Source organism: Limnoraphis robusta BA-68 BA1 (assembly GCF_034932365.1).
GTDB lineage: Bacteria > Cyanobacteriota > Cyanobacteriia > Cyanobacteriales > Microcoleaceae > Capilliphycus > Capilliphycus robustus.
In genome coordinates, this window is sequence record NZ_JAYGHR010000072.1 from 13,164 (window position 1) to 70,834 (window position 57,671).

Sequence of the window (57,671 nt, forward strand, 5' to 3'; positions counted from 1 at the left end):
ATCATTAGCAGTGTAGGTGAAGCTATCAACTCCCGAAAATCCACTATTAGGAGTATAACTAAATGAACCATTTTCATTCAAGTTAACGCTACCATTTGCAGGCGAATTAACCAATATTGCTGTTAAACTATTTCCATCGCTATCGGTATCACCATTGAGAACACCAACAGAAGCATCAACGGTAATAGGGGATTGAAAACCTGTAGTGTAGTTGTCATTATCGGCGACTGGCTGTGTATTTGGACGTGGTTCTACATCAATAGTAACCGTAGCAATATTAGAGTTAGATTCCCCATCATTAGCAGTGTAGGTGAAGCTATCAACTCCCGAAAATCCACTATTAGGAGTATAACTAAATGAACCATTTTCATTCAAGTTAACGCTACCATTTGCAGGCGAATTAACCAATATTGCTGTTAAAGTATTTCCATCGCTATCGGTATCACCATTAAGAACCCCGGAAACAGCATCAACGGTAATGGGGGATTGAAAACCTGTAGTGTAGTTGTCATTATCAGCAACGGGTGGTATATTCGGTTGTGGTTCTGGTTCGGGTGTTGGTGTTGGGGTAATTACAACAGGTGTTGGTGTTGGTGTTGGGGTAATTATCGGGTCTGGTGTTGGTGTTGGTGTTGGGGTAATTATCGGGTCTGGTGTTGGTGTTGGGGTAATTACAACAGGTGTTGGTGTTGGAGTTGGGGTAACTACAGGTTCGGGTGTTGGTGTTGGTGTTGGGGTAATTATCGGGTCTGGTGTTGGTGTTGGTGTTGGGGTAATTACAACAGGTGTTGGTGTTGGAGTTGGGGTAATTGGATCGGGTGTTGGTGTTGGAGTTGGGGTAATTATCGGGTCTGGTGTTGGAGTTGGGGTAATTACAACAGGTGTTGGTGTTGGAGTTGGGGTAATTATCGGGTCTGGTGTTGGAGTTGGGGTTGGGGTAATTATCGGGTCTGGTGTTGGAGTTGGGGTAATTACAACAGGTGTTGGTGTTGGGGTAATTATCGGGTCTGGTGTTGGTGTTGGAGTTGGGGTAATTGGATCGGGTGTTGGTGTTGGAGTTGGGGTAATTATCGGGTCTGGTGTTGGTGTTGGGACAATAACTTCAGGAAACTGTGGTTCTTCAATTTGACGAGGAATTGCTTCTTCAGTTTGAGGAGGTTCGACTACATTTGAACCCGTGATAAATTGACTAACATTCGCATTTTGAACAAAGGCTATCAAATCACCACTTTGACTGGAAATTGCAACTCCCAACCCCAATTCATTTAGGACAGTTTCCGCATAAATAACTTGATTATTCCCAACATTAATTTGATCTTCTACAACATTAAAATCCGTAATTAGGGCAAAATCATTATTTCCCGAACCGATATAATACAACCGAGATTGATCGCCGAGAACAAATATATCCTGTTCTGAACCGCCAGTTAAAGTATCTATTTCATCTATTCCTGGGTTGATAGCATCGACATCAACTCCCCAGAGAATATCATTACCGCGATCGCCAAATACTTGATCATTTCCCGTACCGCCGATTACGGTATCATTAGCCTGTCCGCCATATTTTTGATCGTTATCTGCACCGCCTTTTAATAAATCATCTCCCAGATTACCAAAAACTTGATCCTCTCCTGTACCATCTTCAATGATGTCAGCTTCTTTACCGCCAAATAACCAATCCTCTCCACTATTTCCGATTAAAAGATCGCTATTTTGATTACCAAATAAAGTATCATTGCCTTCGTTACCATACAACGTATCATTCCCCTCAAAGCCGAATAAAGAATCATCTCCACTACTACCAGAAATGAGGTCATTTCCTTCTAGCCCAAAAATTACATCAGCTTCACCCGTTCCCGGTAAATTGTCGTTACCTGCTGTTCCGTTTATCTCGATCATGCGGTATTAACTCCCAGATAGTTTAAATAACTGTTAACTTGAATTGGCTTTTAATTTTTCAATGAATTAATGACTATAATCTTGAGTTAAAATGAGGTTAAGTCAATTCATTTGAATTGAAGAAACCGTAGAAGCTTACGACTTTAATTTCTTTCTAGGGTACTCATGGGCTAGAAATAAGTCAACAAACTTTACAAAACTTTAAAATATAAATCATCAGGTAAGCTGACAATCTTGACATCTTCATAACTTGGCAACAGAAGCCAACTTCTTGATTAATCCTTCAAAGAATACTGTTTAAAAGCTTTTTGATGTTCTTCTTGAATTTCTTTTGCTAACCACTCCGGTTCTAAAACTTGAACATTAGAACCATATTGCAGAATACGCTGACGAAACCAAAAAGGGTAGTCTTCTTCTGCTAAAATATCAACAAACTTCCCTTGAGAATCTCGATAAAAAACCTGCTCATTGGCTCGACGAGGTTGATAATTTCTCAATTCACCACTCATCCGATAGTGAATTTTTTGGGTTGGGAAGTTGAACACAGTCCAGGCAGGGCTGTTTCATTCTCGGTTCAAAAATGCGATCGCCAAATCTTAAAAGCCTTTCTCTGTAAAGAAAAGGAGGATTATTTCAACAGTTTTGAGATTTTCTGTTTAAATAGAGCCTAAAACTTGCCCCCCATCAAAGGTTTAGCGATCGCAAAATTTTAGAATGAAACGGCCCTGCCTTAAAAAGGGGGGTGGCGTAGCCTGGAGGGATTCCCTTAAAAAGGGGGGTGGCGTAGCCTGGAGGGATTCCCTTAAAAAGGGGGGTGGCGTAGCCTGGAGGGATTCCCTTAAAAAGGGGGGTGGCGTAGCCGGGGGGATTCCCTTCAAAAGGGAGGGTTAGAAGATAGGTTATCAAGACAGATTTCAACAGTATTAACTCATTCAAAAGGAAACACCATGACCATTTTAGAATCTTTAGCCTCTGATTTCAATTCCGCTTTCCCTCGTTTGGCTTCTGGAAAATATATTCACTTTCTTTTGGTGCGTCATAGTCAATCTTTTCCCGTCTTTCAAACTGATGGAATACTCAATACTGCTCGCACTCAAGCCGGATTAAGTAACACTGATAAAATTAGCCGTTTGGTGATGTTTAAACGCAAACAAACAACTCCTGAACGCTTGGCTGGACGTGAACTATTGCGTTCTTTAGAGTTAACCAGTTCCAATCAAGATAGTGATAAATACTGCGAATATAACGGCGAAGGGTCTTGTAAAAAATGTCCTGACTGTATTATTTATGGGTTTGCAATTGGGGATAGCGGTTCAGAACGTTCTAAAGTTTATTCAGACTCCTGTTTTTCCCTGAGTCCTTATGAACAATCTCACAAAAGTTTCACGTTTAACGCTCCCTTTGAAGGGGGAACTATGAGCGAAGCGGGTACTATGCGAAGCGCAATTAATGAACTCGATCACATTTTGCCGGAGGTGACTTTTCCTAGTGTGGAAACGCTGCGAGATACCACCTATGAAGGGTTGATTTATGTGTTAGGAAATCTTCTGAGAACCCGACGCTATGGCGCTCAAGAGTCTCGCACTGGAACGATGAAAAACCATTTACTGGGAATTGCCTTTTGTGATGGGGAAATTTTTAGTAATTTGCATTTTACTCAAGCTTTGTATGACCAACTCAAAGGGGATATCAATGCTCCCATTGACGAGATCAAAGAAGCAGCAAAAACTATCGCTCAACAGTTACTAGAGGATGAACCTGTGATTAAACAACGCCTGATTTTCGGTGAACAACTTAACGAGTTTTTGAGTGAAGTTAATGCGATTTATCAAGATGAAACTCAACTTCAAGAAACATTGACTAAACTCTACAACCAAACTCAAACCTACGCCCAAACCTACGGCGCTTTAGCGAAGAAAGGGAAAGGTAAAAAATAAACTTTCTCCACCTCTTCCTAACCCTCTCCTACCTCTCCCTAACCCTCTCCACCTCTCCCTAACCCTCTCCTACCTCTCCCTAACCCTCTCCACCTCTCCCTAACCCTCTCCACCTCTCCCTAACCCTCTCTATCCCCCCTGCCCCCCTTTGAAAGGCAGGTTAGTAGAAAAAGGTGTCCCCGACGGGACTATTTATTAATCGAGAGGGGTTGGGAGAAATTCAACAAACCTAAAACCATTTTTCTAATGACACTCTATCACTGTCTATTAACACTTCACGATAACGTTTTTTTTGCCAGTCGTGAAATGGGAATTCTCTATGAAACTGAGAAATACTTGCATAATTGGGCGTTGAGTTTTGCACTGTTTACGCCTAAAATTATCCCTCAAGTTTACCGTTTACACGGAACAAACGCCCAAACTCCTAGCTATCTCAACAGGGATTTTGAGGCAAATTTACTCCATCTTAATCAAGCGAAAATCTATGTTTTCCCCGCTCAACCTTTGCATTGGTCTTATCAAATTAACACGTTTAAAGCGGCTCAAACCACCTATTATGGTCGATCAAAACAGTTTGGGGATAAAGGTGCAGAACGCAATTATCCGATTAATTATGGACGTGCAAAAGAACTCGCTATCGGTAGCCAATACCGCACTTATATTATCGCTCCGCCTGAAGTTGAAGCAAAAATTCCTCGGTGGATACGGTTAGGAAAATGGGCGGCAAAAGTGAGGGTAGAATTTCTTGCTATCCCAGAAAATACCCTCCAAAAAAACAACGGAGAATATTCTTGTCTTCATCCCCTAAACCCGTTAGATTTGCCCTCAAATACTCAACTGATCCTCTATAATCGAATTGTCATGCCGCCATCTAGTTTGGTGAGTCAGGCAAGAATTAAAGGCGAATATTGGCAATCTGTGAAAGAATCTTGGACAAATTTTCGTCAACAGTATCCACAACTTCCCGAACAATTATCATTACCAATTGGAGCATTTTATGGAGCCAACACAGTCTAAAACCCTGCATTCTTGGGTAATAGAATTAGGAGCAGCCGATAATGGGATTATTCCTGCAACGCTGTCAAGAGCCATTCACGGTAAAGTGATGAATTGGTTGCAATTAAGCTCATCAGAAATCGCTGATAATATTCACAAAATGCAGTCATCACCTTTTAGTTTATCAGGATTAATTGGCAACCGACGCATCAAAGGAAATCAAGCAGGCGATCGCTTTTTAATTCGGATTAGCTTACTCGATGATACTCTGGTTCAACCCTTACTGAGTGGGATTGAAAAATGGGGAAATCAACCGATAATTTTGGGAAAATTTCCCTTTGTTTTTCGCCATCTTTATACCCTTCCAGGTACTCATCGGCTATCCGGTTCTACATCCTATGAAGTCTTGAGTCAAACCCCCGCTTTTGGTGAAAGTTTAACGCTAGATTTTCTCTCTCCAACCAGCTTTAAACAAACAGATGACATTCAAACCTTTCTATTACCCGAATTAGTCTTTGGGAGTTTAGAGCGACGTTGGAATCAATTTGCGCCGGAAAATTTACAATTTCCCTCACAAGAATGGCGAGGAAAAGTATCCGCCTATGAACTGAAAACCTACGCATTAAAAATGGAAGGAGGCGGAGAAATAGGCGCTCAAGGTTGGGTGAAATATCGTTTTAACAATTCCCAACAGATGAAAATTGCGATGATTTTAGCTCAATTTGCTTTCTTTTCCGGCGTGGGTCGAAAAACAGCAATGGGGATGGGACAGGCGCGTTTTCGCCCTAATTTAACCCCAGAAAAATCAACAAAAATCTTACCACATCAGGAGGAGACAACAGACCAATGAACTCAGAAGACTATTTACCCCTGGCTTATTTGAACGCTTGGGAATATTGCCCTCGGCGATTTTATCTAGAATATCAACTCGGAGAAATGGCAGAAAATGAACATATTTTGATGGGTCAACATTTGCATCGCCATATTAACGAAGAAAGAGAATCTCAACGAGGAGAAACACGCATTTTTCAACAACAATGGGTCTGGAGTCATCGTTTAAAAGTTCATGGAATTATCGATGCTGTTGAAGAACGAGAGAATCAACTCATTCCGGTTGAATACAAAAAAGGTCGCATGGCGCATCATTTAAACGACCATTTTCAACTCTGTGCCGCAGCAATTTGTTTAGAAGAAATCACCCAAAACTCTATTGCTTTTGGGGAGATATTTTATCATAGCAACCGTCGCCGTCAAACCGTTGAATTTACTCCCCTATTACGTCAAGCAACAGAAGCGGCAATTTCTGCGGCTCTGACGGCAAATTCTCAACCCATGCCTGCTCCCATTTCCCACGATAAAAAATGCCGAGATTGTAGTTTACAAGGGATTTGTTTACCCAAAGAAATGCGTCGGCTTGCCACTGAATCTGTTGAACTTTAAACCTATTTATTCAATCGGAGGAACTCAAATGTCTGTTTTATACGTCACTCAACCGGATGCAATTCTCAACAAAAAATATGAGGCATTTATCGTCTCTCTCAAACAAGAAGATGGAACCTGGAGTAAACATTCTGTCGCCGCTCAAACCGTTGAACAGGTGGTATTAATGGGAAATCCTCAAATTACCGGAGATGCCCTCAGTTATGCTTTAGAATTGGGAATGCCTGTGCATTATCTTTCTCAATATGGCAAATATATCGGTACAACTCTCCCCGGATATTCCCGTAATGGTCAGCTTCGTTTAGCGCAATATGCTACTCATTGTCACGAAGAAAAACGATTAGAATTAGTCAAAATAATCGTCGCCGGAAAGATACATAATCAATCTTCAGTTTTGTATCGTTACGGACAAAAAGATAACCCGTTGAAGTTGCGAAAAAAACAAGTTTGTGAGCAGAAAACCCTCGACCAAGTGCGAGGAATAGAAGGAATAGCCGCCCGTGAATATTTTGCTTGTTGGCTGAATATTTTGGAGGAACCCTGGTCATTTCAAGGTCGCCATCATCGCAGTCCATCCGACCCGATGAATGTATTAATGAACTTTGCTTACGGTTTACTTCGCATTCAAGTGACTGCTGCGGTTCACATTGCGGGATTAGATCCTTATATTGGCTATTTGCATGAAACAACAAGGGGTCAACCTGCAATGGTTCTGGATTTAATAGAAGAATTTCGCCCTTTAGTTGCTGATAGTTTTTTACTCTCTTTATTGAGTCACAAAGAACTAAAACTCTCCGATTTTAGCGAAAGTTTAGGGGCTTATCGTCTGAAAGATGCCGGACGAAAAATCTTTCTAGAAGCCTTTGATCGCAAGCTAAATTCTGAGTTTAAACATCCCGTCTTTGGCTATCGTTGCACCTACCGTCGAGCCATAGAATTACAAGCCCGTTTACTCGCCCGTCACCTTCAAGAAAATGTTGTTTATAAACCCTTGAAAATCCGATGAATACATTATTTTATCTGGTGATTTATGACCTTGAGGACAACAAAGCCGCCAATAAACGCCGCAACCGCCTACATAAGTTGTTGATGGGCTACGGAAAGTGGACGCAGTACAGCGTGTTTGAATGTTTCCTGACTGCGGTACAATTTGTGAAACTTCAGCAAAAAATCGAAGCGGTCAGCACCCCGCTCTAAAGAACGGGGCATCATGCCTCCCTCTTAGATAGCTGACCAGCCTAAGTCTTAACTGACTACGTTTTTAGAGTTATGACACCTATAAATGCTTTCCAGTTTGTGGCTCTGTCGTTAGTTGTTAAACATTCCTACGAGGGGTAAGAAAGTGCAACTAGCCGAACAAGCTTTAAAAACATTGGCGAGGAAAAAATTACCTATTTCATAGAGTTTGGACGCAACAATGTCTAATCATGTTCTGGTACTAGATACCAACAAAAACCCATTAACACCATGCAAACCTTCTATAGCTCGAAGTTTGTTAAAAGCAGGTAAAGCGGCTGTTTATCGTCGGTATCCTTTCATCATTATTTTGAAAAAGGTTGTTAAGGAATCTCCGACAAGCTGCCAGCTCAAAATAGATCCTGGCAGTAAAACAACAGGTTTAGCCTTACTGCTTAATGACTCAGTTGTTTGGGCAGGAGAATTAACCCATCGAGGTCAACAAATCAAGGATGCTTTACTTAGTCGTCGTCAACTTCGACGAGGAAGGCGAAATCGTAAAACTCGTTATCGACAAGCCAGGTTTTTAAATCGCAAACGTAGGGACAGTTGGTTAGCTCCAAGTTTAAATCATCGGGTGCAAACTACGATGACCTGGGTTAACCGTCTGACAAGATTTTGCCTTATTGACTCTATCTATCAAGAGTTAATCCGCTTTGATACTCAGAAAATTCAAAACCCAGAAGTGTCAGGCACAGAGTATCAACAAGGCGAGTTACACGGCTACGAAGTTCGAGAATATCTTTTAGAGAAATGGGGTAGAAAATGCGCTTATTGTGGAGCAGAAAATACACCTTTAGAGGTTGAACATATTCAAGCAAAATCTAAGGGGGGTTCTGACAGAATTAGCAACCTAACTGTAAGTTGCCATTCATGCAATCAAGCCAAGTCTAACCTAGATATCAAAGACTTTCTATCTGGAAAACCTGACCTGATTAAGCGAATTCTAAGTCAAGCGAAGGCTCCCTTAAAAGATGCTGCGGCTGTTAACTCTACCCGTTGGAAGTTGTACAACGAGTTAAAGAGAACTGGACTCAAAGTTCACACAGGTTCAGGAGGAATGACTAAATATAATCGCTGTCGTCTAGACCTTCCTAAAACCCACTGGATTGATGCGGCTTGCGTCGGGAAAACCGAATCTTTAAGGCTAGAAACTAATCAACCTTTACTGATCAAGTCAACCGGACATGGTAGCCGTCAAATGTGCGGTACTAATAAATATGGTTTTCCGACCCGTCACCGCTCTAGACAACAAATTCATAAAGGTTTTAAGACGGGAGATCTTGTCAGAGCTGTTGTCACTAAAGGTCAAAAGATAGGTATCTATAAAGGACGTGTTCTATGCCGCGCCTCTGGCAGTTTTGATATCTCCACTAAAGCAGGTCGAGTATCTGGAATTAGCCACAAATATTGCACACCCACCCAGAAAAAAGATGGATACCAGTATGTATGATTGATTCTCATGCGGCAGCCGCTCGTGTCACGCTTCCTCCCCGCTCTGAAGAACGGGGCTTCCACTCTACCGGACTAATTCTCGTGATTAAACCTACTGAAGATTCTGTGCGGATTTATGTCTTGGATGCGGGGTCGGTGCGGCGTACTATTACCTATGGTTCGCAAAAGCCTAGACAGGAACAGACGATTGTTTTATAGTGTGTTTATGCGGATTTTTGACGGGTCGAAGCGCCCACGTTTTTCCCGGTACTCCCGTCAATTCGCCAGAACCTCGATAATTGAATAGTTTTAGCGTTTTTGTTCACCTCCGGTTGGGGTTGGCCACTGGCTGAAATCCATCAGTCGGATCTCTCCCGTCATTTTCGGGTGTTTTACCCTTTCTTAGTCGGGTTTTCAGGCCACAGTCTTTCCAATTAATGAAACCCGTTCGCGGGATTGAAACAGCTCGGATCTAACTGTCGTTTCGCTTAATTGGCTTTCCAATTAATGAAACCCGTTCGCGGGATTGAAACATCCTATAGGGTTTGTGCTAGTATGGTTAACATAGTTCTTTCCAATTAATGAAACCCGTTCGCGGGATTGAAACATATTTCACGAACCCGTATTCTTGAAACGGGAGTCGATCTTTCCAATTAATGAAACCCGTTCGCGGGATTGAAACCAGTTTACGCTTCTTGATTATTTTGCCCGTTCTAGTGCTTTCCAATTAATGAAACCCGTTCGCGGGATTGAAACCGCATTCACCGCAGAAACAATTAGCAGGGCGCAAACTTTCCAATTAATGAAACCCGTTCGCGGGATTGAAACTTCACAGCTTCCCTTTTGCTGTTAAGTCTATGTTCACTTTCCAATTAATGAAACCCGTTCGCGGGATTGAAACGCATCTGATGTTATTAACCCTGAATCAAACTTGACTTTCCAATTAATGAAACCCGTTCGCGGGATTGAAACGAGAACGACATAGATATTAATCCAGGAATGTGGATGCTTTCCAATTAATGAAACCCGTTCGCGGGATTGAAACACTTGCTAAATCTTCCTCATATTCTACTAAAGCTCTTCTTTCCAATTAATGAAACCCGTTCGCGGGATTGAAACATGAAGAATATCTCCCACTTTGATGGGGTGTATTCCTTTCCAATTAATGAAACCCGTTCGCGGGATTGAAACTTTCCCAATCCAACACTGTCGAGGCGATAAGAAAGCTTTCCAATTAATGAAACCCGTTCGCGGGATTGAAACATAAACAGCTTCTAGCACTCGAAGAAGATCTAAAAGCTTTCCAATTAATGAAACCCGTTCGCGGGATTGAAACGTAAATTTCTACTGTCGCATCTTCTGGCAACAGATCTTTCCAATTAATGAAACCCGTTCGCGGGATTGAAACTGCTGTCTCCTAAAATTGGAGAAAATGTAAAATAGCCTTTCCAATTAATGAAACCCGTTCGCGGGATTGAAACAACACTATGGATGTGGATTAGGGTATTGAGTTTTTTTCTTTCCAATTAATGAAACCCGTTCGCGGGATTGAAACAAAAAATGAAAGAATGTTGATAAGTGAATATTAGTTTTCTTTCCAATTAATGAAACCCGTTCGCGGGATTGAAACACATTTAATGCCCATTTCCAATACCAATTCTTCTAGCTTTCCAATTAATGAAACCCGTTCGCGGGATTGAAACGCTAAAAAGCCAGGAACTAACTATAACGACACTTGCTTTCCAATTAATGAAACCCGTTCGCGGGATTGAAACAGAGAAATTCGGCGGGAATCCAACCATCGGATAGACACTTTCCAATTAATGAAACCCGTTCGCGGGATTGAAACGATTTCTTTCTAAGATCGCCAAACTCTGCGACTTTCTCTTTCCAATTAATGAAACCCGTTCGCGGGATTGAAACAAAAATGGGTTCCCTGGTGTTTCGGGGCGGATGATTACTTTCCAATTAATGAAACCCGTTCGCGGGATTGAAACCTGAATCTTCATACATCTCTAACGATAAAATCTCTTTCCAATTAATGAAACCCGTTCGCGGGATTGAAACTAGGCTTTTTGGGAGAGTTCAAAACAGACCGCAAATGGAAGCTTTCCAATTAATGAAACCCGTTCGCGGGATTGAAACGACAGGATTAACCCCTGGTCGAGTACCACTTGCTGCTTTCCAATTAATGAAACCCGTTCGCGGGATTGAAACAATATCGGGAATTCCCTATGGAGAATGTGAATTCTTTCCAATTAATGAAACCCGTTCGCGGGATTGAAACCTAAGAATGTTACATCTTCGATTTCTTGAATGATTTCTTTCCAATTAATGAAACCCGTTCGCGGGATTGAAACAAAAACACATCATTTGCCGCATACTGTATTTGAGACTTTCCAATTAATGAAACCCGTTCGCGGGATTGAAACAACAGCCCCAATTATCAGATAATTTTCTTGAATGTACTTTCCAATTAATGAAACCCGTTCGCGGGATTGAAACATTATTCGGACAATCGCTATGGTTGGAAGCTTGAAACTTTCCAATTAATGAAACCCGTTCGCGGGATTGAAACTTTCCTTTCAGTCCTTGCGGCCCAGCCGGTCCGGCTTTCCAATTAATGAAACCCGTTCGCGGGATTGAAACTTGACTGCCTTATTGGTTGGAGCCGACAAGACAACCCTTTCCAATTAATGAAACCCGTTCGCGGGATTGAAACATATAGCTATTGTCACGCAACATACAAAGTCTTAGGGCTTTCCAATTAATGAAACCCGTTCGCGGGATTGAAACTCATCGTTAGTAACTCCCTTTGCTCTTTCCTCCTCCTTTCCAATTAATGAAACCCGTTCGCGGGATTGAAACGCCCGACCGTTAAAGCAAAAGCTTGATTTTCAAGTTGTGTAAAATTTTCTCTGATGTATCTTGCGATCGCGTCGCTAATCTCGCTATCATAGAGTGTTTGGGTTAAAAGATTATAGGAAGTATCATGGCAAAGCGTGTTCAAGTCGTTCTCAGACAGGACATCAGCAAACTAGGGCAAAATGGAGATTTAGTGGAAGTCGCGCCTGGTTATGCTCGGAACTATCTTCTCCCGAGAAGTTTGGCGGTTCGAGCCACTCCAGGCATTCTCAAGCAGGTTGAACGTCGCCGGGAAGAAGAACGTCAGCGACAAATTGCACTCAAGCAAGAAGCGATCGCCCAAAAAACTGCATTGGAAACCATTGGTCGTTTTACCATCGCTAAACAGGTGGGTGAAAATGAAGCGATTTTTGGGACTGTAACCGATCGCGAACTTGCAGAAGCCATTCAAGCGATGACGAACCAAGAAGTTGATCGTCGGGGTATCACGTTACCCGATATCAATCATATTGGCTTTTATAAAGCACAAATCAAACTTCATCCAGAAGTCACGGCGGAAGTTGAAGTTCACGTTGTCTCTAACTAAGTTGAACGGTGATCAGGCGTTCTCGATGAACGTCTGAAACTGCTGATAACGGGTTGTTTTTTTCATCCCCCACTATGGCAAATCGATCTAACTTTCAACTTCCCAGCGATCGCCTACCGCCCCAAAATGTTGAAGCAGAAGAGGCGATTTTGGGGGGAATTCTCCTCGATCCTGAAGCGATTAGTCGTGTGGCTGAATTGTTAGATCCGAGTTGTTTTTCAATTAAAGCCCATCAAACGATTTATCGCACAACCCTGAATTTACATTTACAGGGAAAACCCACTGATTTAATGACCGTTACCACTTGGCTAGCCGATCACAATCACTTAGAAGAAGTGGGCGGACAAATGAAGCTAGCACAACTCGTTGATCGCACGGTTTCGGCGGTGAATATTGATCAATATGCGTTGTTGGTGATTGAAAAAGCCATGCGCCGCAATTTGATTCAAGCCGGACATGAAACCATTGATTTGGGTTATGATACAACGATTGATATCGAAGAGGTATTAGATCAAGCCGAACAAAAGATTTTTAATATTACTCAAGTTCGTCCGCAACAAAATTTGATTTCTATCGCAGAGACGCTGATTAATACGTTTCAGGATATCGAAGATCGTCACGAAGGCGTTGCACTTCCCGGTTTAAATTGCAATTTTTATGATTTAGACGCGATGACGGGCGGATTTCAACGCTCTGATTTAATTATTGTTGCAGGTCGTCCTTCGATGGGAAAAACCGCACTTTGCACAAATATTTCTTATAGTATTGCCAAAATTCATAAGCTGCCAGTCGCGATTTTTAGCTTGGAAATGTCGAAGGATCAGTTAGTTCAAAGACTGCTTTCTAGTGAGGCAAAAATTGAAAGTAATCGACTTCGATCAGGGCGGATTAGTCAGAGTGAATGGGAACCATTAACGGTGGCGATTGGAACGTTATCAGAATTGCCTGTTTTTATTGATGATACGCCTAATATTACCGTAACAGAAATGCGTTCAAAGGTGCGGCGTTTACAAGCGGAACAGGGCGGCGCACTGGGGTTAGTTTTAATTGATTATCTGCAATTAATGGAGGGGGGGAGTGAGAATCGAGTCCAAGAATTGTCTCGAATTACGCGATCGCTAAAAGGGTTAGCCAGGGAATTAAATGTTCCAGTTATTGCCCTTTCACAGTTGAGTCGCAGCGTTGAATCTCGTACCAATAAACGACCGATGATGTCCGATTTGAGGGAATCTGGATCGATCGAACAAGACGCCGATCTCGTGATTATGCTGTATCGAGATGATTATTATAACCCCGATTCACCCGATCGCGGAATTGCTGAAGTGATTATTACCAAACACCGCAACGGGCCGACAGGAACCATTAAATTACTCTTTGATCCTCAGTTTACCAAATTTCGTAACTTAGCCGGAGGCGAGCGCTATTTACCTTCGGGTCAATCTTCTCATAACCTACCGCCTGCTCATTAATATACAGTTAGATAACTTGAAACCCTTATTGTTATGCTCAAATGTTATAGCAGTTTTCAGTTCTGTGAGGTACAACACCGATTGGGTAGAAACCCGGTTTCTAGCAGAAACCGGGTTTCTGGTTCGTACCTCATACGAGCGCACACCGCTATAATAATTATCTAAAATAAGCAAATATCAAGCGAGAACTTACAAAGTTAAGCTGAATCTCAAGAGATCAAACCCAGACAAAAATTATGATCTAAAATCTATTATTCGATAAAGGGCGAACGATGGGACTTGAACCCACGAATGGTGGAACCACAATCCACTGCCTTAACCACTTGGCTACGCCCGCCATATCAATTCTTAATGTAGCACAAGATTTCTAATTTGTGCAATCCTTTGAGAAAAAAATCGAAAAACAGGTTCAGCTAAAAGCGCAACGGACAGAGCTGAGTTGGTAGTGAGGTCGAATCGTGTAATAATGATCCGGCAATGATCCAACGCTGCGGAGTCGTGATGGCTGATATTCCCCAATCGCCCAATGAGTTAGCTGAAGTTCTACAAGAGCTAACCGATCTGAAGTTTGAACTCCCCGATCCTGAAGATGATGCAATTGCCGAACCGGACTTTGAACGACAGATCGATGTCGCTTGGAAAGTCTGCGATCGCTTTGATCTACAAACCGAAATTTGGCGGGGGCGAATTTTGCGGGCGGTACGCGATCGCGAAAAACGGGGCGGTGAAGGGCGGGGAACGGGATTTCTCAATTGGCTCAAAGACCGAGAAATCAGCAAAAGTCAAGCCTATGCTTTAATTGAACTGGCAAACAGTGCAGATACTCTCCTGGCTCAAGGTCAGCTCAACCCCGACTCGATTAATAATTTTAGTAAACGAGCGTTTGTAGAGACGGCAAAATCTCCCCCACAAGTCCAACAAATGATCTCTGATGCGGCTTGCAATGGCGATCGCATTACTCGGCGTCAGGTGCGTCAGATGTCCGATGAATGGACTGCAATGAGTTCAGATCTGTTACCGGAAGAAGTGCGAGAAAAAGCCGCCGCCGGGGCGATGCCCACTCGTTATCTGGCGCCTCTGGTGCGGGAGATGGAAAAATTACCCGAGTCTCATATCACGGAAATTCGCCGGGAAATCACCGAAAATCCCGATGTTGATACGATTAAAAATCTGACTTCTGAAGCTAAAAATTTATCAAAATATCTCGATGCTGCCGCTCAAGTACAGGCGATCAACCAATCTTCTGTTGATGTGGAAATGGCGCTAGAAGAAGCATTACGAGTTGGTTGTTTGAACACTGCGGCAGATTTGGTTAAACAAGCCACTCAACTCGAACAAGCGATCGTTAAACTTCATAGTACCTGGAAGCGGGTGGGGAGTTTAGCCGATCGCCTCTATGTCGATACAGGTGCGAGTACGCCTCATTTGCGATCGCTGCTTTCTTGTCTAGAACAACTGGCAGGTCAAGTGTTAGAAATTCAAATTGGAGAAGGTCAAAAGGGGAGAATCCGTCTACAAATTTTAGCTGATAGTGATGATTAATTTTTCAATCCCCAATGAATTGGGAAGCCTACACTCTACCGCAAGGTCAGTGTAGGTAGTTCACTCTTAGCTCAACTTTTGATTCAAGGGTTGAGTCGAGGCGGGTTTCTCAAGGGTATAAACAATCTGATTCGATGAGCTAGAACGATCCGGGCTGAAGTAAATTTCTAGAGCTAACTTCAGATAGGAAAGCGGAACAACCAGTCCCAAAAATAACAGTTTCAACAGGGAAACCATCCAAGGTTTTTCTGGCTTGAACTGAGAGGATTTAGGCTGATAGGGACGAAAGGTTAAAAAATATTTATCAATTGCGTTGAGTAAAATGATCGCCAAGATAACAACAATCAATAGTAAAAGTGCTATTTTCACTTGTTTTTTCTCCAGTTCTAGTGAGGAATAAATTAACGATCTATAATTTCAATCAAGCCTGTTTAAATTAAATTTCTGAAATCTTCTCCTTTCTCAGAGTAGTTAATTTTCATCAAGTCTGACAAGAGAGTTTTGTAAATGTTTAGTAAATTTTCGAGGGTAAGATTGTAAATATTCAGTAAAAATTCGAGTCAGAAGCCCTTCTAAACTTAGGATAAACCCTTAACTAAATTATAGCTAAGACCGATTCACCTCAGTTGCCGCTATCCTTAAAGTTGAGGCATTGTCTTCATTTCAATCAACTACAGCTTATGTCAAAAACCCTAAATCCTGATGAATTTTTGCAAGATCCGGGTGTCATCCTCGATGTTCGCAGTCCCGCCGAATATACTCAGGGACATATTCCCGGTGCGATCAGTTTTCCTTTATTTAGTGATCAAGAACGCGCTCAAGTGGGAATTTGCTACAAACAAAAAGGACGTGATCAGGCTGTTGAATTAGGATTTGCGCTCGTTGGCCCTCGATGTGCTGATTTGATCGCCCAAGCTAGAATTCTCGCCCCAGATGGCAAAATCCGGATCTATTGTTGGCGGGGAGGAATGCGAAGTAGCGGAGTCGGCTGGATTTTGGAAATGGCAGGATTTGAGGTTTTCCTCCTCAATGGTGGATACAAAGCCTTTCGTCGTTGGGGACGATCTCTATTTTCGGTTTCTCAACCGATCATCCTCTTAGGGGGAATGACGGGAACAGGTAAAACAGAGATTCTCAACGCTTTAAGAACTTTGGGTGAACAAACCCTAGATTTAGAAGATCTCGCCAACCATCGAGGAAGTAGTTATGGTGCTTTGGGTCAACCGCCACAACCGACTAACGAACAATTCTGGAATTTAATTAGTTTACAATGGTCAAGGTTTCAACGTCACCAACCCGTTTGGATCGAGGCGGAAAGTAAACGGATCGGGATTTGTCGAGTTCCTCAAGAGATTTTTCAACAAATGGAACAAGCGCCTGTCATTCAAGTTCAGCGAACTCGTGAAGAACGGCTTTCGCTGTTAGTTGAACTGTATGGAACTGCTAACCGAGAAGATTTAATTCAAGCAACAAAACGAATTCACAAGCATTTAGGCGGTTTGAGAACGACTGAGGCGATTAACTTGATTCAACAAGAGAAACTGACTGAAGCGCTTGATTTAATCTTACATTACTATGACAAAGCTTATACTTATGACTTGCAAAAACGTTCCCGATTAGCCTATTGTGTAGATATTTCTGGAAAATCTACTCGGGAAGCTGCAATTTTAGTTCGGCAAACCGCCCAGGAGATTTTATCTAAAGATTGTGTCTCGTTGGGAATTTAGATTCAGGATGATTGAGTCTATACTGGCGTTAATCAGGATTTGGGCTTTTCTTTGAACTGAAAAACAAGCTCCTCAATTTTGGCTTTACCCAAATTCATGGGGAATTAACTGGCGATCGCCTCTCGTCGCACTGAGAGTTTGGACTGAATCTCTGCAACAAAGGCTTTGTAATCGATAACGGGCTTGGAAATGTAGCCATCTGCACCGCTTTTTTGAAGAAAATATTCCCGATCATTATCACTTCCATGAGCAGTCACTAGAATAATCGGTAAGTCTGCGGTTTCGGGGTTCGCCTTCAACATTTGGGTGATTTTGATGCCATCAACCGCTTTGCCTTCATAGTAGCTATTGGCTAAAGCGATATCCATCAAAATCAGATCGGCTTGTTTAGACTGAGCCAATTGCATAACGGTTTCGACATCTTCGGTGTGTTTGGCAGCTAACCCGCCTCGCTTGGTGAGAATACGCTCGAATACTTTCCAATTGATTTCATTATCTTCAACGACTAATACTGTTTTCATAATGGATTCACCTTTTGATCTATAGATGTCGTTTTATACTTTCCTACTATTAGTTTGACGGATTGAATCCTAGAAGTCGATAGGGATAAGTTCAGGAGTTTAGAGGTTTTCGAGTCGGCACAGATGAAAAAAGATAGAAAAGTTCAGGATTCTGCTCGGGGATCATTGCCAATCAGGGGAATAACCCCGTCAGTTGATCATCTCTCCTCTCGGCTCGGGTTAATAGAAAGTGTATAGTCTATTTGAGATTTTGCACCCACTCCTCTAAAACTACCCGTAACAGGTGCCGCTTCACGGGGAATTGCTGTCGCAACCAGGGCAATATGGCGATCGCTGACTGCTAACCCTTGGGTTGGATCATAACCATGCCAACCTGCACCGGGCAAATAAACCTCAGCCCAAGCGTGGAGATGTCGATCTAGCTGAGACACATCCCCTTCCTGGTAGCCACTAACAAACCTTGCGGGAATTCCCACAGCCCGACAAGCCTCAATAAACACAACGGCTAAGTCTCGACAGGAACCCATTTGTTGAGTCCAAGTGACTCCAGGCGGTAAAGGCGCTCCGGTTTCTCGCACAATGTACTTACAGGTTTGGTAAATTCGTTGATTGAGATTATTCAAAAAACTAATTAAACTTCCCTCAGCAGTCTGCCAAATTTCTTGAGCGAGTTGAGGCATAATCGGATCAACTGAACTTGATTGTAAATAGGGTTGAAGATGGGCAAACAGAGAGACAGGATAATCTGTAATCGGCAGTTCTAAAGCCCAAGATTCTAACAGATAGTTAAAAGGATTGGTACAATGGGTTTGAACGTGAGAACTGACTTTAATATTCAGTGTTTCAGTTTTTTGTTTAAACCAAAGTTTGATGATGTCATTTCCGCCTAAATCAACAATATCCGACTGCCCCAAAGGTTCGGGAGTGACATCAATTGAAAAAGATTGCAGGGTTTGAAAGGCATCAGAACGAGGACGTAATCGGACAAGGTGAGGGGCTAAATCAACAGCTTGACTGTAAGTGTAGGTTGTCGTGTGAACAATTTGGTAATCCATAATGTATAATAAATTGATCAAGCATCATCAGATTCTCCTCAATTTAGGGAGTAGAAATAGTTTTTCGGGAACTGATTGTTACTGGGTTCAAGATGGGTTCTAAAGCAAAAAACGTTTCAAACATTTTATCTCCAATCAGGTTAATTCGTCTTTGCAGATTATCGAGAAATTCATGTAATCCGATTTCCGTAATTTCATCAATACTCAGATAGTCTAACTCTGATCTGAGTCGTCCTAATTCTCGTTCTGCGGGGTTGTGCCAAGTTCCTGAATGGGTTCCGGTGATTTGATGAAGAGATTGTTCGGCGTGGATAAAACAGTATTGAATAGAGCGGGGAAATTCCCGATCTAAGATTAAAAATTCTACCACTCCATAGGGGGTAATTTGATGGCGTTTTTGCCGTTTTCGGTACATTTCATAGGCGCTGGTTGATTTTAACAGGGCTATCCATTGAATTTCATCAAGAGTCGTACCCACATCTTGAACAGAAGGTAACAGGATATAGTATTTGACATCTAAAATTCGGGAGGTTTTGTCGGCTCGTTCGAGTAATCTGCCAATATTACCAAAATGCCAACATTCGTTATGAGACATGGTAGCATCCATGATCCCGGCAAATAGATGTCCATTCAGTTTAACTTTATAAAAAAATTCGGGTAAATCATAGGGATTTTTTCCGTTTGCAGCATCCCGAACCATCATATAAAATTCATTGACTTGTTCCCACATTTCTGAGGAAATAATCTCTCGAATTGATCGGGCGTTTTCCCTTGCTGCTTTTAAACAAGACAGGATGGAGTTCGGATAGCTAGCATCAAAGGTGAGAAACTGAATCACATTTTCAGCAGTGGCTTGTCCGTAACGTTCTTCAAACAGTTCTAAATCGGCTGTGATCAAGACTAACGGTTGCCATTGTTGTTCCAGTCCCGAAGGAGAATCTAACAGTAAATTGCGATTGACATCAACAAATCTGGCAATATTTTCGGCTCGTTCTACATAGCGATTTAGCCAATAAACTGAACTTGCAACACGACTTAACATAAGCTATTTTTAGTTAGTTTTTACAGTTCATTTAAACCCAATTTTTTTCGTTTTTAACCTTTCAACACCCAAGTATCTTTACTCCCTCCCCCCTGGGAAGAATTGACAACTAAAGACCCTTTTTTTAAAGCTACTCGTGTTAACCCACCGGGATGAACGTAAATCTCTTTACCATAGAGAATATAGGGTCGTAAATCAACGTGACAGCCTTGAAATTTTTCTTCTAATAGCGTCGGAACACGGGATAAAGATAATGTAGGTTGAGCGATATAATTGCGAGGATTTGCTTTTATTTTTTCGGCAAACTCTTGACGTTCTTCCTGGGTTGACTGAGTGCCGACTAACATTCCATAACCCCCCGCTTCATTCGCCGCTTTTACGACTAATTTATCGAGATTTGCTAACACATGATCAAGTTGTTGTTTTTCCCAACATAAATAAGTCGGAACATTGGGTAACATTTGATCTTCATCGAGGTAATAACGAATCATTTGGGGAACATAAGCATAGATGACTTTATCATCGGCTATTCCGGTTCCTAACGCATTGGCTAAGGCGACTCGACCTTGACTATAAACCTCTGTTAATCCCGGAATTCCTAGTAAAGATTCTGGATTAAATGCTAACGGATCAATAAATTTATCATCAATCCGCCGATAAATTACATCGATTCGTTTTAAGCCTTTGGTGGTTCGCATTTGTACATAACCATCCACCACGACTAAATCCCGTCCTTCTACTAATTCTACACCCATTTGTCGGGCGAGGAAGGAATGTTCAAAGTAGGCTGAATTATAGATTCCGGGTGTTAAAACCACCACCATCGGATCAGCAATATGAGGAGGGGCGAGATTGAGGAGCGTTTCTAATAAATGACTGGCATATTCATCAACGGGTTGAACCCCTAATGTCGCAAAAACTTGAGGAAAGGTACTTTTCATCACGCGGCGATTTTCTAACACGTAGGAAATCCCCGAAGGACAGCGAAGATTATCTTCGAGTACATACCATTGTCCATCGCGATCGCGAACTAAATCTGTTCCCGTAATATGACACCAAATTCCTTGGGGGGGTTGCAACCCAATACAAGGTTTTAGAAAGCCTTGAGAAGACTCAATTAAATCTGATGGAATCACGCCATCTTTGATAATTTTTTGTTCACTGTAGATATCAGCAATGAACAAATTTAAGGCATGAATTCGCTGTTTCAGTCCTTTTTCTAACCATTCCCATTCGGACGCTGAAACAATTCTAGGGATAATATCGAAGGGAAAAACTCGCTCTGTGCCTTGATTATCTCCATAAACATTAAATGTAGCTCCGAGCTTAATCAAAGCGGTTTGAGCGGCTTGCTGTCGCATGGCTAATTCTCCGGGAGAAAGAGAATTAATACGCTCAATCAGCAGTTTTGCTTCGGGGCGAGGTTGCCCTTTCGCAATAAAAAGTTCATCGTAGAAGTCCCCGGGTTCGTAGGAATCAAATCGCACTGGCTTTTGTCCCTATTGCTTTCAAAACGAAGTGATTTGACTGTTGATAGTCAAACCGATTGATCAGTTTAGAAAATGTGTGTTTCAGCGAACATAATTTTGAGTATTTCTTAGGTTAGCCTTCAACAACACATCCTCAAGGTAGTTAATACTGTACCAGAACTTGTGTAACTTTGATATATTTTTTGCAGTTTCAAAACCAAAATTTACAAAAGCGACCTAAGCAATTACGAGGAAATTGATCGCTTTCAGTCTATCAATCCCCGATCACTAGCCCGGTATTGTAATATAGCAGTATGGGAGGTATGAAGTACAGTGCAAGCGTCCTCGCTTCCTGGCATCTATAGCAATGTTACTTGATTTGTAAGAAGTATATCAATTTAAGCCCCCAGATTTTGGGGTTTGGGGGCAATGTAGTTTACAACTCATGCTTGATTGCTATATATAGAATTCTCTACTTACGATAGAGGGTGTTTGAGTCAGGAGACTGTAACTAATGATACTAAAACCCCTAACGGGTTAACTCAAATGTGTTACATTAGTTAAAGTTCGCTCGGACAAACCGCTTGATAAAAGTCTAAGGAAAGTATTAAGAATTGACTGATTGATGTATGTCTATGTTTAAAGAAAAGGGAAGTGATTTAAACGATCAAGAAACTTATCCCTGTCCGGTGTGTCGCTGCGGTCATCTTTCTAACATGGCTTTAATGGATGCCTTTAGTTGTGATGTCTGTCGCCATATTTTTACCATTCATCCCGAAAGACAACTGCTGAAAATGGTTGATCGCGAACCTCCGATCACCTGGCGATGGAATGGTCAAAATTGGCGAGGAGAACATATTGGAAATCTAGAATTAAGTTGGTTTTATTGGCTAGCAGCTTTGGCAATTGTGATTTTTCCGCCGACATTAATTGGATTATCTGCTGTTTTGTTTCCTCCGATTTCCAGTGGATTTTGGGCTTTATTTCCGTTCATTTGGACAGCAATTGCCTTTTTGTCTCATCTATTTTTAGTGTTGTGGCTAATGGCAGAAGCCTATCAATTTCCTCTAATTCTCTATTTAAGAACTCGATGGCAACAGTTTAGATCATAAAATCAAATCTTCACCCAAATGGGTAAAATAAACCTCCTGAATTTGCAAATCGGGGTTCTGGGTTAACGTTTCTCGTAAACTGCCAAACAAAGCCAATTGTTCACAAGCAGAAAGGGAATTCAAAGTTCGACGAGAAGTAGTCGGAACTCGTAGATCAATTACCGCAATTTGATAGTCATGATCAACTTCCATTCGATAACCCAACGGTAACTCTAACTGTTGAATTTCTAACGTTTTCGCTACAGCCATTTCTAGCGCTTGATCAACGGGAACAGTCACTTGTTGAGAAATCAGACTCTCACATTGACTATCAACTCGATAAAGGGTTAAAGGCATCGTATTTGCAGGGGCGGTGGGTTCTTTCAAAACAGGAGAAGTTTCGAGGGGTTTTTCAGGGGGAGAATTTGAAGCTTGACTCGCTAAATTGACTGCGGGTTCAGAGGGTTGTAATGCTTCTGATGATACCGGAGACTCAGCTTGTAACTCTGTCGAAGTACAACTGCTTAAACTCAGCAGGATGAAGCTGGCGATCGCCAGGGTTAAAATCTTAGGGAAATGGTTCATCACAAATTCAGTCTCAGAAAACCTGTATTTGCAATTACGCATTCAACAGGACAAAATCAGAATTTTTAGAGAATTTAAAACACAAGATGCCAACTGTTGGTAAAATCAAGTGTTGGGTTGGCTGTCTAGATGTTCCGATAGAATCTCTGTACAGTTAATCGGTTTATTCTCATGGGTATGGATTTCTAAAAATGGCTACTGCAACTTGGACTCGTCGCCACATTCTGTCCCTGGCTGATTTTTCTCCGGCTGAATACAACGCCATTTTACAAACAGCTTTAAGTTTTCGACAAGTCTTAAATAGTCGTACTAAAAAAGTCCCTGCTTTGCAAGGTCAAGTAGTGGCTAATTTATTTTTTGAAGCTTCGACTCGAACCCGCAATAGTTTTGAACTCGCTGCTAAACGATTATCAGCCGATACGCTGAATTTTGCACCGGGAACTTCATCTTTATCGAAGGGAGAAACGATTTTAGATACGGCTAAAACCTATTTAGCAATGGGAACCGATATGATGGTAATTCGTCATCAACAAGCAGGAGTTCCCCAAGCGATCGCATCAGAAATGGATCGTTTAAATACAAAGGTTGCTGTTTTAAATGCGGGAGATGGTCAACACGAACACCCCTCACAAGCGTTATTAGATTTATTAACAATTTGTCTATTATTAGACCCCGATAACCCCAGAATAGAATTATTAGAAGGGAAGAAAATTGCCATTGTTGGCGATATTTTGCATTCCCGAGTTGCAAGATCAAATATTTGGAGTTTAACCGCTATTGATGCAGAATTACATTTAGTGAGTTCTCCGACATTATTACCCCAATATTTTCAATCTTTTGGGGAAGGAAGACCGGGTAAATTATTCTTACACTGGGAATTAGAACCCGCGTTAAAAGATGCTGATTTTGTAATGACATTGCGGCTACAACGGGAACGCATGACTGAACATTTATTACCCAGTTTGCGAGAATATCATCAATATTATGGCATTACTCGCGATCGCCTCAAACTCTGCAAACCTGATGTGAAAATATTACATCCAGGCCCGGTTAATCGGGGTGTAGAATTAAGTTCAGAGTTGATGGATGATCCGCAATTTAGTTTGATTTCCCAACAAGTTACAAGCGGTGTTGCGGTGCGGATGGCGTTGTTATATTTAATTGGAGGCGGAAAGCAAGAATAATGATATCCTCCCAAGTTATAATAAAGTAATCAAAGTCAAATTTATTTGCACGAATTGTCATGTTTGCCACCTCCCCAACTTATCATATTACCTGGGAAAAGTTGCCCGATGACTTTGTGCTTCCCGATGACCCTGTGGATAATATTAATCAACCCGCTTTGGCTGCGGCTTTAACCGAAAGTTTGCAGTTGGCAAAAAAACTCCCAGAAACGGCTCTTACTCCCACAAACTACGGTATTTGTGCCACGATTAATGGTAGAATTGTGGTCAAAGCTCCAGATTGGGCTTATATTCCTCGAATTACGGTTGAGCGCTCCGAAGTTGTTCGCAGTTATACCCCTCAATTACAGGGGGAAATTCCGGCGCTAGTGCTAGAGTTTTTATCGGATACGCCAGGGGGAGAATATTCAATTAAAGAAACCTATCCTCCGGGTAAATTTTACTTTTATGAACAAGTTTTAAAAGTGCCGAATTACGGTATTTTTGAGCCGGAAAATGGCGCGTTAGAATTGTATCGTTTTGGCGATAACGGACGGTATCAGCTTGAGTTTGCGAACGAACAAAATCGCTTTTGGATACCGGAAATGCAGCTTTTTTTGGGAGTGTGGGAAGGAAGCCGAGAAAACCGACAGGGTTATTGGTTGCGTTGGTGGGATGAACGGGGTAATTTATTATTGTGGGGAAGCGAACGAGTTGAACGATTAGCCGCTCAATTGCGTGCTGCGGGAATTGAACCGGAAGTCTAATAGAAGTGATTAAATTTAAACGAAAAACCCATGAACACGAATATTGAACTCAACGAACAATTGGTTAAAGAAGCCTTGGAATTAACTCAATTGACAACTGAAAAAGAAGTAATTGAGTTTGCTTTGCAAGAATTAATCCGCACCCGTAAAAAGCGGAAGAATTTACTGGATTTAAGCGGACAGATTGAATTTGCCACTGATAGGGAAAATACGACCGTTTCCAACAATATTTGTAACACATCAATCATCGGTAGAGGCGCTGCGTCCTTGCGTCCTACTCTATAGGTCTGTGTTCAGTATAAAGAAGACTAAAACAATTAGTACCGGGTTTTTATTGGCAATAACTGTTTACAGCAGAACCTATAGGTCGGTTAATTTTGCTATACTCCTTAATATGCCTAAAAAAGTTAGAGAATTGAAACAGATGTTGCAAAAGGCGGGATTTACGCTGTTACCTAAACGGGGAAAAGGTAGTCATTCCTACTGGATTCATCCTCTTTTATCAAATCCTATTGTCCTGTCAGGAAAAGATAGCAAAGATGCTAAACCTTATCAAGAAAAAGATGTAATAGCAGCACTAGAAGAAGTAAAACGGTTAGGGGATTAATTATGAAATATAGTATTTTAATTCAATGGTCAGAGGAAGATCAAGTCTATGTTGCAAGTTTACCTGAGTGGGGTAAATACGCTCGAACTCACGGGGAAACCTACGAAGAAGCACTTGAGAACGCTCAAGAAGTGTTAGAAGATTTAGTATATGCCTATCAACAAACTCAGAAACCCTTACCACAGCCGCAAACACTACAGTTAGCCTAAACGAAAAACCCATGAACACGAATATTGAACTCAACGAACAATTGGTTAAAGAAGCCTTGGAATTAACCCAATTTTCAACCGAAAAAGAAGTAATTGAGTTTGCTTTGCAAGAACTCATTCGCACCCGTAAAAAGCGTAAAAACTTATTAGATTTAAGCGGACAGATTGAATTTGCCACTGTTCGGGAAAATACTTCAACTCCAATTTTGCAACACATCAATCATCCGTAGGGGCGCAAGGCCTTGCGTCCTACCCCTCTGTCAGTCTAAAGGCTGGTCAGTTGTTCGTTAATTGGTTGCAATACAACGAATCAAAAATCTTTGCAACACATCAATCATCCGTAGGGGCGCAAGGCCTTGCGCCCCTACCCTTCAACTCCAACAAACGGTCTAAGTTTTCCTGAGTTTGTTTTGTATGAGGATGGTCAACACCGAGAACTGTTTCTCTAATACTTAAAGCTTCTAGATAGAGGGGTTCGGCTTGTTCGTATTTGCCTTGGGAATAGTAGAGTGATGCCAAATCGTTGAGACTATGTGCCACAGATGGATGCTGCTGTCCGAGTAACTGCCGTCTCATCTCCAATGCCTGTAGATAGAGGGGTTCGGCTTCTTCGTATTTGCCTTGGTGTTGGTAGAGTAATGCCAAATCGTTGAGACTATGTGCCACAGATGGATGCTGCTGTCCGAGTAACTGCCGTCTCATCTCCAATGCCTGTAGATAGAGGGGTTCGGCTTCTTCGTATTTGCCTTGGGATGAGTAGAGATATGCCAAATTGTTGAGGCTGGTTGCCACATAGGGATGCTGCTGTCCGAGTAACTGCCGATACATCTCCAATGCCTGTTGGGAGAGGGGTTCGGCTTGTTCGTATTTGCCTTGGGAATAGTAGAGACTTGCCAAATTGTTGAGGCTGGTTGCCACATCGGGATGCTGCTGTCCGAGTAACTGCCGTCTCATCTCCAAAGCTTGTTGGTAGAGGGGTTCGGCTTCTTCGTATTTGCCTTGGGATTTGTAGAGTGATGCCAAATTGTTGAGGCTGTTTGCCACAGAGGGATGCTGCTGTCCGAGTAACTGCCGTCTCATCTCCAATGCCTGTAGATAGAGGGGTTCGGCTTCTTCGTATTTGCCTTGGGAATAGTAGAGACCTGCCAAATTGTTGAGGCTATTTGCCACATCTGGATGCTGCTGTCCGAGTAACTGCCGATACATCTCCAATGCCTGTTGGTATAGGGGTTCGGCTTCTTCGTATTTGCCTTGGGATTTGTAGAGTGATGCCAAATTTTTGAGGCTGGTTGCCACATAGGGATGCTGCTGTCCGAGTAACTGCCGATACATCTCCAATGCCTGTTGGTAGAGGGGTTCGGCTTCTTCGTATTTGCCTTGGGAATAGTAGAGATTTGCCAAATTGTTGAGGCTGGTTGCGACATCTGGATGCTGTTGTCCCAAACGGTTTTGAGTAATATTAAGAAAGTTTTCATACCAAGGTTCAGCTTGACTATAAAATCCCTGACCTTCATAAAATCGACCCAAACCGATAAAAGGCTGAATTAAATCTTCATCTGTCAGGTAATTTGTAAGGTTTTCCGCCACTTCTTCGATATGGGGAATGGTCAGCGTCACCGCTAAAATATCATTGCGAGTAGGTGTCTTTGGAATCTCTTTGGCGACTGCTGCAATAGCCTGACAAATACTTCGTTTCCATTCATCAACTTGCGAAGGAAATTCTTCTAACTTGGTTTTCAGAAATTCTTGAATCAGGGGATGAAATTGATAGGTGTTTTCTTCGACTCGTTGTAACAGATTCAGTTTCACCAGTTTATCATCTCGCCAATCTTCTAAATCTTCTTCATCGATTTCGGGAAAGCAGGACTCAACCAGCGACCAAGGAATCGGCGCTAACGCCAATAAACTCAAGCCACAGGCTAATTCTTGTTCTTCGGGTTTGAGTTCTTTCCAGCTTAACTCAAAAGCCGCTTTTACCCCTCGTTTGGCGGTCATTTCTTGAGAGTCTTCTGGATTGAGTGAACGGTGTTCGAGTTTGAGTCTTTCTCGCATTTTAGCCAGAGATAAATCCGGCTTTCCATTTAGATAACGTCCGATTAACTCCAAGCCTAATGGTAAATAGCCTAAATCTGCACAAAGGGTTTTAGCGGTTTCTAATTCGGTTTCTATTCTGTCTCCAACCAACGAGGTTAATAACTCCAACGCTGCGGCTTCATCTAAAACGTTGAGTGCGAGTTCTTGAAAACCGATAAACCCTTGAATGCGAGTCGTGATTAATACTTTAAATCGGGGATTATTCGGCGGGAGATAGGGTTTAATCTGGTCATATTTGGCAACATCATCAAAAATAACCAGAACCTTTCCTTCTGGGGGTTGCCAGTTCCGCCAACAGTATTGAACTTGTGTTTCTAAATTACTATTATCGGGTGGGTTGAGGTTGAGATAGGCTTTCCCAAAGTTAACAATTTCGATCCCAACATTGGTATCGAGTGCGTTTAACCAACAAATCCCGCCTAAATAGGTTTTTTGTTGACAATGATAGATACTATATTGAAGGGCGAGTTCTGTTTTGCCAATTCCTCCCATTCCGGTGATTGAAGTAATCGCAATTCGTTCGGTTTGTTGGAGTTTTTCGTGTAAATTGGTGAGTTCGTTCTGTCGTCCAACAAACTTGACAACTCCACTATAGGGCAGATTTTCGGGAAAATTAATTGTATAATTATTGTTATCTTCTCTATCAGAAACAAGGATAATTTCTTCGGGGTTAATTTGTTCTCGGTGTATGAGTTCGGGAATCTTTTCTTCCGAGATTTGACTCGTCATTAATACAGCTTTTGCTTGTGTGAAAGCTTGTTGAACTGAACGTTTAGCAGCAATTGCACCGTAAAAAGTCGCCGCAAAATCAATAGCCGCTTGATCGTTAATGGCTGTATTCATGCCGATGACGCAATCAATAAATTCTGCGATCGCTTCCCCGATTGTTTTTGAATAACAAGCATTCCAGAGAACTACTTTAATATTATCTTTGCTAACCGTAGAAAATAATTCTTTAATTGCTTCTGTACTAACCGCTTGGGGTTGATCATATTTGTCGAGTAATATAATTTCACCTGTGTTGCTTCCGTGACCGCTAAAATGAACAATATGGGGTTTATATTCGTTCAAATTTTGGATCAGTTCATCGAAGCGTACCGCCCAAGCTTTTTCAAATTCAAGATAGTCTCGATTTTGAGAAGCCTGTATTTTATTCTTAATTTCTCTGATTTCTTTACCCAAATCTAAGGGCTGAGTTTGTTTGGGGTTCGAGGCGAGGAACAACACTTTGATCGGGTTCATATTAGCTCGACTTCCCGTTGGGTTGACTTTGTTCTCCATTTAGATAGCCGCGTCCGTCACGATTATACCACCTGTCATCATAGTATGAATCTTCTCCCCTCTCTTTGCAGGAGAGGGGTTGGGGGAGAGGTCAAACCAGGGTAATCTTTATAAATAATTTTTCTTCATTTAGTTCATCCCAGGGAACCCAACTCTAAACCCCTCGCCACATCCCCAACTTTAGATCAATTATAACCAATACTTATAATATCAGTGTTATTGTCAATTCATTAGTTTATCAATAAACTCATCTAATCTTTTAGGGTTGAATATTTAGACAAACCCGTGAATTTGTCTAAGTTATCAGTCGGATAAAAAATTTATGTTTACATTTCGTTGGGAAAAAACACATTACTTTGGGAGGATAGAGGTAAGGACTCTACCTCAAAAGCATTAAGCCATAAGCATGACTCTGTAAGGATTTTAGCTATTCTCGTTAATTCAGCGCGATCCCTTTGAGCAACACCTTGATTGCCGTATCCTCGTCCCCGGAGTCCCTCTGTCATCAAAAAAGTTTCTTTTCTACAATGTAATTAACAAAACTTCATGTATGATGGATGAAGTGAACGCAATAGGTATTTATTCTCACGGATCATGAGCAGTCAACTTCCCTGGCTAACCACGATTATCTTGTTGCCCCTCCTGGCATCCCTGGCTATTCCTATTCTCCCAGATAAAGAAGGTCGCACCATCCGTTGGTATGCACTCGGAGTGGGGTTATTAGACCTAGCCTTAATAGTATTCTGCTTCTGGACTCACTACAACTTAGACAATTCCGGCTTCCAACTCAGCGAAACCTACGCTTGGATACCGCAACTGGGACTCAACTGGTCCGTCGCCGTTGATGGCCTCTCAATGCCCCTCATCGCCCTCACAGGTTTCGTCAACACCCTAGCAATACTCGCGTCGTGGAATGTTACCAAAAAGCCACGACTTTTTTATAGCTTAATGTTGGTGTTGTACAGCGCCCAACTCGGAGTTTTTGCCGCACAGGACTTGCTTTTATTCTTCCTGATGTGGGAATTGGAATTAGTACCCGTATATTTATTAATCTCTATTTGGGGCGGACAAAAACGCCTTTACGCTGCAACTAAATTCATCCTTTACACTGCACTCGGTTCTGTTTTCATTCTCGCTGCCGCTTTTGCAATGGCGTTTTATGGCGGTAATGTCACCTTCGACATGACCGAACTTTCCCACAAAAATTATCCCATTTTCCTAGAACTTTTACTCTACGCAGGGTTCATCATTGCTTATGGTGTAAAACTCCCAATTTTCCCGCTTCATACTTGGCTACCTGATGCCCACAGCGAAGCTTCTGCACCTGTTTCGATGATTTTGGCTGGTGTTTTATTAAAGATGGGAGGTTATGGGTTAATTCGGATGAACATTGAAATGTTGCCGAATGCTCACCTGTATTTTGCACCTGTCCTGGCTATTTTAGGAGTCGTTAATATTGTTTACGGTGGGTTAAGTGCCTTCGCCCAAACTAACTTAAAACGACGTCTGGCTTATTCCTCAATTTCTCACATGGGTTTTGTTCTCATCGGTATCGCTTCCTTAACTGAGTTGGGATTAAATGGTGCCGTACTTCAGATGATTTCTCATGGTTTAATTGCGGCAATGTTGTTCTTCCTCACAGGTGTTACCTACGAACGGACTCATACCTTGATGATGGAAAAATTGGGGGGTATTGCTGAGTCAATGCCGAAAGTATTTGCACTGTTTACCGCAGGCGCAATGGCATCCTTAGCATTACCGGGAATGAGCGGTTTTGCGGGTGAGTTGAGCGTCTTTTTAGGAATTACCACCAGCAATGTTTATAACTCTAACTTTAAGGTGGTTGTTATCGGTTTAGCCGCAGTTGGCTTGATTTTAACTCCGATTTATTTACTCAACCTATTGCGTCAAGTCTTCTACGGACAAAATAGCTTTGGTTTGATTATTGACGATTATCAGGGAGATGCTAAACCTCGGGAAGTTGCGATCGCGGTTTGTTTACTGCTTCCGATTATCGGAATTGGAGTTTATCCGAAGTTAGCTACTCGTACCTATGATGTGAAAACCGTTGAAGTGGCTTCTCAAGTTCGTGAGAGCTTCCAGATTTTTGCTCAACAACAACGGGGTTCTGTGTTGTATTCTGGCGGTTATGTTGCACCTAAGATTCCTGAACCGACACAACAAGCGTTGTTTTCTAGCCTTGATGTAAATACCTAAGTTCCACACAATAATAAAAGCAACAAGAAGTTAAATAGAAGGGTGGGTTTGAGCAACTCACCCTTTACTATGGAAACACAAAGATACAAAGACACAAAGAGAGAAAATCTAGTGATCAAGTGACTGGTACTGATAGGAAGTTGCGTTCTATCATGTTAAAGGACGATATTGAAATTCTATTTCATCCGACAGAATGAGCGTGTTATAGTTTCGTAAGAAATCCTGCCCTAGCCGAGGATAGCTGAAGCTATTGTCTGCTATTGCGACCTGCAAACAAATGGCGATCGCCTTGCCAACAGAAATAGATTCAACCCAGCCTGCTGGTGCTTGGATCAGTGAGCCATTAATACTGCGGAATCTGATTAACCCGACCGGCTTAATTCCCAGACTTTGGGCAATTCTTTGAGTAATAACTGTAATTGATGCTCCCGTATCTAGTACGACATCAAAGCGTTGTTGATTGTTGAAGTTTGCCTCGATCACTGGGGATTTCCAGGCATAATGTTTGATCGGCACCCGAACAATCTGCTTCTGGGCTGCGATGCTTGCTTCTTTGTGGCGCTTGAGCGTTTCTTGGAGGGATTTCAACTGAGTAACTATTCGCTGGTGCGCTGCCCAATTTCCATCATTAAAATACAACTCTGCCGCTCGTTTATAGTCGGCTTTAGCCCCCTCAAATTCGCTGATTGCTTGTTGGACTTCAGCACGGGCTGCGAGGATTTCTGGGTGTTCACAGTCAATACCCAGGGCGTTAGAGTAGTCTTTGAAAGCGTTTTCCCAGTCTCCAAGCTGGCGGTAACAATTCCCCCGTTGCTGGAAGAGGTTGGCATTATTTGACTCTTGAGCAATCAGGTTAGTAAAGTCAGTAATTGCCCCGTCAATATCTCCTAACGAAAGGCGGATAATTCCCCTCTGTATGCGGATTTCCCGGTTTTCGGGCTGTACTTTGAGCGCACGGGCTATATTTTCAACGGCAGCTTGAGTATTGCCCAACTTGGCTTGGACAATGGCTCGTTGACAAAGGGCTTCCGCACAATTGGGTTCAATATCTAACAACCAATCTAGATCAGCCAGCGCTTCGGAAAAATTGCCCTGTTCAGTTTTTACAGTGGCTTGCTGAATAAAATCTTGGGGGGCGGTGAAGGTAACGGATTGTGCTTTTGGTGCAGTGGCTTGCTCAATCACAAACAAAGATTCAATTTGTTGAAGACAGGATTGGGCTGCTGACTTGTCTTGTTGTTCAATATAGCAGCGAACAGCCTGTTTGTATGCTGTAATTGCCTGTTCAGTATTTCCCACTTGTCGATAGGCTTTACCCAAAAGCTGGTAGGCTGCTGCAAATCTGGGCGCTAATCGTGTTGCTTGCTGGGCATCTATGATCGCGGCGGGGGCTGCATCCATCATCAAATAGATCAAACCTCGCTTCAGAAATGCTTCGATTGTGGGTTGGAGACGAAGTACCTCAGTATAATCAGCGAGTGCGCCCTGTAAATCCCCCAGTTTGACTCGTAGCTTCCCCCTTTGATAAAGAGCATCAGCAAACTCAGGATGCTCATTGAGAGCTTGATCCAGGCTCTGCAATGCTCCTGCTAGATCTCCTGCTTGAAGCTGTTCTAGTGCCTGGTGATACAGACTAGATGTCATAACTTTCCCCTTAACACTTCTATTAAGACTCATCTGGCTTCCGAAAATTTATGATAGTTTTCAGTTGAGGATAGGTGGGGGGTTGACAACCGTTAACCGGATGAAATAATAGTTAAAATCAAGACGGAAGAGCATCTTTCATCTCTCCCGTCTGATGTTTTAAACGCTAACTGCTAAAAATTTAGAGTTTAGTGTCCGATACCAATATATTGGAATCCAGCTTTTTCTAACTGTTGGCGATCCAAGTAGTTCCGTCCATCAATCAATACAGCCGAGTGCATTAACTTCGCCATCTTACTGTAGTCGAGTTTCTGAAACTGTTCCCATTCAGTAATCACAACTAACGCATCGCAACCATCGGCTAACAGTTCGGGATCAGTTTCAACAATCACATTGGATAAACCATGACGCATTCCGGTTTGAGAGATAATCGGATCGTAAGCTTTAACTTTGGCTCCCAAACGGTTCAGTTGTTCAATAATATTTAAAGCGGGAGCATCTCGCAAATCATCGGTATCCGGTTTGAATGTTAAGCCTAACAATCCGATGGTTTTACCTTTGAGAATTTTCAGCATTTGTTGTAACTTTTCAACCGCCATTAACCGTTGACGATTGTTCACTTCAACAGCCGCTTTTAACAACTGCGCTTCATAATTGTAGTCATCGGCGGTATGAATTAAGGCTGAAACATCCTTCGGGAAACAAGAACCCCCCCAACCAATTCCTGCTTGTAAGAACTTACTCCCAATTCGTGAGTCTAAGCCAATACCAACTGCAACCTGTTTAACATCTGCTCCGACGCGATCGCAAATATTGGCAATTTCATTAATAAAGCTAATTTTAGTTGCTAAGAAAGAATTCGCCGCATATTTCACCATCTCGGCTGAACTGAGATCCGTCATCACAACTGGAACCGCAGGTAAAGTCGGATCTTCAGCACACTTACGCTCTATAATCGGTGTATAAAGCTCTTGCATCATCTCCAATGCTTTTTGGCTATTGCTCCCCAAAACAATCCGATCAGGGTTAAACGTGTCATAAATTGCTGAACCTTCTCGCAAAAATTCGGGGTTACTCACCACATCAAATTCAACTTCTACTGTTCCGCTTCCTCCCTGTTGCTTTTGTTGTTCAGCAACTCCATCGAGAACAATCATCCGCACCCAGTCACCCGAACCAATCGGTACCGTTGACTTATTCACAACCACTTTGTAACCTGTGCTTAAGTGAGAACCAATTCCACGAGCTACAGCTTCGACATAGCGAGTATCACTTTCACCTGTTGGTAAAGCCGGAGTTCCAACCGCAATAAATAATATATCCCCGTGACTCACCCCTTCGGCTAAATCCGAAGTAAAGGACAAGCGTCCTTCCTCCATATTTTTCTTCATTAATTCTGATAAACCCGGTTCATAAATCGGTGACTGTCCGGATCTCATCAATTTGACTTTTTCTTCGTTATTATCTACGCAGAGTACATCGTGGCCAGTATGAGCGAGGCACACTCCAGTTACTAAGCCAACATATCCAGTACCAATCACACAAACTCGCATAATAATGATATCCTCATTCTATGAACGAAACAAAAAAGCAATATCGTTTTAGATGACCTGGGTTTCTGATCATCTTACTGGGATTCAAATGGTATCGCTGCCTGATGAATCCTATTTCTATTCTATTGTTGTTTAGACTTTTCCTCGAAAATTCGTTGGCGGAAGTCCTCAATCGTCAAGTTTAAGCCGTCTTCTAGTCCAATAGTCGGTTCCCAATTCAAGTAAGTTTTGGCTTTGGTGATGTCCGGTTGTCTTTGTCTGGGGTCGTCTTGAGGAAGCGGTTTAAATTGAATTTCCGCATCAGGATTAATCATGTGCTGAATTTTTTGTGCTAATTCCAGGATGGTATATTCATCGGGATTTCCCATATTCACAGGGCCAATATAATCCCCATTCATCAAACGCATCAACCCTTCTACCAAGTCAGACACATAGCAAAAGCTGCGAGTTTGAGAACCATCGCCGTAGACCGTTAACGGAATTCCTTGCAAAGCTTGTACCACAAAGTTACTCACGACTCGACCATCATGTTCTAACATTCGAGGTCCATAGGTATTAAAAATCCGAGCGACTCGAATATCGACCCCATTTTGGCGGTGATAGTCAAAGGCTAAGGTTTCAGCAACTCGTTTACCTTCATCGTAACAACTGCGAATCCCAATCGGATTGACATTTCCCCGATAGTCTTCTGTTTGAGGATGTACATCGGGATCGCCATACACTTCGGAAGTTGAAGCCAGCAAAAACCGTGCTTTTACCCGTTTGGCTAACCCCAGCATATTTAGGGTTCCCAGTACATTGGTTTTAATGGTTTTGACGGGGTTGTACTGATAATGAACCGGAGATGCCGGACAAGCCAAATGGTAGATTTGATCGGCTTCTATCCGAATCGGTTCTGTGATATCATGGCGTATCAATTCAAAGTAAGGATTTCCCAGCCATTTAATTAGGTTTCGTTTCGTACCTGTAAAGAAATTATCCAGGCATACAACCTCATGTCCCTGTTGCATCAGGCGATCAATGAGGTGTGAACCGATGAAACCTGCTCCGCCTGTTATTAAAATTCTCATTGCTGCAAGTACCACGCCAACGTAGAGGTTAATTCCATAGTACAAAACTCTGGCTTGAAATCCAAATCAACAGAAGTTGAGCTTTGGGGTTTACTGTATTAACTTGATGCAACGCTAAATTCCCTGACAAAATTTCAGCCCAACTGAGTCAAACTTTCAAAGGGCAAATTGAACAATCCAACCAAATCCATCGCATCACATTTCTATGTCATTGTCAATGGGAACAAACGATTATTTGATTGTTGCGTTCCAACTCGTTTTTCCCGCAAATTTCGCGATTTTTTTTCCTAGACCCTCTTGACTTTTTCGGGCTGCTCCGGGTATTATTATTTTATAATGGGATGGTCGCGAAAAAAATATTTTTATCAATACCCGATTATAAAATACACTATTAATAATTTATCAGTATCCCCGACCCCTTGTCAACCCCAAACCGATGCGAATCTGAACTCAAATTTTGAAAAAAAATGCGACAACAACAAGCAACAGGAGTTAGGGTTTAGGCCAGGGCCGTTTCGTTCTAAGTTAAAAATTGCCGGGGTTCCGGGGGCGGTGGGGAGAAGACTTTCCATCTCCCTACCTCCCTACCTCCCCACTCAGACAGGCTCAATCAAAAATGATCATGTGGGAGTACATCACGATTCTTGATTTAATCGCAATACCGCCATAAACGCTTCTTGGGGAACATCAACTGATCCTAGAGACTTCATGCGTTTTTTCCCTTTTGCTTGTTTGGCGAGTAATTTCTTCTTGCGACTGATATCTCCCCCGTAACACTTGGCTAACACATCTTTTCGCAACGCCGGAATATGTTCACTCGCAATCACTTTAGACCCAATCGCGGCTTGCAGAGGCACCTTAAACTGATGACGAGGAATCAACTCTTTCAACTTCTCGACCATTCCTCGACCGACATTATAAGCCTTATCTCGGTGAACAATCATCGAAAGGGAATCGACCGGATCACCATTGATCAACAGATCCAACTTGACTAAAGGATTCACCCGATAGCCAATCAAATGATACTCCATACTCGCATAGCCCCGAGTCCGAGACTTCATCTGATCAAAGAAATCCGTCACCACTTCCGCCAGGGGAACTTCATAGACTAGGGTTGTCCGTCCCTGGGTCAAATATTTCATGTCTTTGAAATCACCCCGACGAGTTTGACCCAAATCCATCAATGTTCCCACATATTCTTCGGGGGTAATCATTTCTACCCGCACATAGGGTTCTTCGATCTTTTCTCGCTGATTGGGTTCGGGTAAATTGCTGGGGTTATCTATCATTAACACTTCCCCTTTTAAGGTCGTTACTTGATAAACAACGGAGGGAGAAGTCACAATTAAATCAAGATCATATTCCCGTTCTAAACGTTCCTGCACGATTTCCATATGCAGTAAACCTAAAAACCCGCAGCGAAACCCAAATCCCATCGCCGTTGAGGTTTCCGGTTCATAAGAAAGAGCTGAATCATTCAACTTTAGTTTATCAAGGGCTTCGCGAAGCTCAGGAAATTGATCGGAATCTGTCGGAAACAAGCCACAAAATACCATCGGATTTGCTTCTTTGTAACCGGGTAAGGGTGATTCTGCGGCATCCTTGGCTAATGTAATTGTATCTCCAACTCGGGCATCTTCAACGGCTTTAATTGCTGCGGCTAAATAACCCACTTCTCCGGCGTGAAGTTCATCAACGGGTTTTTGAGTCGGAGACAAAACGCCTATTTCATCAATTTCGTATTCTTTTTGGGAAGCCATTAAACGGATGCGATCGCCTTTTTTCAGACGACCATCCATGACTCTAAAATAAACAATTACACCTCGATAACTATCGTAGTAGCTATCAAAAATTAACGCCCGTAACTTTTGGGAAACGGTATCTTGAGGAGCTGGAATTAATTGAACAATTGACTCTAAGATTTCATTAATGCCAATTCCTTCTTTAGCCGAGGCTAAAATCGCGCCTGAGCAGTCTAAACCGATAATTTCTTCGATTTCTCCCTTGACTCGTTCAGGTTCGGCTCCGGGTAAATCTATTTTATTTAATACCGGGATAATCTCTAGGTTATTTTCGAGCGCGAGATAAACATTTGCCAAGGTTTGAGCTTCTACCCCCTGAGAAGCATCTACGACGAGTAACGCGCCTTCACAAGCGGCGAGACTTCGCGACACTTCATAGGAAAAATCCACATGACCCGGAGTATCAATCAGATTCAGCACATAATGATTGCCATCTTTTGCCGTATAATCCATACGAGCCGCTTGCAACTTGATGGTAATGCCGCGCTCTCGTTCCAAATCCATCGAATCGAGGAACTGCTCTTTCATCTCCCGTTGAGCCACTGTACCTGTCTCTTGTAACAGGCGATCGGCTAAGGTTGACTTTCCGTGATCAATGTGAGCAATAATTGAAAAGTTGCGAATCCGAGAAACAGGAACGTTTGTCATAGGGAGATTTCCACAGGGAGAGCTTGTGTTCGAGATGGCATCAGGAGGGTTACGACTTACTTAACGTATTTTAACAAAACCAGGCTGGTCTGAATGTGAGGCTTTTATACTTTTTTCTCAATTTTTGGGGGCGACTCAACTGCCAACTCAAATCAAAACGACAGTTCATGTAAACACTTTTGCTCTAACGAAGGTCGGGTCAGCTTCCACTCCAGTCGCTAGGATTGCTTTTCTAACTCGGCTTTCATGCGTTCTAGTGTTGTGTTCATCTGAACGAACATTTGATCGGGTGTAATTCCAAATTGACCCAGTTGAGTTTTCAACTGTTCCATTGTCATCTGAGCCATAAAATCTTCAGATAGTTCAAACCGCTTCATAAAGATGCGGTAACGATCCATGATCGACTCCATCTGTTGGATAAAGATTTTTTTCCCTTCGCGATCAAACTTGCCGTAATCACCGCCGAGTTTAATTAAAGCCTGATAATCTTCAAATAACTGCTTGGCTTCTTGCTGAACGATCTCTGAATCAAAAAATCCCATAGCTGCCCTTTCTTCAACCTAACTGCAACCATTTACACTCAGGAAATTCCCAAGTTTTTATTGATATTATTCTAACAGTCAAGATGAACAGTCCTCACTCCGTTTTTAGTCGCAATTTCCGTACTTAGCAGAGTCGGGGGAACAAGGGTGACTCCCAACGATCCCATTTTTTGGGGGAACAATCTCCCCCCCTGAAATCCCCTAGACTTGTCCCCAGCGTTCAAACGGCCAGAAGCGAAAAGCTGCATGGCCAATGATATTTTCTTGGGGGAGAAAGCCCCAAATATGAGAATCATTGCTGTCGTTGCGGTTATCACCCATGACAAAGTAATGATCGGCCGGAACCTTCCCAGGTCCCCAGTTGTAAGCTGGCGGTTCAGCAATGTAGTCTTCTTTGAGCGGTTGGTTATCTACATAAACAATGCCATTGCGTACCGCCACCGTTTGACCGGCTTGGGCGATAATCCGTTTAATAAAGGCTTGCTGAATTGAATAGCCCTGCACTTGTAACTGTTTAGGAGGGCTAAACACTACGATCTCTCCGACTTTTGGGGGATGGAGGTGATAAGAAACCTTTTCAACCACCAAGCGATCGCCGATTTCCAGAGTGGGAATCATTGAATCGGAGGGAATGTAGCGCGGTTCGGCGACAAACATTCGGATCAACACAGACAATACCAGAGCGATCGCCAAAATCAAAAGATTTTCCCGATGTTCACTCCAAAGCTTGAGCAATCGGGTTTGTGAGGTCTCGGTTTGAGTTTTCGGCGGCGGTGAGGGCATTTCCATCTAGTGAAACCAACGAATTTAAGTGAAATTTATCAAATTTGAGTTGGATTTTCCGAGGTCAGAGCTACATATTTTTCAGGGGTTGACTCTCAATGATGAAAGCGTATTCCCAAAAAGATATCGTAAATAAAACCCCGAAAATCTTTTCCTTGTAACAACCCTAAGGTTTGAGGTGAACCTTTAGCATCTAATAAGGGTTTCATTTTCTCATAGGCGGGTTTGTATTGATACCAAGGAATCGACGGCCACAGATGATGAATCAGATGATAATTCTGACCGAGAATTAAGATATTCAGGATAGCGCTGGGGTAAACTCTAGCGTTTTTCCAGCGATTTCGCTCTTGAAAGGGGCGATGAGGCAGGTAATCAAAAAATAACCCCAAAGCCAAGCCCACAACCAGCGCAGGTGAAAACCAATAGTTGAGGATATATGGGGTAAAGCCATAATGTATCGAACAGCCGACGATGCTAAAGACGACTAACCGACTCAAAAACCATTCCAAAAGCTCATATTTTCGCCAAAGTTGCCGTTTAAAGAAAAATACCTCATGGTAAAAGAAACGAGCTGCAATCAACCATAAAGGCCCGCCTGTGGAAACAAAATGATCCGGGTCGTTGTCTGGATCATTAACATGAGCATGGTGCTGTATGTGAACCCGTGTAAACACTGGAAAGGCAAAACCGAGCATGAGCGCACTGCCATGTCCCAGAATGGCATTCACAATCCGATTTCGATGCGCTGAATTATGAGAAGCATCGTGAATCACTGTTCCTGCTAAGTGCAGAGCCAGCACGTTAATGAAAAAACAACACCAACCTACCCAATTCCAACACCAATATCCGATCGCCGATGTTGTTACTAAAGCTACTGCAACTAGGAACATCAGTAGCGTTAAATTGAAGCCCCCCTCCGGGAGAAGAAACTCCTTGGGAGCCGTCAGTGCCTTCCCGGCCTCCGACATTACTGTTCGTACTCCTTATTCTGTCACACCACTGTATTTTATGAGACTCTGCCGCAAACTGTAAAGTTTCGTGACAAAAATGAATCTCAGTTTAACAAGTTGAAAACCAACTTTAAATTTACCCGAAGAAGGAGAAAAATTCCATGTCCTCTCGTTTAAAGTCTCGTTCTCACCTCAGCTCCAATCTACACCGAATTCTCAGTTTATCGGTGAGTGTTTTCATTTTATTGGGTTTTGGCTCTGCCCAAGCTAGACCCAACTGGACAGGAGGGGGTCGTACTCCTGGATGGTTTCCTCAACAAAACGATGATAGTCGGGACATCCGAGTTCCAACACCGGAAACCAGCGAAACTCAAACTGAACCCCGTCAAACCCAAGGTTCACCGCTTCCCGACTCGCCCAGCAATACTCCGATCCCTGTGGAGGAAATTCAAACCGAAACGGCGACTGAACCTCGGTTTAGATGTGAAATCATTGGGGGTGAATATACTGTCATGTATTATCCGGTTAGTCAAGACAATCAAGGCTTTGCTTGGGCGGTTCCGGGTGAAATGGGAGGGGGTTGGACTCCTGATCGTCGCTGTAACGAAATCAGTAGCCGTTTAGAGTCCTATCGACCCGATGGACTGTATGAATTGCTAACTGGAGTAGAAAACGGCTATAACGTGATTTGTGCGACAACCGAAGATATCCCCAGTTGTCGAATTGTCTTAACTATACCGACTGGAGAAAACCCCCAACAAGTCCGCGATCGGATTTTCCAAAACCTCGTCGTCGCTGATAGCGGTACTGCAACCCAAGGCGTTTATACTCTCACCGACGAAAGCAGCACGGGTGATATTATTAGGGGTATCTTCCGAGGCGGTACGGGTGGCAACTCTACTCAACAAAATCGCTCCCAAGGGATTAACCTCAAACCCTTCCTCGCCCCCGAAGATGGTGGAACAGGTGCAAAGTTACAGTGAACAGGCAACAGGTAAGCAGGTTCGCTGGTGACAAGGAAAAGAACTAATCTCGGTAAAGCTGGGTTTAGAGAAGTCATAGCGGTTTTCAATTTTTAGAGGCACAAGTTCGATTAAAAACCCGGTTTCTCAATAGAAAGCGGGTTTTTGGGAGTACCCGATCGCGATCGCACACCGCTATATTTGTGGGAAGATATACATTTTGATGGAACTCGCCCCTACCAAACTGATAACTGATAACTGTAAAGATGCACCGAACTAAAATTGTCGCCACCATTGGCCCTGCAACCGCCCAGCCTGAAGTTTTACGCGCCTTAATAGAAGCAGGTGCAACAACTCTGCGACTCAACTTTTCTCACGGTACTCACGAAGATCATCAACGCAGTATTCGGATGATTCGGCAAATCTCCTTTGAACTGAATCAACCCGTTGGCATTCTACAAGATCTCCAAGGCCCGAAAATTCGTTTAGGTAAATTTGAAAACGGTTCCATTGTCCTCAAACGAGACGATCCCTTCATTCTGACGCCACGTCTGTTACCGGGAACCCAAGAAATCTCCTCTGTCACCTACGAACCCCTGGCCGATGAAGTTCCAGAAGGTGCAAACATTTTGCTCGATGATGGCAAAGTGGAAATGATTGTGGAAAAAGTTGACTCTTTGACGAAAGAACTGCATTGTCGGGTCGTTGTAGGAGGGCCGCTTTCCAACAGCAAAGGGGTTAATTTTCCGGGGGTGTATTTGTCGATTAAAGCCTTAACGGACAAGGATCGTAAGGATTTGATGTTCGGCCTCGATCAAGGGGTGGATTGGGTCGCGCTTTCTTTTGTGAGAAATCCTCAAGATGTTTTGGAAATCAAAGAACTGATCGCCAGTGCAGGCAAAAATGTTCCTGTAATCGCCAAAATTGAGAAACACGAGGCAATCGAACAGATGGAAGAAATCCTCACCCTCTGTAACGGTGTAATGGTCGCTCGGGGAGATTTAGGGGTGGAACTTCCGGCTGAAGATGTCCCCATTTTACAAAAGCGGTTGATTGTCACGGCGAACCGCATGGGAATTCCCGTGATTACGGCGACTCAAATGTTAGACAGTATGGTGGGCAATCCTCGACCGACTCGGGCTGAGATTTCTGATGTGGCGAATGCGATTTTAGATGGTACCGATGCGGTGATGTTGTCTAACGAAACGGCTGTGGGTAAATACCCGGTCGAAGCAGTCGCAACGATGGCTCGAATTGCGACTCGCATTGAAAAAGAAGGGATTACCCGTAATATTTCTACGGTGGCTGATACGGGGCGATCTGTTCCCAATGCGATTTCGGCGGCGGTGGCTCAAATTGCTCAACAAGTGGATGCGGCCGCGATTATGACTTTAACGAAAACCGGAGCAACGGCTCGGAATGTTTCAAAGTTTCGCCCTGCTACCCCGATTTTAGCCGTGACGCCTCATGTGGAAGTGGCGAGACAGTTGAGTTTGGTTTGGGGGGTAAAGCCTTTATTGGTCTTAGATTTGTCTTCTACGGATCAAACGTTTCAGTCGGCGGTGAATGTCGCCCGAGAAAATCATTTACTGTCTGATGGGGATTTGGTGGTGACGACGGCGGGAACTCTGCAAGGGGTTCCGGGTTCGACGGATTTGGTGAAAGTGGAAGTGGTCAACGCTTTGTTAGGGAAAGGAACGGCTGTTGGTCAGGGTTCGGTTACAGGACGGGCGAGAGTGGCAAAAGATGCTTTGCAGTTAGGTGATTTTAGTTCGGGTGATATTTTGGTTGTTCCTCAAACCAGCGCTGAGTTTTTAGAGGTGATTCGTAAAGCTTCTGGAATTGTCACGGAAGTGGATAGTTTGACTTCTCATGCGGCGGTGATTGGTTTGCGTTTGGGAATTCCGGTGATTGTTGGGGTGAAAAATGCGACTCAGGTTATTCGCAATGGCACTATTTTAACTTTGGATATGCAACGGGGTTCGGTGTATTCGGGGGCGACGGGAGGATCAATCAGTTAACTGTTATCAGTTTTTTCAGTGATCAGTTCTACAGTAACCAGCGCAAACTTGCGACCCGGCGGAATAGTCGGTAGCAAAGTTTGTAAGAGAGTGACCAGTTTAGGGGCAATTCATGAATTGCCCTTACAACACTGAATAGCAGAAGTCAGGAGACACCGAGACAGAATTGAAACCTTAGTCAGGAGACACCGAGACACCGAGACACCGAGACAGAATTGAAACTTTTATCATAAAAGGATTTGACAGAAAAACACTGTCCTAATCAAAGGCTTCGACTGCTATAACTGATAACTGGTGACTGTATTGACTCATCTTTTTCACATTTTAAGTAATTTTTATCTCAAAAACTGTCTTTGATTTGTACAAAATTAGTGACTCAATATAACTTTAACAAAAGCTTTTCGTATCTTTATATAAAATCAACAGATGTTAGATGCTGTAAGTCTTGCAGGTTGAGCATACAAGTTGGCTCGAAATTAAAAACAGTATAAATATATACAAAATATTGGGTGTAGATTTATAAACATAAAAAATCCTTAACCTAATTTAAATCAATCTAACTTATGATATACATAAAACTTAAGTGTTAGATTTATAGGATAATCAACTTTCATCCAATTGAAATAGTCTTTTTTGAATTTCCTCTGGATTAATCAGACTCAATCTAGTGTATTGATCCACTTTTAAACGTTAATTTTGGTTGTAAAATTTCTCAATTTTTAAGAGAAGATCGTCGGCAAAATCTAGGGTTTATTGTAAATTTTTAAGGCGGATTAAGTCGGAGATTTTGACCCCAGATAAAAAAAACCGGAGAAAAAAGTCCACTAATTTTATGGGTTTTCAGTTGCAGCATCTTCAAAAAACTTGGCTAAAGTCCCCTTGGTTATCGGTGTTGGTGGGGTTAAACTTTAGCATTGTTGCAATGGTTCTGGGGCGACAAGTTATGATGCGTGAGCGCAGTCAATTTCTGGAGTTGATACAATCGGAGTCACAGGCAATCGAAGTGGCTTTAAAAAGTCGCTTAGGAGATAAAATATTAACCCTCGAACACATGGGGGAGCGTTTAATATTATGGAGTGAGCAAGTCCCTAATCTGTGGCAAACTGACTCCAAAAGCTATTTAAAATCTTTTCCTTATCTGTTGGCTTTAGCACGTGTTGATCCCGACTTTCAGGTGATCTCGGTAATTCCGACTCTCAAAACAGATAACGTTACTCGCTTGAATGACCAGATCAAACTCCAGCAACAACGGGTAATCACTCAGTCTAAAATTTTTGCTGAAACTCAAATTAGCGATCGGGTTGAACTGAACTATTTTAATCAAACTTTGAAGGTCGGATTGCTGGTTTATGTTCCTTTATTTAAAGACCAAATATTTCAAGGCTGGTTAGTGGCAGTCATTGATGTTGATTGTTTATTTAATAAGCTACTGACAGAACTTGCTAAAATCCCAAATTATCACATTGTTCTGGTTGAAGATGGAAATAAAATTTATAACACAAATCCGCCCAAAGAGACTGGGAAAATCTCACCGCAGCAAATCGCCTATACGCAAATACTCCCAGTAGAAGTAGCAGGGGCTTCTTGGAAGCTCGAGATCATCCCTAGCTCAAAAATACTCAGAGAACATTATTCTTACCTTTCTACGGCGATTTTTTGGGGGGGGATACCCATCTCAGGGTTGTTGGGGTTTATGGTGTATTTGCTGCAAGGTAGAACCCGACAACTGAATGATATCCAACAACTTAACCGATCACTAACGACTTTAAGCGAATGCAACCAAGCCCTAGTCCGAGCCAAAACTGAACAAGAACTCTTGAGTGAAATTTGTCAGATTTTGATTAAAATTGGCGGCTTTCAACAAGTCCGAGTCGGATTTGTTCAACCGGATGATGAAAGGATCAATTGGGTGGCTTATAGCCGTGCTGAGGGGTCATCAAATCTGGCTTGTTGTCAAGCGGTATTTAATAACAGAGATAGTTCGATCACAACGGTTCTGCAAACGGGAATGTATAACGTTGTTTGCTGTTTGATAGACTCACTTCAGCAAAAGGTTATTTATAGAGCAAACTTTCCTCTAATTAGAAGAAAAGAAAAGAATATTGAAGACTTGAGTGATTCATCGCTTATTTTCTCTGAAGTTTTTGGGGTGTTGGTACTCGAATCGACTGAAAAAGAAGCCTTTGAAAAGTCAAAAATTTCCTTACTCCAAGAACTCGCTGATGACCTAACCTATGGAATTACAAGTCTACAAACCCGCCAAGCTAGACGAGAAAGCGAGGAAAAATTTAGGCAAATTGCTGAAAATGTAGAGGATGTTTTTTTTGTGCATTCACTGAATCCGCCCCAAATGCTTTATATTAACCCCGCATACGAAAAGATTTGGGGGCGTAGTTGTCAAGAAATCTACCAAAGATATGATGCTTGGTTTGATGATATCCATCCAGATGACCAAAAACTGATTTTAGAAAAATTCACTGCTTTTATGAATTCGGGTGAATTTGCAGGAGAATATCGCATCATTCGACCCGATGGAGAAGTTCGTTGGATTTTGTCAAAAACGTTTCCGCTTTCTAGCCAAGACGGAGAAGTTTATCGTACTGTTGGTATTGCTCAAGATATCACGGCTCACAAACAAGCAGAAGAACAATTAAGCAAGCTTTCTGAACGCTTGCAATTAGCGCTCAAATCTGGAGAAATTGGCATTTGGGAATGGGATATTGTCAACAATATCTTAACTTGGGATCAACGGATGTATCAACTATATGGGGTTGATATCTCAAACTTTAGTGGTGTTGTTCAAGCCTGGAAACAGATTTTACATCCGGATGATAGAGGGGAGTTAGAGTTGTTGAATCAACAGGTTTTGAAAGGAGAAAAGGATTATGATACAGAATTTAGAGTTGTTCATCCGGATGGTTCAATTCGCTATATAAAAGCTGATGCTCTCATTCAACGCAATCAAACAGGTGAACCCCTGCGTATGGTGGGGATTAACTACGATATTACCTCACGCAAACATACAGAAATTGCCCTTAAGGAGAAAAAAGAACTATTACAAAATATTCTGGATCATATTCCTGTAATGATTGCTTTGATAGATAGTCAGTACAATATTCTCTGGGTGAACCAAGAATGGGAAAAAGTTTCCGGCTATCAATTTGAAGAAATTAGTCAGTTTGACATCTGGGCGGATGCTTTTCCTGACCCAGAATACCGTCAATATATTCTCAAAAAGCTGCGAACAAAAATGGGCTGTTGGGTTGATATGAAAGTTCGGGTACGAAGTGGACGGATCACCGAACAAACTTGGATGAATATGTATTTGTCAGACCGGAAAATTATTGCCATTGGTCAGGATATTACCTCACGTAAACGCGACGAAGAAAAGCTCCGTGAAAGTGAAAATCGCTTGCGTCAAGTGTTAGAAAATATGAGCGTGATGCTCGATGCTTTTGATGAGGAAGGAAATATTATCGCTTGGAATAAAGCCTGTGAAAAAATTTCGGGATATACCGCAGATGAAATCATTGGAAATCCCGAGGCTATTAAGTTATTATATCCCGAGGAAAACTACCGCAAACAGATGATAGAAGATTGGAACACTAGAGGAAATAACTATTCTGATTGGGAATGGAATTTAACGGCTAAAGATGGCAAGATTAAAACCATTAGTTGGACGAATATTTCTGATATTTATCCAGTTCCGGGATGGTCAAGTTGGGGAGTTGGGATTGATGTCACGCAACGCAAACAAAGCGAAGAAAAGCAACGTCTTTTGTATAAGATCAATCAAGCGATGACGGCGGCTGAGGATTTGGATGAGGCGTTAGAAATTGCTTTATCGTTTATTTGTGAATCGATTAGTTGGGATTATGCAGAAGCTTGGATACCGGAAGAAGAAACACAACGCCTAGAATTGTGTTCTCATTTCTATAGCAATAATCCTGATTTAGAACCCTTTTTCTTGGGAAGTAAAAAGTTAACTTTTCGCCAGAATGAAGGAGTTCCTGGGCTGGTGTGGGCGACTCAAAAACCGGAATGGTTATGCCCTTTATTAAAGCAACTTGATTCGGTTTATGTGCGTCGAGCATTGGCTGAGTCTGTTCAATTAGAAACAGCCTTGGCGATTCCAATTCAGTTAGAGACTCAAATTGTCGCTATTTTTATCTTCTATTGTCAAAAATATCGCCAGCGAGATCAGCATTTAATTGAGTTAGTTTATTCATTAGGAAATCAACTGGCAATAACGCTTCAGCGACGACGGATTGAACAAGATGTACGAGAGTTGAACCAACGCCTTGAAGAACGAGTAAAAATCCGTACAACCGCCTTAGAAGCGAGCAACCAGGCTTTGAAAGAGGCGAAAGCAATAGCCGATGCTGCCAACCAAGCTAAAAGTACGTTTCTGGCTCAGATGAGTCACGAACTACGAACACCCTTGAATGGGATTTTAGGCTATAGCCAAATTCTCCAACAAGATAAAAGTTTAACGCCTCAACAAAAGCAAAGTGTAGCGACGATTCAAAAGTGTGGTGAACATTTACTCGACTTAATTAATGATATTTTAGATTTGGCAAAAATTGAAGCGAAAAAAATGGATTTACATCCGACTTCGGTCTGGCTTCACGGTTTTTTAGAAGAAATTGTTGCAATCTTTCGGATTAAAGCCGAAGAAAAGGGATTAAGCTGGACTTATTTAGGGGATTCGCAACTCTCTTATTTACACTGTTTAGCCGATAAAAAACGACTCCGACAAGTGTTGTTGAATCTCTTAAGTAATGCGATCAAATTTACGGAAATTGGTCAAGTGATATTCGCTGTAGAGGTTGTTTCCCCTATTGCCAACTCCAGTGAATTTGTTACACTCAGGTTTAAGGTTGAAGATACAGGAATTGGTATTCCTGACGAGGATATTGATCGCCTATTTCAGCCTTTTGAACAAGGTACGGAAGCTTACAAACAATCAGAGGGAACGGGTTTGGGTTTGACGATTACTCAAAAACTTTTAGAGATGATGCAAACGAAACTAGAAGTTGAGAGCCAATATAATAGGGGTAGTTTATTTAGGTTTTATCTTCAGTTACCGATTCTAGAAGTCGTCAATCAAGGTAACTACCCGAGTAAAGTCTCTAAAATCGTTATGGGGGTGAAAGGCAGATCACCGAAAATTTTGGTAGTGGATGATAAAATGGAAAACATTGTATTTTTGCAGGATTTTATGTTGTCGATTGGCTTTCGGGTAGAAATTGCTAATAATGGGAGAGCGGGTTTAGAAAAAATCAATGAATTTCACCCCGATTTAGCGATTATTGACATCGTAATGCCGGAAATGGGAGGCTTGGAAATGATAGAAGTGATTCGTCACAACTCTGCTTACAAAAATCTCAAAATTATTGCGAGTTCTGCGAGTGTTTTTAGCACCGATCAAGCGCTATGTTTTGAGGCGGGGAGTGATGCTTTTTTAACAAAACCTGTTGAGATTCAAGATTTGCTGAAAAAGTTAGAATATTTACTCAAGATTGAATGGATTTACCGGGAAGATCATCAAGAAGATGCTTCATCAGATCAGTTGACAAATTCGGCGGATCAGTCGGAAGTTGATATTGATAATCTATTACTCGAAAATTTATATGAGTTAGCTCTAGACGGAAATATTAAACAAATTAAACAGCAAGCTCTTGACTTAATAAAAGTTGATTCAAGTTCTGCTGCTTTTGCAGAAGCTTTGCTGAGACTTGCTAATAATTTTCAAGAAAAAGAAATCTGTCAACTGATTGAAAAGTATCGGAGTCAAAACCATGAATAAACCCTCAAGTGCGAAAAGTAAAATTTTAATCGTTGATGATAACTCGGAAAATTTAGGGGTACTTTTTAATATTCTTGATGCAATGGGCTATGATATTCGGATTGCTCAGGATGGAGAAAGTGCGATCGCTAAAATTAAACGTCATCCACCCGAACTGATTTTACTCGATGTGATGATGCCAGGAATTGATGGATTTGAAACCTGTTCTCGCATAAAAGCCGAGCCGAGTTTAGCCGAAATTCCTGTGATTTTTATGACGGCATTATCAGAAACAATAGATAAGCTGAAAGGCTTAAAATTAGGTGCGGTTGATTATATTACTAAACCTTTTAATACTGAAGAAATTTTAGCTCGGATTCAACTCCATTTACAACTCTATCAAACGACTCAAAGACTGAAACAAGAAGTGATTGAACGTAGTAAAGCGGAAACCGCTTTCGCTCAACTCAATCAACAGTTAGAACAGCAGGTAAATGAACGAACAAAAGAGCTAGCTATGACGCTAGAACAGCTTCAAAAAACCCATAAAGAGTTATTATCTCGCAAGCAACAGTTAGAATATCTAGCTTGCCATGATACCTTAACAGGATTGCCGAATCGCAATTGGTTGATGTTTCGATTAGAGCATTTAATTGATCGATCAAAAGTTGATTGTGGCTTTCATTTTGGGCTGATCTATCTTGATCTCGATCACTTTAAAGTCATTAACGAGAGTATGGGGCATATTGTCGGGGATGGTTTGCTCAATCAAGTTGCTCAACGGTTGCTCCAAACTTGTACAAAATCTTTTGGTTCAGTGGTGCGTTTGGGTGGCGATGAATTTGTGATTTTATTAGAAAATATTTGCCATATTGAGCGAGCAAGTTCTTTAGCTGAAACGATTTTAAATCAGTTCAAATTGCCTTTGGAATGGGAAAATTATCAATATCATATTAATGCAAGTATTGGGATTACTCACAGTTCTTTTGGCTATGAAGAAGCCGCAGAAGTCTTGCGAGATGCAGATTTAGCGATGTATAGTGCAAAAAAAGCAGGGCGAGGCTGTCATCGAGTTTTAACGGCAAATCTGCAAAAACAAGCCGCCTTACGGTTACAACTTGAACAAGAACTCCGAAAAGCAATCAAGAATCAAGAATTTTGCTTGCATTATCAACCAATTGTTTCTTTGACAAGCGGAGAATTAGCGGGGTTTGAAGCCTTAGTGCGTTGGCAACATCCGGAACGGGGAATGGTTTCACCAGGACTTTTTATTCCGATTGCAGAAGAAACGGGTTTAATTTATGATTTGGGAGACTGGATTTTTAATTCAGCAGTGAGTCAGTGGCGAGAGTGGCAACAACAGTTTCCGGTTTGTACTGATTTGGTGCTTCATATTAATTTGTCTCCAATTCAACTCACTCAGGACAATTTCTTTATTCGCCTGGAAGAATTGCTCGTCAAAAATAAGTTAGATCGTTCTGGTTTAAAGTTAGAGATTACCGAGAGTTGTTTAATCTCACAACAAGTCAAATCCTCTCGTGTACTTGATCAAGCCAAGTTGATGGGCTTACAATTATGTATTGATGATTTTGGTACGGGTTATTCTTGTTTAAGTCATTTGCAAGAATTACCCCTGGACAGCTTAAAAATTGATCGATCTTTTGTGATGAATCTGGGAGAAAATGACAAGGATGCCGCGATTGTTAGAACAATTATTGCCTTGGCGCATAATTTAGGTATGGAGGTGGTTGCCGAAGGGATTGAAACCTATGAACAATGGCAAAAACTAAAAGCGTTGGGATGTGAATGGGGACAGGGATATTTGTTTGCTAAACCGATGAATATTCAACAAGCAACGCAAGCGATAAAATCCCTACAAGAAGGAACTGCAATCTTGATAGAAAGTTCATCTTTTTTAAAGAGAGGAGGAGTCACCGAGTCACCGAGGAAATCAAGAAGAAGAAAGAGTCGGATTATGAGAAAGTTTTTTATCACTAATTATCCGGACATGATATAAAACATATTAACTTACATTATCGTCATCAGTCACTCGGAATGATTTCAATTTCTGTCGGAGTAGCGATTTTTCCTAAACATGGATTGACTGGAGAAGCAGTTGTCAGAGCGGCTGATACTGCGCTTTATCAAGCCAAACGGGAGGGACGCGATCGCGTTGTAGTTGCTCATTCAATTAAACTAGAGGAGTAATATCAAAGGTTAAAATATAGTCCGTTTCTCCTTCAAATTGAGACACCCGTACAAAGTAAGTTCCAGTTGTCAGTGAGTCAAAAATTAGAGATTCTGAAGCAATTCCTAAGTTTTTTGATGTTGTTAAAATTTCATCAAATTCGATCACTTCATTGGAGTTGATATCTTGTAAAATCTCTAAATCAGCATCAGCCGTTAATTGGCTTAAGCGAATACTGACTTGACTGGCTTCATTGGGAACAACAAAACGATAAAGATCCACCGGATTTTCTTCACTAACCGACTCAATAGCCGTGCGACTTCCGAGTAACGTATCCAGTTGAAAGGCTCCCGATAAATCATTACGGGGATCTGGAGAAACGCCTAATTTTCCCTCAACAAGTCCGAAGCGAATAAAATGTTCAAATAAACTATTGACAACGCCATCTTCTATCGTTATTATCACTTCAGGATAACGTTCTTGATAAAATAAAGCATCAAAAAATACACTCGGATTTCGTCCTTCAAATTGACCAAACTTTAAAAAGTGTTCAAAGGTTGTGAGTTGTTGTTGTTGAACAGCCGTTTGAACATCAGAATATTGTTCTAAATAATAAGCGGTATCAAATAAGGGGTTTGGGTTTCGTTGTTCAAACTGACCAAATAAGATAAAATGTTCCGCTTCGGTGATGGCTTCTCGTTCAACTGCACCTGCAACATCGGTATAAATCGAACGATAATAAGCTGGATCAAATAAGGGATTGGGTTGCAAACTTTCAAACTGTCCAACTTGTAAAAAATGATCGAGTCCGCTTTCATATTCTCCCGCATTAACTGATCCTTCAACATTAGGATATTGGCTAAAATAAAAGTCTTGATCTAAGAAGTCTTCCAAGGTGAGCATAGATTGTCAATTCCTTAACGTTCTGATGGTCAGCTTTCTGTCATCATTGGAGAAATTGATCATACCATTATTTGTCAATTTGGCAAAAAAAGAATTGAAAACTTATAATTTTATTAAGAATTTAACCCATCTTAATGATAATAGATAACAATAGAGCCGAACCCGTGAGTTTAACCCCAAAAAGCGAGGTGAAATAATGGCGAAATCTGCTTTAATGCGAGTCTTGCGTCAGGCTTATCGCATCGCTCAACTGTCGATAAAAACAGGAATTCCCAGCGATGAACTGTTAGGAATGCACAACGAAGATCGCCAAACTTACGCTATTTTAAATCGTCGCCGTTTACTCCAAATCGGGCTAGCGGGTGCCAGTGCGATGGCTACTGCAACATTGGGACAATATCGACATCGGGCTGTTGCTCAGTCTAGCATTTCTCCGGTGTTAATTGTTGGGGCGGGAATAGCAGGATTAACAGCCGCTTATCGCTTAACTCAAGCCGGAATTCCTGTAGAAATTATTGAAGCCCGTAACAAAGTGGGTGGGCGTATTAATACAGTCACAAAAGCGGCTGGAACCCCTTTAATTGCAGAATTGGGCGGAGAATTTATTAATACCGATCATACTTGTATTCGCAGTTTAGCTGAAGAATTAGGTTTAGGTTTAATTGACTTATTGGCTGTTGATGCCGGGTTAATTCCCGATACTTATTTTTTTGAAGGACGGCGAGTTTCGTTAGAAGAAATTATTAATGATTTTGTTCCGGTTGCGGCACAAGTCTCAGCCGATTTAGAAGCAATTGAAAATTTTGAAGATTATACCAGCCAAGATGAAGCCGCAATTGCCATTGATAATATTTCATTAGCCCAATATTTGAACCAAATTCCGACAACACCAACGATTCGTCAACTCTTAAGAATTGCCTATACAATTGAATTTGGTTTGAATGCTGAAGAACAATCGCCGTTAAACTTAATTTATTATATTGGCACTGAACCGGGAACTTTTGAGATTTTTGGAGACAGTGACGAACGATTTTATCTCGATGGCGGGAGTGAACAAATCACCCAACGACTCGCTCAATTTGTCGCAGGTTCGATACAAACAACAACGGTTTTAGAGTCAATTCGAGAACAGTCAGGCGGTCGTTTTTTGGTGAGTTTACGTTCAGGAATCAGCAGTTTTGAACGCATTTATGAACGGGTGATACTAACCATTCCTTTTAGTGTTTTGAGAACTATAGAAATTGATGTCGAATTACCCCAAATCAAACGAGAGGCGATTGATACCGTTGGCTACGGAACAAATTCTAAAATCATTACCGGATATACTGAGAAAATCTGGCGAACTCGTTTTAATTCGAGAGGAAATATTTTCACCGATTTAGGCTTTCAAAATACCAGGGAAAGCAGCAACAGTCGTTATGCTTCTAATACAGTCGGTTTGATGACAAATTACACGGGTGGGAGTCAAGGAATAGCCATCGGCGCGGGAACAGTCCAAGACCAAGCCCAACAGTTTAATACGAATTTAGAAGCCGTATTTTCGGGTATTAATGCGGTAGCAATTCGCAATCAAGCAGAGCGTGGATTTTGGACAGGAAGCCCCTTTAGTTTAGGATCATATTTATGTTATCGACCCGGAGAATTTACCCGATTTTATGGTGTTGAAGGGGAAAGATTTGGGAATTTATTTTTCGCAGGAGAACACACCTCTTTAGAATATCAAGGCTTTATGGAAGGTGGCTGTGAAACTGGAGAATTAGTCGCTAGTGATATTTTAGAAGATGTGGGGTTAACAGAAATCGCTGAGGCGATTCGCGCTAAACTCCGGGTTAATCGTAGTCGTCGTCAGCGTCTCCCCCGTCATCCCGGTACTCGCAGAATGCAGAGACGACTACAGTAAGTTCAATCAAAATATACAACAAAAAATGAAACGTTACTTGCACATTTTACAACTGTTTTGGAGAACTGCTATCGCGGCTGAGTTAGAATATAGAATTAACTTTATTTTAACAACAATTAGCAGTTTAGGGAGTCTAGCAGGGAATATTTTTGGGTTGTTTTTATTTTATCGAACTGGATATAGCTTTGAAGGTTGGAGTTGGGAAGAATCATTAATTGTATTGGGAATTTTTACACTTCTGCAAGGATTCTCCGCAACAATATTAGTCCCGAATCTTAATCATATTGTCACCCACGTTCAAGAAGGAACCCTAGATTTTATCTTATTAAAACCGATGAGTAGTCAATTTTGGCTATCCACTCGCAGCGTTTCTCCTTGGGGGCTACCTGATTTTATCTTTGGGGGTTTAATGATTGCTTATGCGAGTCGTAAACTAGATTTAAAAATTACTGATTATTTCATCAGTTTTATTCCCCTTTTATTCGGAATGATCAGTTTATATAGTTTGTGGTTTGTGTTGGGAGCAATGAGTATTTGGTTTGTGAAAATCTCTAATGTGACTGAAGTATTGAGAGGCTTATTAGAAGCAGGTCGATTTCCGATGGTTGCTTATCCTACAGTTTATCGATTTTTCTTTACCTTCATTATTCCCGTCGCATTTTTAACGACAATTCCCGCCGAAACGCTATTAGGTCGAACCGAAGCCAGTTGGATAATCGGTTCAGGAATTTTAGCGATTCTGTTATTCTATTTTTCAGCCACATTTTGGCGGTTTGCGTTGCGGTTTTATACCAGTGCATCGAGTTAATGGTTGGATTTTACACATCAAAAACCTCCTCCTAAAAACCCGGTTTCTTTGAGAAACCGGGTTTTTAAACTTCTATTGCTTATTGTCTATTGCATGAGCGCCTTTTACTATACTTTCACTTTCGACCAATTAACCAATAAGTCATCATTTTTCCTTTTCCTTTGATGGGAATTAAACCTCGTTTTTCAAAAATATATTCGTCTTTGAGTTGTTCATAAAATGCTTCTGTAACTTGAATTTTTCCCGGTTCACCCGAAGATTCCATGCGGTAAGCCATATTAACCGTATCTCCCCACAAATCGTAAATAAACTTATGAGTTCCAATTACACCTGCAACAACGCTTCCCAGATGAATCCCGATGCGAATTTGTAACGCTTCACCATAAGCAAACGGAAAATGATCGATAACCAATTGCATTGAAAGAGCCATATCAGCAATGGCTTCTGCATGATCTTCACGAGGTAGAGGTAAACCCGCCGCCATCATGTAAGCATCTCCAATGGTTTTGATTTTTTCTAAGTCTAAACCTTCGGCTAATTGATCAAAAGTCGAAAAAATTTCATTCAGGAGTTTAACCAGTTGAATCGGCGTTAATCGTTCAGAAAGAGCCGTAAAATTGACTAAATCTGCAAATAAAATACTGACTTCATCATATTTTTCAGCAATTAAACCCTGTTTTTCTTCTTTGAGTCTTTCAACAATTTTTTTAGGGAAAATATTCAACAATAATCGTTCTGACTTTTCCCGTTCCAGTCGCAGGGTTTCTTCGGCGAGTCGGCGTTCAGTAGTGTCGGTTGCTACGGATAATACTTCAATTAAATGACCATTTTCATCAAAAATCGGTTGATTAATCCAAGTCACCCAAACCCGTTCACCATTCCGGCGAATATTTTCATTTTCATGGATCATATACTGTTCAGGATTCTCACAAATATTTTCGATTAAATTTCGCAAATCTCGCCCCGATGTCTCCACTTCAGGAAGCAATTTTCCGATTAACGGTTGTCCTAAAATTTCGGCTTCTTGATAGCCAAAAAAGTTTAAGCCATATTCATTAATAAATAAAATCCGTCCAGACTTATCCCACTGTACAATCGCCGAACTCACATTATGAACGACATGACGAAGTTTTGCTTCATTGGTTTTCAATGCTTCTTCTATAATTTTACGTTGACTAATGTCTCTAGAAACCCACATGACTGTATTTTTAGTCAAGGGTGAAATACTCCCGAGAAGCCAAACTAAACGTTGATTAATCGTCATACTATATTCCACTTGAACGGCTTGTTTTGTTTTCAAAGCCGTTTGAATACATCCGAGTAACCGTTCCGCTTCTTCAAGAGGGAAATAATCCGACAATTTTCGCCCAATAATCCCTTCAGGAGTATAAAAAGATTGATGAGTAGGTGCGAGTTTTAACCCCCGCCCAGAATCATCTAAAACAATCACAACTTCTGTCATCGCAGTAAATAAAGCTTTGATTTCTGCTTCGGCTTTTTTCTGCTGAAGAATCACCCCGAGTTGAGCGGTAGCCGCATAAACTAACTCAACAAATCGCTGATCTTGGGGACGTGACTCCCTCATAAAGAAAACTAAGACAGCTAAAACGGGATCTGTTGAAATCTCCTCGACTTGAAAACTATTATTTCCCATAATGGGAACTGCAAAATGAGCTTTTAAACCATAATTTTTCGCTGGATTTTTAATTAAAATTGGATGACTAACCGATAAAATGTGAATCGGTTCGATTTCCGCTTCGATATTAGCAATCCATTCCGGTTGTTTCGACTGCCAAACTCGTCCTGCAATTCCTTCTCCAGGTTTAAATGTAATTCCTTCTAAGTGAGAACGAAACGTTTCAATTGCAGTGATGATTTGAGGATTTTGTTGAGCATGACAGCAATACCAAATCGGACTACATTCGAGAACGGTTTGATTAGTAGCCGGAATCCAAACTTCGCCATAAATCCAGTTGGTCGTCTCACAAAATGTCTCTAATGCAAATTCTAAAGCTGTTTCAAAATCGGGTGCAGAACTAATCACCTGGCTTAACGTTAACAGAAGTTGTAATTCTTCTTCGGCTTGTTGACGTTCGCTAATTTGTTGTTTAAGCTTTTGATTAGCTTGAATGAGTTCTGAGGTTCGTTCAGCGACTTTCTGCTCTAAAGAAGCATTTAACCGTTTTAAAGCCTGATTTTTAAACGCTAATGTTTTCTCTTGAGAATAACGTCTCAGAGCCTCCCTAACCGTTAAAATTAAGTCCGTTTCATCCCAAGGTTTCGTAATATAGCGATACAAATTCGCTTCATTAATTGCTCGAATAACAGGCTGAGTATCCCGGCCTCCAGTTAGCATAATTTTTAAGGCTGTGGGATATTGAGCATGAACTTTTACAAGCAGTTCATCTCCCTTCATTCCTGGCATAATTTGATCGACAATCAGTAAGGCAATTTCTAATCCTTCTTCTTCAAGATCTTCTAAAATTTCCAGAGCCGCTTCTCCACTTTGAGCTTCAATAATTTCATAGTGTTCTCCCAGATATCGCTTCAGTAGCTCTGTGAGACAGAGTAAAATAGACCCTTGATCATCAACACATAATATTGCCAGATTACTCATAGATTAGTATAAAGCTGAGGAAATAATATTAACCAAATCCTCTTCATTCCAAGGTTTATATAAACAACGGTACAAATTCGCATTATCTTGAGCGCGTCTCACCGCTATATTATCCGCTTGACCTGTTAACATCACCGTCACAATTTTTGGATATTTTTCATGGACTTTAATTAAAAACTCATCTCCTTTCATTTCAGGCATTAACCAATCTGAAATAATCATTAAAATTTCAATGTCTTCCTCCTTAAGTTCTTCAATAA

46 protein-coding genes, 1 tRNA gene and 1 CRISPR repeat array (1 of these 48 only partly in view) are annotated in these 57,671 nt (G+C 41.7%); of the genes, 27 read left to right on the plus strand and 20 right to left on the minus strand.

Annotated features, from left to right (window positions below; all coding sequences use genetic code 11):
• Window positions 1-1,899, minus strand: a 1,899-nt coding sequence (locus tag VB836_RS20270; RefSeq protein WP_323221990.1) for an Ig-like domain-containing protein, incomplete at its 3' end; no start/stop codon positions are given.
• Between the two features lie 275 nt (window positions 1,900-2,174).
• Window positions 2,175-2,444: a WYL domain-containing protein gene (locus VB836_RS20275; protein WP_323221992.1), complete on the minus strand. Its 270-nt coding sequence runs from the start codon at window positions 2,442-2,444 to the stop codon at window positions 2,175-2,177.
• Window positions 2,445-2,846: 402 nt separating this feature from the next.
• Between VB836_RS20275 and cas7d the strand changes: the two genes are divergently transcribed.
• The 10 genes from cas7d (at window position 2,847) to dnaB (ending at window position 13,862) form a co-directional block, all read left to right on the plus strand.
• Window positions 2,847-3,836: a type I-D CRISPR-associated protein Cas7/Csc2 gene (cas7d, locus tag VB836_RS20280; RefSeq protein ID WP_323221994.1), complete on the plus strand. Its 990-nt coding sequence runs from the start codon at window positions 2,847-2,849 to the stop codon at window positions 3,834-3,836.
• 246 nt (window positions 3,837-4,082) lie between these two features.
• Entirely contained in the window at window positions 4,083-4,853 is a 771-nt protein-coding gene (gene cas5d, locus VB836_RS20285) for a type I-D CRISPR-associated protein Cas5/Csc1 (protein ID WP_323221996.1), read from the plus strand.
• Window positions 4,834-5,682, plus strand: a complete 849-nt coding sequence (gene cas6, locus VB836_RS20290; RefSeq protein WP_323221998.1) for a CRISPR-associated endoribonuclease Cas6 — start codon at window positions 4,834-4,836, stop codon at window positions 5,680-5,682. Before cas5d ends, cas6 begins: the two co-directional genes overlap by 20 nt.
• The gene (cas4, locus tag VB836_RS20295; RefSeq protein WP_046278931.1) at window positions 5,679-6,272 is read left to right on the plus strand and encodes a CRISPR-associated protein Cas4; all 594 of its coding nucleotides are present in this window, start codon (window positions 5,679-5,681) and stop codon (window positions 6,270-6,272) included. The genes cas6 and cas4 overlap by 4 nt, the downstream gene beginning before the upstream one ends.
• Before the next feature lie 28 nt (window positions 6,273-6,300).
• The gene (gene cas1d, locus VB836_RS20300; protein WP_323222000.1) at window positions 6,301-7,278 is read left to right on the plus strand and encodes a type I-D CRISPR-associated endonuclease Cas1d; all 978 of its coding nucleotides are present in this window, start codon (window positions 6,301-6,303) and stop codon (window positions 7,276-7,278) included.
• The gene (gene cas2 / locus VB836_RS20305; RefSeq protein WP_323222002.1) at window positions 7,275-7,469 is read left to right on the plus strand and encodes a CRISPR-associated endonuclease Cas2; all 195 of its coding nucleotides are present in this window, start codon (window positions 7,275-7,277) and stop codon (window positions 7,467-7,469) included. Before cas1d ends, cas2 begins: the two co-directional genes overlap by 4 nt.
• A 220-nt stretch (window positions 7,470-7,689) precedes the next feature.
• Window positions 7,690-8,961 carry an RNA-guided endonuclease IscB gene (gene iscB / locus VB836_RS20310; protein WP_323222004.1) on the plus strand — a complete coding sequence of 424 codons (1,272 nt, stop codon included), beginning with the start codon at window positions 7,690-7,692 and terminating at the stop codon, window positions 8,959-8,961.
• The gene (locus VB836_RS20315; protein WP_323222006.1) at window positions 8,958-9,161 is read left to right on the plus strand and encodes a CRISPR-associated endonuclease Cas2; all 204 of its coding nucleotides are present in this window, start codon (window positions 8,958-8,960) and stop codon (window positions 9,159-9,161) included. The genes iscB and VB836_RS20315 overlap by 4 nt, the downstream gene beginning before the upstream one ends.
• Before the next feature lie 207 nt (window positions 9,162-9,368).
• Window positions 9,369-11,810: a CRISPR direct-repeat array (repeat unit 37 nt; unit sequence CTTTCCAATTAATGAAACCCGTTCGCGGGATTGAAAC).
• A 124-nt stretch (window positions 11,811-11,934) separates the two neighbouring features.
• Window positions 11,935-12,393, plus strand: a complete 459-nt coding sequence (gene rplI, locus VB836_RS20320) for a 50S ribosomal protein L9 (RefSeq protein WP_046278933.1) — start codon at window positions 11,935-11,937, stop codon at window positions 12,391-12,393.
• 74 nt (window positions 12,394-12,467) lie between these two features.
• Window positions 12,468-13,862 carry a replicative DNA helicase gene (dnaB, locus tag VB836_RS20325; RefSeq protein ID WP_046278934.1) on the plus strand — a complete coding sequence of 465 codons (1,395 nt, stop codon included), beginning with the start codon at window positions 12,468-12,470 and terminating at the stop codon, window positions 13,860-13,862.
• 264 nt (window positions 13,863-14,126) lie between these two features.
• Here dnaB and VB836_RS20330 read toward each other — a convergent pair.
• A tRNA-His gene (locus VB836_RS20330) sits at window positions 14,127-14,199 on the minus strand.
• 164 nt (window positions 14,200-14,363) lie between these two features.
• Here VB836_RS20330 and VB836_RS20335 point away from each other — a divergent pair.
• On the plus strand, window positions 14,364-15,404 hold the full coding sequence (locus VB836_RS20335) for a hypothetical protein (RefSeq protein ID WP_323222012.1): 1,041 nt from the start codon (window positions 14,364-14,366) through the stop codon (window positions 15,402-15,404).
• 66 nt (window positions 15,405-15,470) lie between these two features.
• On the opposite strand, the gene VB836_RS20340 is transcribed toward VB836_RS20335, so the two are convergent.
• Window positions 15,471-15,773: a hypothetical protein gene (locus tag VB836_RS20340; RefSeq protein WP_323222013.1), complete on the minus strand. Its 303-nt coding sequence runs from the start codon at window positions 15,771-15,773 to the stop codon at window positions 15,471-15,473.
• A gap of 311 nt (window positions 15,774-16,084) precedes the next feature.
• Between VB836_RS20340 and mnmH the strand changes: the two genes are divergently transcribed.
• Window positions 16,085-17,131, plus strand: a complete 1,047-nt coding sequence (gene mnmH, locus VB836_RS20345; protein WP_323222015.1) for a tRNA 2-selenouridine(34) synthase MnmH — start codon at window positions 16,085-16,087, stop codon at window positions 17,129-17,131.
• A gap of 104 nt (window positions 17,132-17,235) precedes the next feature.
• Here the strand turns inward: mnmH and VB836_RS20350 are convergent, their stop codons facing one another.
• The 4 genes from VB836_RS20350 to VB836_RS20365 all read right to left on the minus strand — a co-directional run bounded on the left by VB836_RS20350 (window position 17,236) and on the right by VB836_RS20365 (window position 21,236).
• A complete protein-coding gene (locus VB836_RS20350) occupies window positions 17,236-17,652 on the minus strand; it encodes a response regulator (protein WP_046279722.1) in 417 nt (138 codons plus the stop codon).
• Between the two features lie 197 nt (window positions 17,653-17,849).
• Complete coding sequence (locus tag VB836_RS20355) at window positions 17,850-18,707, minus strand: transglutaminase family protein (protein ID WP_323222018.1); 858 nt, start codon at window positions 18,705-18,707, stop codon at window positions 17,850-17,852.
• 43 nt (window positions 18,708-18,750) lie between these two features.
• Window positions 18,751-19,749 (minus strand): alpha-E domain-containing protein, encoded by a 999-nt coding sequence (locus tag VB836_RS20360; RefSeq protein ID WP_323222019.1) that lies wholly within the window; start codon window positions 19,747-19,749, stop codon window positions 18,751-18,753.
• 53 nt (window positions 19,750-19,802) lie between these two features.
• The gene (locus VB836_RS20365; protein ID WP_323222021.1) at window positions 19,803-21,236 is read right to left on the minus strand and encodes a circularly permuted type 2 ATP-grasp protein; all 1,434 of its coding nucleotides are present in this window, start codon (window positions 21,234-21,236) and stop codon (window positions 19,803-19,805) included.
• Window positions 21,237-21,847: 611 nt separating this feature from the next.
• On the opposite strand from VB836_RS20365, the gene VB836_RS20370 reads away from it, so the two are divergent.
• Window positions 21,848-22,330 carry a hypothetical protein gene (locus tag VB836_RS20370; protein ID WP_046279764.1) on the plus strand — a complete coding sequence of 161 codons (483 nt, stop codon included), beginning with the start codon at window positions 21,848-21,850 and terminating at the stop codon, window positions 22,328-22,330.
• Here VB836_RS20370 and VB836_RS20375 read toward each other — a convergent pair.
• On the minus strand, window positions 22,325-22,894 hold the full coding sequence (locus VB836_RS20375) for a hypothetical protein (protein WP_323222024.1): 570 nt from the start codon (window positions 22,892-22,894) through the stop codon (window positions 22,325-22,327). The two genes, VB836_RS20370 and VB836_RS20375, sit on opposite strands and share 6 nt — an antisense overlap.
• 191 nt (window positions 22,895-23,085) lie before the next feature.
• On the opposite strand from VB836_RS20375, the gene VB836_RS20380 reads away from it, so the two are divergent.
• The 6 genes from VB836_RS20380 (at window position 23,086) to VB836_RS20405 (ending at window position 25,870) form a co-directional block, all read left to right on the plus strand.
• On the plus strand, window positions 23,086-24,078 hold the full coding sequence (locus VB836_RS20380; RefSeq protein ID WP_046279766.1) for an aspartate carbamoyltransferase catalytic subunit: 993 nt from the start codon (window positions 23,086-23,088) through the stop codon (window positions 24,076-24,078).
• Window positions 24,079-24,137: 59 nt separating this feature from the next.
• Window positions 24,138-24,824, plus strand: coding sequence for a Uma2 family endonuclease (locus VB836_RS20385; RefSeq protein ID WP_323222026.1), 687 nt, complete (start codon window positions 24,138-24,140; stop codon window positions 24,822-24,824).
• Between the two features lie 30 nt (window positions 24,825-24,854).
• Window positions 24,855-25,109: a type II toxin-antitoxin system VapB family antitoxin gene (locus VB836_RS20390; protein WP_323222028.1), complete on the plus strand. Its 255-nt coding sequence runs from the start codon at window positions 24,855-24,857 to the stop codon at window positions 25,107-25,109.
• A 109-nt stretch (window positions 25,110-25,218) separates the two neighbouring features.
• Window positions 25,219-25,431 carry a type II toxin-antitoxin system HicA family toxin gene (locus VB836_RS20395; RefSeq protein ID WP_046279769.1) on the plus strand — a complete coding sequence of 71 codons (213 nt, stop codon included), beginning with the start codon at window positions 25,219-25,221 and terminating at the stop codon, window positions 25,429-25,431.
• A 2-nt stretch (window positions 25,432-25,433) separates the two neighbouring features.
• On the plus strand, window positions 25,434-25,640 hold the full coding sequence (locus VB836_RS20400) for a type II toxin-antitoxin system HicB family antitoxin (protein WP_046279770.1): 207 nt from the start codon (window positions 25,434-25,436) through the stop codon (window positions 25,638-25,640).
• A gap of 11 nt (window positions 25,641-25,651) precedes the next feature.
• Entirely contained in the window at window positions 25,652-25,870 is a 219-nt protein-coding gene (locus VB836_RS20405) for a type II toxin-antitoxin system VapB family antitoxin (protein WP_323222031.1), read from the plus strand.
• Window positions 25,871-25,970: 100 nt separating this feature from the next.
• On the opposite strand, the gene fxsT is transcribed toward VB836_RS20405, so the two are convergent.
• Window positions 25,971-29,015 (minus strand): FxSxx-COOH system tetratricopeptide repeat protein, encoded by a 3,045-nt coding sequence (gene fxsT, locus VB836_RS20410; RefSeq protein WP_323222033.1) that lies wholly within the window; start codon window positions 29,013-29,015, stop codon window positions 25,971-25,973.
• Between the two features lie 594 nt (window positions 29,016-29,609).
• On the opposite strand from fxsT, the gene VB836_RS20415 reads away from it, so the two are divergent.
• A complete protein-coding gene (locus tag VB836_RS20415) occupies window positions 29,610-31,232 on the plus strand; it encodes an NAD(P)H-quinone oxidoreductase subunit 4 (RefSeq protein ID WP_323222035.1) in 1,623 nt (540 codons plus the stop codon).
• A 150-nt stretch (window positions 31,233-31,382) separates the two neighbouring features.
• Here VB836_RS20415 and VB836_RS20420 read toward each other — a convergent pair whose 3' ends face one another.
• From VB836_RS20420 to crtR, 7 genes are all read right to left on the minus strand, one after another.
• Window positions 31,383-32,876 (minus strand): tetratricopeptide repeat protein, encoded by a 1,494-nt coding sequence (locus VB836_RS20420; protein WP_323222037.1) that lies wholly within the window; start codon window positions 32,874-32,876, stop codon window positions 31,383-31,385.
• Window positions 32,877-33,064: 188 nt separating this feature from the next.
• Window positions 33,065-34,429 (minus strand): UDP-glucose dehydrogenase family protein, encoded by a 1,365-nt coding sequence (locus VB836_RS20425; RefSeq protein ID WP_323222039.1) that lies wholly within the window; start codon window positions 34,427-34,429, stop codon window positions 33,065-33,067.
• Window positions 34,430-34,551: 122 nt separating this feature from the next.
• Window positions 34,552-35,499 (minus strand): UDP-glucuronic acid decarboxylase family protein, encoded by a 948-nt coding sequence (locus tag VB836_RS20430; RefSeq protein ID WP_323222041.1) that lies wholly within the window; start codon window positions 35,497-35,499, stop codon window positions 34,552-34,554.
• A gap of 635 nt (window positions 35,500-36,134) precedes the next feature.
• Window positions 36,135-37,949 (minus strand): translation elongation factor 4, encoded by a 1,815-nt coding sequence (lepA, locus tag VB836_RS20435; protein ID WP_323222043.1) that lies wholly within the window; start codon window positions 37,947-37,949, stop codon window positions 36,135-36,137.
• A gap of 218 nt (window positions 37,950-38,167) precedes the next feature.
• Complete coding sequence (locus VB836_RS20440; protein ID WP_046281155.1) at window positions 38,168-38,491, minus strand: DUF1825 family protein; 324 nt, start codon at window positions 38,489-38,491, stop codon at window positions 38,168-38,170.
• Window positions 38,492-38,692: 201 nt separating this feature from the next.
• Window positions 38,693-39,280, minus strand: a complete 588-nt coding sequence (gene lepB, locus VB836_RS20445) for a signal peptidase I (protein WP_323222045.1) — start codon at window positions 39,278-39,280, stop codon at window positions 38,693-38,695.
• Between the two features lie 89 nt (window positions 39,281-39,369).
• Entirely contained in the window at window positions 39,370-40,242 is an 873-nt protein-coding gene (gene crtR, locus VB836_RS20450) for a beta-carotene hydroxylase (RefSeq protein ID WP_323222048.1), read from the minus strand.
• Window positions 40,243-40,385: 143 nt separating this feature from the next.
• Between crtR and VB836_RS20455 the strand changes: the two genes are divergently transcribed.
• The 5 genes from VB836_RS20455 to VB836_RS20475 all read left to right on the plus strand — a co-directional run bounded on the left by VB836_RS20455 (window position 40,386) and on the right by VB836_RS20475 (window position 51,203).
• A complete protein-coding gene (locus VB836_RS20455; protein WP_323222049.1) occupies window positions 40,386-41,207 on the plus strand; it encodes a COP23 domain-containing protein in 822 nt (273 codons plus the stop codon).
• A 245-nt stretch (window positions 41,208-41,452) separates the two neighbouring features.
• The gene (gene pyk / locus VB836_RS20460; protein WP_323222051.1) at window positions 41,453-43,207 is read left to right on the plus strand and encodes a pyruvate kinase; all 1,755 of its coding nucleotides are present in this window, start codon (window positions 41,453-41,455) and stop codon (window positions 43,205-43,207) included.
• A gap of 832 nt (window positions 43,208-44,039) precedes the next feature.
• Window positions 44,040-49,016, plus strand: a complete 4,977-nt coding sequence (locus tag VB836_RS20465; protein ID WP_323222053.1) for a PAS domain S-box protein — start codon at window positions 44,040-44,042, stop codon at window positions 49,014-49,016.
• Complete coding sequence (locus VB836_RS20470; RefSeq protein WP_323222055.1) at window positions 49,009-51,012, plus strand: two-component system response regulator; 2,004 nt, start codon at window positions 49,009-49,011, stop codon at window positions 51,010-51,012. Before VB836_RS20465 ends, VB836_RS20470 begins: the two co-directional genes overlap by 8 nt.
• A gap of 38 nt (window positions 51,013-51,050) precedes the next feature.
• A complete protein-coding gene (locus tag VB836_RS20475) occupies window positions 51,051-51,203 on the plus strand; it encodes a diguanylate cyclase (protein WP_323222057.1) in 153 nt (50 codons plus the stop codon).
• Here VB836_RS20475 and VB836_RS20480 read toward each other — a convergent pair.
• Complete coding sequence (locus tag VB836_RS20480) at window positions 51,187-52,086, minus strand: PPC domain-containing protein (RefSeq protein ID WP_323222058.1); 900 nt, start codon at window positions 52,084-52,086, stop codon at window positions 51,187-51,189. The genes VB836_RS20475 and VB836_RS20480 overlap by 17 nt on opposite strands.
• 196 nt (window positions 52,087-52,282) lie before the next feature.
• On the opposite strand from VB836_RS20480, the gene VB836_RS20485 reads away from it, so the two are divergent.
• Window positions 52,283-53,986, plus strand: a complete 1,704-nt coding sequence (locus tag VB836_RS20485; protein ID WP_323222060.1) for a flavin monoamine oxidase family protein — start codon at window positions 52,283-52,285, stop codon at window positions 53,984-53,986.
• Window positions 53,987-54,011: 25 nt separating this feature from the next.
• On the plus strand, window positions 54,012-54,794 hold the full coding sequence (locus tag VB836_RS20490; protein WP_323222062.1) for an ABC transporter permease: 783 nt from the start codon (window positions 54,012-54,014) through the stop codon (window positions 54,792-54,794).
• A 115-nt stretch (window positions 54,795-54,909) separates the two neighbouring features.
• On the opposite strand, the gene VB836_RS20495 is transcribed toward VB836_RS20490, so the two are convergent.
• On the minus strand, window positions 54,910-57,411 hold the full coding sequence (locus VB836_RS20495; RefSeq protein WP_323222064.1) for an adenylate/guanylate cyclase domain-containing protein: 2,502 nt from the start codon (window positions 57,409-57,411) through the stop codon (window positions 54,910-54,912).
• A 3-nt stretch (window positions 57,412-57,414) separates the two neighbouring features.
• Window positions 57,415-57,671, minus strand: partial view of a response regulator gene (locus tag VB836_RS20500; RefSeq protein ID WP_323222066.1) — the 3' portion only. It continues 133 nt past the right edge of the window; 257 of the gene's 390 nt are visible here — the last part of the coding sequence; its start codon lies off the right edge, out of view; the stop codon is at window positions 57,415-57,417.

Coding starts and splice junctions, on each gene's coding strand:
- cas7d (WP_323221994.1), top strand. CDS start 2,847: ATGACCATTTTAGAATCTTTAGCCTCTGATTTCAATTCCGCTTTCCCT.
- cas5d (WP_323221996.1), top strand. CDS start 4,083: ATGACACTCTATCACTGTCTATTAACACTTCACGATAACGTTTTTTTT.
- cas6 (WP_323221998.1), top strand. CDS start 4,834: ATGGAGCCAACACAGTCTAAAACCCTGCATTCTTGGGTAATAGAATTA.
- cas4 (WP_046278931.1), top strand. CDS start 5,679: ATGAACTCAGAAGACTATTTACCCCTGGCTTATTTGAACGCTTGGGAA.
- cas1d (WP_323222000.1), top strand. CDS start 6,301: ATGTCTGTTTTATACGTCACTCAACCGGATGCAATTCTCAACAAAAAA.
- cas2 (WP_323222002.1), top strand. CDS start 7,275: ATGAATACATTATTTTATCTGGTGATTTATGACCTTGAGGACAACAAA.
- iscB (WP_323222004.1), top strand. CDS start 7,690: ATGTCTAATCATGTTCTGGTACTAGATACCAACAAAAACCCATTAACA.
- VB836_RS20315 (WP_323222006.1), top strand. CDS start 8,958: ATGATTGATTCTCATGCGGCAGCCGCTCGTGTCACGCTTCCTCCCCGC.
- rplI (WP_046278933.1), top strand. CDS start 11,935: ATGGCAAAGCGTGTTCAAGTCGTTCTCAGACAGGACATCAGCAAACTA.
- dnaB (WP_046278934.1), top strand. CDS start 12,468: ATGGCAAATCGATCTAACTTTCAACTTCCCAGCGATCGCCTACCGCCC.
- VB836_RS20335 (WP_323222012.1), top strand. CDS start 14,364: ATGGCTGATATTCCCCAATCGCCCAATGAGTTAGCTGAAGTTCTACAA.
- mnmH (WP_323222015.1), top strand. CDS start 16,085: ATGTCAAAAACCCTAAATCCTGATGAATTTTTGCAAGATCCGGGTGTC.
- VB836_RS20350 (WP_046279722.1), bottom strand. CDS start 17,652: ATGAAAACAGTATTAGTCGTTGAAGATAATGAAATCAATTGGAAAGTA.
- VB836_RS20355 (WP_323222018.1), bottom strand. CDS start 18,707: ATGGATTACCAAATTGTTCACACGACAACCTACACTTACAGTCAAGCT.
- VB836_RS20360 (WP_323222019.1), bottom strand. CDS start 19,749: ATGTTAAGTCGTGTTGCAAGTTCAGTTTATTGGCTAAATCGCTATGTA.
- VB836_RS20370 (WP_046279764.1), top strand. CDS start 21,848: ATGTCTATGTTTAAAGAAAAGGGAAGTGATTTAAACGATCAAGAAACT.
- VB836_RS20375 (WP_323222024.1), bottom strand. CDS start 22,894: ATGAACCATTTCCCTAAGATTTTAACCCTGGCGATCGCCAGCTTCATC.
- VB836_RS20380 (WP_046279766.1), top strand. CDS start 23,086: ATGGCTACTGCAACTTGGACTCGTCGCCACATTCTGTCCCTGGCTGAT.
- VB836_RS20385 (WP_323222026.1), top strand. CDS start 24,138: ATGTTTGCCACCTCCCCAACTTATCATATTACCTGGGAAAAGTTGCCC.
- VB836_RS20390 (WP_323222028.1), top strand. CDS start 24,855: ATGAACACGAATATTGAACTCAACGAACAATTGGTTAAAGAAGCCTTG.
- VB836_RS20395 (WP_046279769.1), top strand. CDS start 25,219: ATGCCTAAAAAAGTTAGAGAATTGAAACAGATGTTGCAAAAGGCGGGA.
- VB836_RS20400 (WP_046279770.1), top strand. CDS start 25,434: ATGAAATATAGTATTTTAATTCAATGGTCAGAGGAAGATCAAGTCTAT.
- VB836_RS20405 (WP_323222031.1), top strand. CDS start 25,652: ATGAACACGAATATTGAACTCAACGAACAATTGGTTAAAGAAGCCTTG.
- fxsT (WP_323222033.1), bottom strand. CDS start 29,015: ATGGAGAACAAAGTCAACCCAACGGGAAGTCGAGCTAATATGAACCCG.
- VB836_RS20415 (WP_323222035.1), top strand. CDS start 29,610: ATGAGCAGTCAACTTCCCTGGCTAACCACGATTATCTTGTTGCCCCTC.
- VB836_RS20420 (WP_323222037.1), bottom strand. CDS start 32,876: ATGACATCTAGTCTGTATCACCAGGCACTAGAACAGCTTCAAGCAGGA.
- VB836_RS20425 (WP_323222039.1), bottom strand. CDS start 34,429: ATGCGAGTTTGTGTGATTGGTACTGGATATGTTGGCTTAGTAACTGGA.
- VB836_RS20430 (WP_323222041.1), bottom strand. CDS start 35,499: ATGAGAATTTTAATAACAGGCGGAGCAGGTTTCATCGGTTCACACCTC.
- lepA (WP_323222043.1), bottom strand. CDS start 37,949: ATGACAAACGTTCCTGTTTCTCGGATTCGCAACTTTTCAATTATTGCT.
- VB836_RS20440 (WP_046281155.1), bottom strand. CDS start 38,491: ATGGGATTTTTTGATTCAGAGATCGTTCAGCAAGAAGCCAAGCAGTTA.
- lepB (WP_323222045.1), bottom strand. CDS start 39,280: ATGGAAATGCCCTCACCGCCGCCGAAAACTCAAACCGAGACCTCACAA.
- crtR (WP_323222048.1), bottom strand. CDS start 40,242: ATGTCGGAGGCCGGGAAGGCACTGACGGCTCCCAAGGAGTTTCTTCTC.
- VB836_RS20455 (WP_323222049.1), top strand. CDS start 40,386: ATGTCCTCTCGTTTAAAGTCTCGTTCTCACCTCAGCTCCAATCTACAC.
- pyk (WP_323222051.1), top strand. CDS start 41,453: ATGCACCGAACTAAAATTGTCGCCACCATTGGCCCTGCAACCGCCCAG.
- VB836_RS20465 (WP_323222053.1), top strand. CDS start 44,040: ATGGGTTTTCAGTTGCAGCATCTTCAAAAAACTTGGCTAAAGTCCCCT.
- VB836_RS20470 (WP_323222055.1), top strand. CDS start 49,009: ATGAATAAACCCTCAAGTGCGAAAAGTAAAATTTTAATCGTTGATGAT.
- VB836_RS20475 (WP_323222057.1), top strand. CDS start 51,051: ATGATTTCAATTTCTGTCGGAGTAGCGATTTTTCCTAAACATGGATTG.
- VB836_RS20480 (WP_323222058.1), bottom strand. CDS start 52,086: ATGCTCACCTTGGAAGACTTCTTAGATCAAGACTTTTATTTTAGCCAA.
- VB836_RS20485 (WP_323222060.1), top strand. CDS start 52,283: ATGGCGAAATCTGCTTTAATGCGAGTCTTGCGTCAGGCTTATCGCATC.
- VB836_RS20490 (WP_323222062.1), top strand. CDS start 54,012: ATGAAACGTTACTTGCACATTTTACAACTGTTTTGGAGAACTGCTATC.
- VB836_RS20495 (WP_323222064.1), bottom strand. CDS start 57,411: ATGAGTAATCTGGCAATATTATGTGTTGATGATCAAGGGTCTATTTTA.